General features: G+C 73.8%; 59 protein-coding genes (1 of these 59 cut by a window edge). 24 read left to right on the top strand and 35 right to left on the bottom strand.

The window, feature by feature from the left end:
- Positions 1-129 precede the first annotated feature (129 nt).
- The 3 genes from ACIP9H_RS25230 to ltaE form a co-directional block, all read right to left on the bottom strand.
- Positions 130-1371: a ricin-type beta-trefoil lectin domain protein gene (locus tag ACIP9H_RS25230; protein WP_401961095.1), complete on the bottom strand. Its 1242-nt coding sequence runs from the start codon at positions 1369-1371 to the stop codon at positions 130-132.
- 296 nt (positions 1372-1667) lie between these two features.
- Positions 1668-2315, bottom strand: coding sequence for a L,D-transpeptidase family protein (locus tag ACIP9H_RS25235; protein WP_401589648.1), 648 nt, complete (start codon positions 2313-2315; stop codon positions 1668-1670).
- A 169-nt stretch (positions 2316-2484) separates the two neighbouring features.
- Positions 2485-3603 carry a low-specificity L-threonine aldolase gene (ltaE, locus tag ACIP9H_RS25240; protein WP_401960979.1) on the bottom strand — a complete coding sequence of 373 codons (1119 nt, stop codon included), beginning with the start codon at positions 3601-3603 and terminating at the stop codon, positions 2485-2487.
- 359 nt (positions 3604-3962) lie between these two features.
- Between ltaE and ACIP9H_RS25245 the strand changes: the two genes are divergently transcribed.
- Positions 3963-4946 carry a DMT family transporter gene (locus ACIP9H_RS25245; protein ID WP_401960981.1) on the top strand — a complete coding sequence of 328 codons (984 nt, stop codon included), beginning with the start codon at positions 3963-3965 and terminating at the stop codon, positions 4944-4946.
- Here ACIP9H_RS25245 and ACIP9H_RS25250 read toward each other — a convergent pair.
- The 3 genes from ACIP9H_RS25250 to ACIP9H_RS25260 all read right to left on the bottom strand — a co-directional run bounded on the left by ACIP9H_RS25250 (position 4900) and on the right by ACIP9H_RS25260 (position 6674).
- Complete coding sequence (locus ACIP9H_RS25250) at positions 4900-5685, bottom strand: hypothetical protein (protein ID WP_401960983.1); 786 nt, start codon at positions 5683-5685, stop codon at positions 4900-4902. The genes ACIP9H_RS25245 and ACIP9H_RS25250 overlap by 47 nt on opposite strands.
- Before the next feature lie 72 nt (positions 5686-5757).
- Positions 5758-5952: a hypothetical protein gene (locus ACIP9H_RS25255; RefSeq protein WP_401589639.1), complete on the bottom strand. Its 195-nt coding sequence runs from the start codon at positions 5950-5952 to the stop codon at positions 5758-5760.
- A gap of 38 nt (positions 5953-5990) precedes the next feature.
- On the bottom strand, positions 5991-6674 hold the full coding sequence (locus tag ACIP9H_RS25260) for a hypothetical protein (protein WP_401960984.1): 684 nt from the start codon (positions 6672-6674) through the stop codon (positions 5991-5993).
- A gap of 96 nt (positions 6675-6770) precedes the next feature.
- Here ACIP9H_RS25260 and ACIP9H_RS25265 point away from each other — a divergent pair, with 96 nt between their 5' ends.
- Positions 6771-7757 (top strand): hypothetical protein, encoded by a 987-nt coding sequence (locus ACIP9H_RS25265; protein ID WP_401589633.1) that lies wholly within the window; start codon positions 6771-6773, stop codon positions 7755-7757.
- Here the strand turns inward: ACIP9H_RS25265 and ACIP9H_RS25270 are convergent.
- Positions 7730-7945 (bottom strand): hypothetical protein, encoded by a 216-nt coding sequence (locus ACIP9H_RS25270; protein WP_401589630.1) that lies wholly within the window; start codon positions 7943-7945, stop codon positions 7730-7732. The genes ACIP9H_RS25265 and ACIP9H_RS25270 overlap by 28 nt on opposite strands.
- Before the next feature lie 123 nt (positions 7946-8068).
- Positions 8069-8278 (bottom strand): hypothetical protein, encoded by a 210-nt coding sequence (locus ACIP9H_RS25275; RefSeq protein WP_401589627.1) that lies wholly within the window; start codon positions 8276-8278, stop codon positions 8069-8071.
- A 176-nt stretch (positions 8279-8454) separates the two neighbouring features.
- Between ACIP9H_RS25275 and ACIP9H_RS25280 the strand changes: the two genes are divergently transcribed.
- The gene (locus ACIP9H_RS25280) at positions 8455-9507 is read left to right on the top strand and encodes a CobW family GTP-binding protein (RefSeq protein WP_401589624.1); all 1053 of its coding nucleotides are present in this window, start codon (positions 8455-8457) and stop codon (positions 9505-9507) included.
- Here ACIP9H_RS25280 and ACIP9H_RS25285 read toward each other — a convergent pair.
- Genes ACIP9H_RS25285 through ACIP9H_RS25295 form a run of 3 tightly spaced genes read right to left on the bottom strand, consistent with a single transcriptional unit; the run spans position 9492 to position 11621 of the window.
- On the bottom strand, positions 9492-9950 hold the full coding sequence (locus ACIP9H_RS25285; RefSeq protein WP_401589622.1) for a hypothetical protein: 459 nt from the start codon (positions 9948-9950) through the stop codon (positions 9492-9494). The two genes, ACIP9H_RS25280 and ACIP9H_RS25285, sit on opposite strands and share 16 nt — an antisense overlap.
- A gap of 34 nt (positions 9951-9984) precedes the next feature.
- Positions 9985-10602: a hypothetical protein gene (locus ACIP9H_RS25290; protein ID WP_401589619.1), complete on the bottom strand. Its 618-nt coding sequence runs from the start codon at positions 10600-10602 to the stop codon at positions 9985-9987.
- A 59-nt stretch (positions 10603-10661) separates the two neighbouring features.
- Positions 10662-11621, bottom strand: a complete 960-nt coding sequence (locus tag ACIP9H_RS25295) for a GlxA family transcriptional regulator (RefSeq protein ID WP_401960987.1) — start codon at positions 11619-11621, stop codon at positions 10662-10664.
- Between the two features lie 131 nt (positions 11622-11752).
- Here ACIP9H_RS25295 and ACIP9H_RS25300 point away from each other — a divergent pair, with 131 nt between their 5' ends.
- From ACIP9H_RS25300 to ACIP9H_RS25310, 3 genes are all read left to right on the top strand, one after another.
- The gene (locus ACIP9H_RS25300) at positions 11753-12055 is read left to right on the top strand and encodes a putative quinol monooxygenase (RefSeq protein ID WP_401589614.1); all 303 of its coding nucleotides are present in this window, start codon (positions 11753-11755) and stop codon (positions 12053-12055) included.
- Positions 12056-12118: 63 nt separating this feature from the next.
- The gene (locus ACIP9H_RS25305) at positions 12119-12427 is read left to right on the top strand and encodes a DUF4326 domain-containing protein (protein WP_360909561.1); all 309 of its coding nucleotides are present in this window, start codon (positions 12119-12121) and stop codon (positions 12425-12427) included.
- 149 nt (positions 12428-12576) lie between these two features.
- Positions 12577-13215, top strand: coding sequence for an HD domain-containing protein (locus tag ACIP9H_RS25310; protein WP_401589612.1), 639 nt, complete (start codon positions 12577-12579; stop codon positions 13213-13215).
- A 23-nt stretch (positions 13216-13238) separates the two neighbouring features.
- On the opposite strand, the gene ACIP9H_RS25315 is transcribed toward ACIP9H_RS25310, so the two are convergent.
- A complete protein-coding gene (locus tag ACIP9H_RS25315; RefSeq protein ID WP_401589609.1) occupies positions 13239-14255 on the bottom strand; it encodes a GlxA family transcriptional regulator in 1017 nt (338 codons plus the stop codon).
- Positions 14256-14358: 103 nt separating this feature from the next.
- Positions 14359-14808, bottom strand: coding sequence for an ATP-binding protein (locus ACIP9H_RS25320; RefSeq protein WP_401589607.1), 450 nt, complete (start codon positions 14806-14808; stop codon positions 14359-14361).
- Between the two features lie 111 nt (positions 14809-14919).
- On the opposite strand from ACIP9H_RS25320, the gene ACIP9H_RS25325 reads away from it, so the two are divergent.
- Positions 14920-15423 (top strand): metallophosphoesterase family protein, encoded by a 504-nt coding sequence (locus ACIP9H_RS25325; RefSeq protein WP_401589604.1) that lies wholly within the window; start codon positions 14920-14922, stop codon positions 15421-15423.
- A gap of 19 nt (positions 15424-15442) precedes the next feature.
- On the opposite strand, the gene ACIP9H_RS25330 is transcribed toward ACIP9H_RS25325, so the two are convergent.
- Both ACIP9H_RS25330 and ACIP9H_RS25335 read right to left on the bottom strand, forming a co-directional pair.
- Positions 15443-17032 carry an ATP-binding protein gene (locus tag ACIP9H_RS25330; RefSeq protein ID WP_401589602.1) on the bottom strand — a complete coding sequence of 530 codons (1590 nt, stop codon included), beginning with the start codon at positions 17030-17032 and terminating at the stop codon, positions 15443-15445.
- Positions 17033-17135: 103 nt separating this feature from the next.
- Entirely contained in the window at positions 17136-17330 is a 195-nt protein-coding gene (locus ACIP9H_RS25335; RefSeq protein WP_018534760.1) for a hypothetical protein, read from the bottom strand.
- 368 nt (positions 17331-17698) lie between these two features.
- Here ACIP9H_RS25335 and ACIP9H_RS25340 point away from each other — a divergent pair, with 368 nt between their 5' ends.
- From ACIP9H_RS25340 to ACIP9H_RS25355, 4 genes are read left to right on the top strand one after another with little or no spacing between them, the layout of a single operon-like run.
- Complete coding sequence (locus tag ACIP9H_RS25340) at positions 17699-18112, top strand: ankyrin repeat domain-containing protein (RefSeq protein WP_401589599.1); 414 nt, start codon at positions 17699-17701, stop codon at positions 18110-18112.
- Positions 18113-18159: 47 nt separating this feature from the next.
- The gene (zwf, locus tag ACIP9H_RS25345) at positions 18160-19695 is read left to right on the top strand and encodes a glucose-6-phosphate dehydrogenase (RefSeq protein WP_401960993.1); all 1536 of its coding nucleotides are present in this window, start codon (positions 18160-18162) and stop codon (positions 19693-19695) included.
- Complete coding sequence (gene opcA / locus ACIP9H_RS25350; protein WP_401589593.1) at positions 19692-20687, top strand: glucose-6-phosphate dehydrogenase assembly protein OpcA; 996 nt, start codon at positions 19692-19694, stop codon at positions 20685-20687. Before zwf ends, opcA begins: the two co-directional genes overlap by 4 nt.
- A 30-nt stretch (positions 20688-20717) precedes the next feature.
- Positions 20718-21128 (top strand): hypothetical protein, encoded by a 411-nt coding sequence (locus ACIP9H_RS25355; RefSeq protein WP_401960996.1) that lies wholly within the window; start codon positions 20718-20720, stop codon positions 21126-21128.
- Between the two features lie 45 nt (positions 21129-21173).
- Here the strand turns inward: ACIP9H_RS25355 and ACIP9H_RS25360 are convergent, their stop codons facing one another.
- From ACIP9H_RS25360 to ACIP9H_RS25370, 3 genes are read right to left on the bottom strand one after another with little or no spacing between them, the layout of a single operon-like run.
- Positions 21174-21797, bottom strand: a complete 624-nt coding sequence (locus ACIP9H_RS25360; protein WP_401960998.1) for a TetR/AcrR family transcriptional regulator — start codon at positions 21795-21797, stop codon at positions 21174-21176.
- Positions 21778-22626, bottom strand: coding sequence for an oxidoreductase (locus ACIP9H_RS25365; protein ID WP_401961000.1), 849 nt, complete (start codon positions 22624-22626; stop codon positions 21778-21780). Before ACIP9H_RS25365 ends, ACIP9H_RS25360 begins: the two co-directional genes overlap by 20 nt.
- A 28-nt stretch (positions 22627-22654) precedes the next feature.
- Entirely contained in the window at positions 22655-23527 is an 873-nt protein-coding gene (locus tag ACIP9H_RS25370; protein ID WP_401589582.1) for an aldo/keto reductase, read from the bottom strand.
- A gap of 341 nt (positions 23528-23868) precedes the next feature.
- Here ACIP9H_RS25370 and ACIP9H_RS25375 point away from each other — a divergent pair, with 341 nt between their 5' ends.
- Entirely contained in the window at positions 23869-24183 is a 315-nt protein-coding gene (locus ACIP9H_RS25375; protein WP_401589579.1) for a hypothetical protein, read from the top strand.
- A gap of 28 nt (positions 24184-24211) precedes the next feature.
- Here the strand turns inward: ACIP9H_RS25375 and ACIP9H_RS25380 are convergent, their stop codons facing one another.
- Entirely contained in the window at positions 24212-25252 is a 1041-nt protein-coding gene (locus ACIP9H_RS25380; RefSeq protein ID WP_401589576.1) for a LacI family DNA-binding transcriptional regulator, read from the bottom strand.
- A 100-nt stretch (positions 25253-25352) separates the two neighbouring features.
- On the opposite strand from ACIP9H_RS25380, the gene ACIP9H_RS25385 reads away from it, so the two are divergent.
- The 4 genes from ACIP9H_RS25385 to ACIP9H_RS25400 are packed head-to-tail and all read left to right on the top strand — an operon-like array spanning position 25353 to position 29426.
- The gene (locus ACIP9H_RS25385) at positions 25353-26543 is read left to right on the top strand and encodes a phytanoyl-CoA dioxygenase family protein (RefSeq protein WP_401961003.1); all 1191 of its coding nucleotides are present in this window, start codon (positions 25353-25355) and stop codon (positions 26541-26543) included.
- A gap of 9 nt (positions 26544-26552) precedes the next feature.
- Complete coding sequence (locus ACIP9H_RS25390; RefSeq protein ID WP_401589571.1) at positions 26553-27329, top strand: SDR family oxidoreductase; 777 nt, start codon at positions 26553-26555, stop codon at positions 27327-27329.
- A 58-nt stretch (positions 27330-27387) separates the two neighbouring features.
- Positions 27388-28392: a Gfo/Idh/MocA family oxidoreductase gene (locus tag ACIP9H_RS25395; protein WP_401589568.1), complete on the top strand. Its 1005-nt coding sequence runs from the start codon at positions 27388-27390 to the stop codon at positions 28390-28392.
- The gene (locus ACIP9H_RS25400; RefSeq protein ID WP_401589566.1) at positions 28389-29426 is read left to right on the top strand and encodes a Gfo/Idh/MocA family protein; all 1038 of its coding nucleotides are present in this window, start codon (positions 28389-28391) and stop codon (positions 29424-29426) included. The genes ACIP9H_RS25395 and ACIP9H_RS25400 overlap by 4 nt, the downstream gene beginning before the upstream one ends.
- On the opposite strand, the gene ACIP9H_RS25405 is transcribed toward ACIP9H_RS25400, so the two are convergent.
- The 6 genes from ACIP9H_RS25405 to ACIP9H_RS25430 form a co-directional block, all read right to left on the bottom strand.
- On the bottom strand, positions 29395-30921 hold the full coding sequence (locus ACIP9H_RS25405) for a glutamate synthase subunit beta (RefSeq protein WP_401589563.1): 1527 nt from the start codon (positions 30919-30921) through the stop codon (positions 29395-29397). The genes ACIP9H_RS25400 and ACIP9H_RS25405 overlap by 32 nt on opposite strands.
- A gap of 159 nt (positions 30922-31080) precedes the next feature.
- Complete coding sequence (locus ACIP9H_RS25410) at positions 31081-32793, bottom strand: MFS transporter (RefSeq protein WP_401589561.1); 1713 nt, start codon at positions 32791-32793, stop codon at positions 31081-31083.
- A 60-nt stretch (positions 32794-32853) separates the two neighbouring features.
- Positions 32854-33333, bottom strand: a complete 480-nt coding sequence (locus ACIP9H_RS25415; RefSeq protein WP_401589559.1) for a MarR family winged helix-turn-helix transcriptional regulator — start codon at positions 33331-33333, stop codon at positions 32854-32856.
- A gap of 140 nt (positions 33334-33473) precedes the next feature.
- Positions 33474-36179 carry a pyruvate dehydrogenase (acetyl-transferring), homodimeric type gene (gene aceE, locus ACIP9H_RS25420; RefSeq protein WP_401589556.1) on the bottom strand — a complete coding sequence of 902 codons (2706 nt, stop codon included), beginning with the start codon at positions 36177-36179 and terminating at the stop codon, positions 33474-33476.
- A gap of 126 nt (positions 36180-36305) precedes the next feature.
- Positions 36306-36929 (bottom strand): GntR family transcriptional regulator, encoded by a 624-nt coding sequence (locus tag ACIP9H_RS25425; protein WP_360909516.1) that lies wholly within the window; start codon positions 36927-36929, stop codon positions 36306-36308.
- 355 nt (positions 36930-37284) lie between these two features.
- Positions 37285-38085 carry an exodeoxyribonuclease III gene (locus ACIP9H_RS25430; RefSeq protein ID WP_401589550.1) on the bottom strand — a complete coding sequence of 267 codons (801 nt, stop codon included), beginning with the start codon at positions 38083-38085 and terminating at the stop codon, positions 37285-37287.
- 69 nt (positions 38086-38154) lie between these two features.
- On the opposite strand from ACIP9H_RS25430, the gene ACIP9H_RS25435 reads away from it, so the two are divergent.
- From ACIP9H_RS25435 to ACIP9H_RS25445, 3 genes are read left to right on the top strand one after another with little or no spacing between them, the layout of a single operon-like run.
- Positions 38155-38667, top strand: coding sequence for a GNAT family N-acetyltransferase (locus ACIP9H_RS25435; protein WP_401589548.1), 513 nt, complete (start codon positions 38155-38157; stop codon positions 38665-38667).
- 9 nt (positions 38668-38676) lie between these two features.
- Positions 38677-39063 carry a PPOX class F420-dependent oxidoreductase gene (locus tag ACIP9H_RS25440; protein WP_401589545.1) on the top strand — a complete coding sequence of 129 codons (387 nt, stop codon included), beginning with the start codon at positions 38677-38679 and terminating at the stop codon, positions 39061-39063.
- The gene (locus tag ACIP9H_RS25445; protein ID WP_401961009.1) at positions 39060-39437 is read left to right on the top strand and encodes a (2Fe-2S) ferredoxin domain-containing protein; all 378 of its coding nucleotides are present in this window, start codon (positions 39060-39062) and stop codon (positions 39435-39437) included. Before ACIP9H_RS25440 ends, ACIP9H_RS25445 begins: the two co-directional genes overlap by 4 nt.
- Positions 39438-39521: 84 nt before the next feature.
- Here ACIP9H_RS25445 and ACIP9H_RS25450 read toward each other — a convergent pair whose 3' ends face one another.
- Positions 39522-39692 (bottom strand): hypothetical protein, encoded by a 171-nt coding sequence (locus ACIP9H_RS25450; protein ID WP_319660588.1) that lies wholly within the window; start codon positions 39690-39692, stop codon positions 39522-39524.
- 271 nt (positions 39693-39963) lie between these two features.
- A complete protein-coding gene (locus tag ACIP9H_RS25455) occupies positions 39964-40398 on the bottom strand; it encodes an ATP-binding protein (RefSeq protein WP_401589541.1) in 435 nt (144 codons plus the stop codon).
- Between the two features lie 124 nt (positions 40399-40522).
- On the opposite strand from ACIP9H_RS25455, the gene ACIP9H_RS25460 reads away from it, so the two are divergent.
- From ACIP9H_RS25460 to ACIP9H_RS25470, 3 genes are all read left to right on the top strand, one after another.
- A complete protein-coding gene (locus tag ACIP9H_RS25460) occupies positions 40523-41386 on the top strand; it encodes a helix-turn-helix domain-containing protein (protein ID WP_401589539.1) in 864 nt (287 codons plus the stop codon).
- Between the two features lie 5 nt (positions 41387-41391).
- Entirely contained in the window at positions 41392-41631 is a 240-nt protein-coding gene (locus ACIP9H_RS25465; protein WP_401961013.1) for a DUF397 domain-containing protein, read from the top strand.
- A gap of 113 nt (positions 41632-41744) precedes the next feature.
- Positions 41745-41963 carry a hypothetical protein gene (locus tag ACIP9H_RS25470; RefSeq protein WP_401961015.1) on the top strand — a complete coding sequence of 73 codons (219 nt, stop codon included), beginning with the start codon at positions 41745-41747 and terminating at the stop codon, positions 41961-41963.
- A gap of 30 nt (positions 41964-41993) precedes the next feature.
- On the opposite strand, the gene ACIP9H_RS25475 is transcribed toward ACIP9H_RS25470, so the two are convergent.
- Together ACIP9H_RS25475 and ACIP9H_RS25480 are read right to left on the bottom strand one after the other, a co-directional pair.
- The gene (locus ACIP9H_RS25475; protein ID WP_401961017.1) at positions 41994-43154 is read right to left on the bottom strand and encodes a serine hydrolase domain-containing protein; all 1161 of its coding nucleotides are present in this window, start codon (positions 43152-43154) and stop codon (positions 41994-41996) included.
- 211 nt (positions 43155-43365) lie between these two features.
- The gene (locus tag ACIP9H_RS25480; RefSeq protein WP_401961020.1) at positions 43366-44406 is read right to left on the bottom strand and encodes an MsnO8 family LLM class oxidoreductase; all 1041 of its coding nucleotides are present in this window, start codon (positions 44404-44406) and stop codon (positions 43366-43368) included.
- A gap of 121 nt (positions 44407-44527) precedes the next feature.
- Here ACIP9H_RS25480 and ACIP9H_RS25485 point away from each other — a divergent pair, with 121 nt between their 5' ends.
- On the top strand, positions 44528-46123 hold the full coding sequence (locus ACIP9H_RS25485; RefSeq protein ID WP_401961023.1) for an MFS transporter: 1596 nt from the start codon (positions 44528-44530) through the stop codon (positions 46121-46123).
- A 4-nt stretch (positions 46124-46127) separates the two neighbouring features.
- Here ACIP9H_RS25485 and ACIP9H_RS25490 read toward each other — a convergent pair whose 3' ends face one another.
- Entirely contained in the window at positions 46128-46589 is a 462-nt protein-coding gene (locus ACIP9H_RS25490) for a DUF5709 domain-containing protein (RefSeq protein ID WP_360909492.1), read from the bottom strand.
- Between the two features lie 266 nt (positions 46590-46855).
- On the opposite strand from ACIP9H_RS25490, the gene ACIP9H_RS25495 reads away from it, so the two are divergent.
- Complete coding sequence (locus tag ACIP9H_RS25495) at positions 46856-48901, top strand: phosphocholine-specific phospholipase C (RefSeq protein ID WP_401961026.1); 2046 nt, start codon at positions 46856-46858, stop codon at positions 48899-48901.
- A 9-nt stretch (positions 48902-48910) separates the two neighbouring features.
- Here ACIP9H_RS25495 and ACIP9H_RS25500 read toward each other — a convergent pair whose 3' ends face one another.
- From ACIP9H_RS25500 to hypF, 5 genes are all read right to left on the bottom strand, one after another.
- The gene (locus tag ACIP9H_RS25500) at positions 48911-49282 is read right to left on the bottom strand and encodes a low affinity iron permease family protein (RefSeq protein ID WP_401961028.1); all 372 of its coding nucleotides are present in this window, start codon (positions 49280-49282) and stop codon (positions 48911-48913) included.
- A gap of 115 nt (positions 49283-49397) precedes the next feature.
- Complete coding sequence (gene hypE, locus ACIP9H_RS25505) at positions 49398-50465, bottom strand: hydrogenase expression/formation protein HypE (RefSeq protein ID WP_401590138.1); 1068 nt, start codon at positions 50463-50465, stop codon at positions 49398-49400.
- A 1-nt stretch (position 50466) separates the two neighbouring features.
- A complete protein-coding gene (gene hypD / locus ACIP9H_RS25510) occupies positions 50467-51591 on the bottom strand; it encodes a hydrogenase formation protein HypD (RefSeq protein ID WP_401589521.1) in 1125 nt (374 codons plus the stop codon).
- On the bottom strand, positions 51588-51902 hold the full coding sequence (locus tag ACIP9H_RS25515) for a HypC/HybG/HupF family hydrogenase formation chaperone (protein ID WP_401589518.1): 315 nt from the start codon (positions 51900-51902) through the stop codon (positions 51588-51590). The genes hypD and ACIP9H_RS25515 overlap by 4 nt, the downstream gene beginning before the upstream one ends.
- Positions 51856-54078: the 3' portion of a carbamoyltransferase HypF gene (gene hypF / locus ACIP9H_RS25520; RefSeq protein WP_401961031.1), read on the bottom strand. Its footprint extends 210 nt past the window's final position; 2223 of the gene's 2433 nt are visible here — the last part of the coding sequence; its start codon lies off the right edge, out of view — the gene reads right to left on this strand; it ends in the stop codon at positions 51856-51858. The genes ACIP9H_RS25515 and hypF overlap by 47 nt, the downstream gene beginning before the upstream one ends.

Below are 54078 nucleotides of genomic sequence, written 5' to 3' on the forward strand. Positions count from 1 at the left end.
CGGGCCGCCGCGGGGGCCCCGCCGGGGGGGGGGGGGGGGGGGGGGGGGGGGGGGGGGGGGGGGGGGGGGGGGGGGGGCGCCCCCCGCCCCCCCCCCCCCCCACGGCGGGGTCAGCGGGGACCCAGGGGCTCAGGAACCCAGCGTCCACTTCTGGTTCGCCCCGCCGGTGCAGGTCCACAGCTGGAGCCGGGTGCCGTTGGCGGAGTTGTTGCCCGTCACGTCCAGGCACTTGTTCGCCTGCGGGTTGACGATGTCGTGGGCGGCGGACAGGACCCACTTCTGGTTGGTGCCGCCGGCGCAGTCCCACAGTTGGAGCTGGGAGCCGTCGGCGGTGCCGAAGTCCTTGACGTCCAGGCACTTGCCGAGGGCGCGCAGGGTGCCGTCCGCGGCGGCCGTCCACTGCTGGGCGGCCGAGCCGTTGCAGTCGTAGAGCTGGACGGGGGTCCCGTTGGCCGGGTTGGCGCCGGCGACGTCTACGCACTTGCCGGCCAGGCCGGTGATGCGCCCGGCGCCGCCCCCGCCGGAACCGCCGTCGGAGGTGGTGACGCGTACGTAGTCGACGACGAGTTGCTGCGGGAAGGAGGTGCTGCCGTCCGGGTCGCCCGGCCAGTAGCCCCCCACCGCGAGGTTGAGGATGACGAAGAACGGCTTGTTGAACACCCACTGCCGGCCGCCGAGGTCCGCGGGGGTGCGGCGCTGGTAGACGGTGCCGTCGACCGACCAGCTGATGGAGTCCGGGCTCCAGTCGATGGCGAAGGTGTGGAAGGCGTCGGCGAAGGCCTGGCCGCCCGGGAGGGTGTAGCCGGCGCCGATGCCGCCGGACCCGGAGTAGCCGGGACCGTGGAGCGTGCCGTGCAGGGAGCCGGGCTCGAAGCCGACGTTCTCCATGATGTCGATCTCGCCGCTGGCGGGCCAGCCGATGTCGCCGATGTTGCTGCCCAGCATCCAGAACGCGGGCCACATGCCCTGGCCGCGGGGGAGCTTCATCCGGGTCTCGACATGCCCGTAGGTCGTGGTGAAGCGGCCGGAGGTGTTCAGCCGTGCCGAGGTGTACTGGCAACTGCCGTACCAGCACTGGTAGCCGGCGGGGTTCTCCTTGCGGGCGGTGATGACGAGGTGGCCCTGGCCGTCGAGGGCGGCGTTGCGGTTGCCCGCGGTGTAGTACTGCCGCTCGTGGTTGTTGACGTTGTCGCCGGTCTCGATCTGCCACTTGCCGCCGTCGACGCCGCTGCCGGCCGCGCCGTCGAACTCGTCCGCGAAGGTGGTCACGGCCGCCGCGGCGGCGGGGGCCGCTGCCGGGGCGCCGCTCGCGGGGCCCGTGGTCGTGAGGGCGGCGAGGGCGAGCAGGCCGGTGATGCCTGCGGCGAGCAGGCCGCGGGCGCGGGGGCGCCGGCGGGGGCGTGGGGGGACTGTGTTCACGCGTGATGCCTTTCATGGGGGGCATGTACCTGACATGTGAACTCGCGGGAGAGGCCGGACGCCGTGGTCATGGGGGACGCGTGCGGCCCATCCGCCTTTGTTCAAGGCTTAGTTCACGCCGTGATTGAACTGCCGGGTCAAGAGCCCGTCAAGAGGTCTGGACCAAGAAGAGGGCCCGCGCGGGAATCCCCGCGCGGGCCCGCCCCGCACCGCTACCCTGTCCCGCCGCACGCCCCGGCGGCCGTCCGTCAGGTGCCGGGCTTGCGCCCGTACACGTAGACGTCGTCACCGGTCTTGAGCATGCTCCAGTACTTCTTCGCGTCCGCCGAGCGCATGTTCACGCAGCCGTGCGAACCCGGCGGGGACCACACGCTCCCCGCGATCGAGTGGAACGCCTCGCCGCCGTCGAAGAACTGGCTGTACGGCATCGCGACGTGGTAGATCGTCGAGTAGTGGTTGATGTGCCGCCAGTAGATCTTCTTCAGGCCGGTCCGCGTCTCGTAGCCGTTGCGGCCCGTCCGGACCGGCACCGGCCCGAACTTGAGGGTCTTGCCGTCCTGGATCCAGCTCAGCTGCCGGGTCAGGTCGACGCAGGCGATGCGCCCCTTGTTCGTGGGGCACTTGCCCGCCTTGTTCGGCGTCCGGCCCGCCGCCTTCTGGGCGTTCATGATCTTCATGACGCCCCAGGTCACCGGCCCCGCGTAGCCCGCGTTCGGGTAGATGCCGTTCTTCGTTTGGAACGCGCGTATCGCGTTGCAGTCCGCCGACGACTGCTTCCCGTCCACGGGCCGCCCGAGGAACTTCTCCACTTCCTTCTGGTACGGCCCCTTGCTCGCCGTGCACTTCGAGGCGGCGTGCGCCGTGCCGCCCCCCGCGACGACCGGAGTCACCGCCATCACGGCCACCGCGAGAACCGCACCCGCGCGCCGTCCCGCTGACAATCCCGCTCCCATGGTTCCCCTTCCCCGCCGGGCCGCCGTACGACGGCCTCACTCCCTAGGACATCCGGGAGGGGCGGGAGGTTGCGGTGACGGGACGACGCGCCTCGTCAACTGGGCTGCGGAATCAGCGGGTTGAGGATCCCTCCAGCGCCTCTCGCACCGTGCGCACCGCCCGCTCCGTGTCCTCGCGGGTGATCTCCAGGTGGAACACGAAGCGCAGCCGCCCCGGGTAGGCGGCGCACAGCACCCCGCGCTCCGCGAGGCGTGCCCGTACCTCGTCCGCGGTCAGCCCCGGCGCGGGCTCGGCGAAGACCATGTTGGTCTGCGCGGGTTCGACGTCCAGGGCGGCCACGTCCTTGAGGCCCTCCGCGAACAGCGCGGCATGCGCGTGGTCGTCGGCCAGCCGCGGCACGTGGTGCTCCAGGGCATACAGGGCCCCCGCCGCCACCACACCGGCCTGCCGCATCCCGCCGCCCAGCGCCTTGCGCCAGCGCAGGGCGCGTGCGACGAACTCCCGGGAGCCCAGCAACGTGGAACCGACCGGGGCGCCGAGGCCCTTGCTGAAGCACACCGAGACGCTGTCGAAGTTCCCCGCGATCAGCCGCGCCTGCTCGAACGGGTCGCCGCCCGCGGCCACCGCCGCGTTGAACAGCCGCGCCCCGTCCAAGTGGGTGGCCAGCCCGTGCTCCCGGGCGAGACCGGTGGCCGTGCGCAGGTAGTCCAGCGGGACGGGCCGGCCGCCGATGGTGTTCTCCAGGCAGAGCAGCCGGGTGCGCGGGAAGTGCGGGTCGTCCGGCTTGACCGCCGCCGCGATGTCCGCCGGGTCCAGCGTGCCGTCCGCCCGGTGCGGCAGCGGATTCGGCTGGATGCCGCCCAGCACGGCCGCGCCGCCGCCCTCCCAGCGGTAGACGTGGGCCGACTGCCCGGCGATGTACTCGTCCCCGCGACCGCAGTGGGTCAGCAGCGCGCAGAGGTTGCTCTGCGTGCCCGAGGACACGAACAGCGCGGCCTCGAAGCCCAGGCGCTCCGCGATCCGCTCCTGGAGGGCGTTGACGGTGGGGTCCTCCTTGAAGACGTCGTCCCCCACCGGGGCGTCGGCCATCGCCCGGCGCATGGCCTCGCCGGGCCGGGTGACGGTGTCGCTGCGCAGGTCCAGGACACGGGCGGGGGCTTCGCCGCCGGCCGCGCCGATGTCTGCGGCGGTGGCGGTGGCGGGGGCATCGGTGGCATCGGTAGTGCGCATGGCCTCACCCTGCCACGCCCGCCCCGGCGACCCGCGGCCGGTACGATCGCCGGATGGACCCCTACTGGCACGCCGTCCTGCCGCCGCCGTGCGCCTGACCGGGCGCACTCACTGACGGCCTGATCTCCCCCAGCTACCGCTGGGAGGTGCCCCCACCCCAGCTACCGCTGGGAGGTGCCCCCACCCCAGCTACCGCTGGGGTGCACTCCACCGGCCTTCGGCCCGGGGGAGTCCATGGGACGACACGACCTGGACCCGCCCCAGACCCGCGCCCCCGGCGAGCCGCGCGCCGCCCGAGGTCGCGGTAGTGCGCCCGCTGCGAATCCGCTCCTTCCGATTCGTGACGAAAGGCCACCGCCGTGCCCGAACTCTCTCCCGCCGCTTCCGCACGCCCGCTCACCGTCCGACCGCCCGCCGCCCGCTCCCGGTTCACCCAGGGCGCCCTGCCGATCCTGGCCGCCGCGCTGCTGTGGGGCACCACCGGGACCGCCGCATCCTTCGCGCCCGCCGGCGCCACGCCCGCGGCGGTCGGCGGCGCGGGTCTCGTCCTCGGCGGCCTGCTCCTGCTGGCCGGTGCCCGCGGCGCCGCGGCGCTGCTGCGCTCCACCGGGCGGGGCCGCCGCCCGCTGCTCGCCGTCGGCGCCCTCGCCGTGGCCGGGTATCCGCTCGCGTTCTACCCGGCGGTCGCCCGCACGGGCGTGGCCGTCGCCACCGTGATCGCGCTCGGCAGCGCGCCGGTCTTCACCGGACTGCTGGCCTGGGCGGCCCGCGTCGACCGGCCGGGCCCGCGCTGGATTGCCGCCACCGCGGCAGCGGTGCTCGGCTGCGCCCTGCTCGTCCTGGGCGGCGGCGGCGCGGGCGCGGCCGACCGCACCGATCTCATGGGCGTCGCCCTCGCCGCGCTGGCCGGGCTGTCGTACGCGCTCTACTCGCTCGTCGGGGGCCACCTCATCGGCGAGGGCCACGCCCCCGGCGCGGTGATGGGCGTCCTCTTCGGCGCGGCGGGGGTGCTCACGCTGCCGGTCGTCCTCGCTTCGGGAGCGGCGGCGTGGCTGCCGACCGCGCGCGGTGCTGCCGTCGTCCTGCACCTCGCGCTGCTGACCACGTTCCTCGCCTACCGCCTGTTCGGCCACGGCCTGCGCCGCACGACCGCCGCCGCGGCGACCACCCTCACACTCGCCGAGCCCGCGGTCGCCGCCCTGCTCGGCGTCGCCGTCCTGGGCGAGCGCCTCACGCCGCTGTCCTGGACGGGGCTCGGCGTGCTCGGGCTGGCCCTTGCGGCCCTCTCCCGCGGGGTCAGGAGGAGTGCTGGAGCGCCTGCGGCCCGGAGTACAGCGCCGTGAACGGGTGGGCCGACGGCGCGCCGCCCGCCTTGCGCGACAGCGGCAGCCACAGGGAGAGGTTCAGGCTCGTCCGGTCGAACACCTTGTGCGCGCCGAGTTCAGCGGCGGCGCGGCCGGCCTCGGCCGAGTCGAGGTGTTCCAGCGCGGCGACGGCCGCGTGCACGGCGGCCCTGTCCGACACGGACTCCGCGGCGCGCACACGGAACAGGCCCATCTGCCGCTCGTCCGGCGCTCGCAGCAGCCAGACGCTCGCCAGGCCCTGCCCGGCGGCCTCCTCGAGAACGGCCGGCCACGTACGTTCCAGGACCCCGGCGTCGTCCGCCTGCCCCGTCCAGGACCAGCGCTCCAGCCGGCTCACGTGGTGCGTCGTGGCGAGCGGCGTCAGGTCGTGGGCGCCGACGACCCGCCAGACGCGGCGGTCGACACGGCTGAAGAACGGCCGGCTCCAGAACGGGACACCCGGCTCCAGTTCGAGCTGCTCGGTGAAACGCACATAGGCGACGGCGTTCTCCCAGGTGTCGAAGACGTAGCGGCCGCCGACCTGGTTGACGCCGAGTTCCTCGTCCCTGCGCAGCGGCACGTACTTGTGGTGCATGCCGGGGCGGTCGTCCATGGCGGGACGGTCGCCCTCCGCAAGGCCGTCGATCTCCTGGGCCGACAGGTGGCCGGGCAGGTCGAAGTCCGACGTGAAGGCGGCCTCGGCGGCGATCGGTCCGGTGGGGTGGTCGCGGATGTCCATGAGTGTCCTTTCACGTCTCGCCCGGTCCGCCCGGGGGCGGTCGTGCGGCCCTTCCCGAGGCGCCGCCGCGCCTCACCTCGCCGTCGGCGGAAGGTCGTCGTCCTCCACGCGCTCGCCCTCCGCCTGCGAAGGGGTGGTGTGGGGGACGTCGGGGTGGATCTCCATGGTGCTGCGCTCGGCGGGGTCGTACTCCCGCTCGCCCTCCGCCTGGGACGGTGTCTGGAGGTAGACGCGGGGATCGGTGTCGGAAGCTCGGGAGCTGCTCATGATGCTCCTCCTTCGCTTGATCCCTCCATCGTGCTCCTTCAGGCGCGGCGGGGCGAAACCAGCAGGAAGGCGGCCTGCCCGCCGCGGTCGCGGTGGAGCGTGCACTGCCAGCCGTGGGGTTCGAGCAGCGCGCGGCACCGATCGAGCGCGGGCCCGGCGGGCTCGTCCCCCGGAGCGGGCCAGGAGACCTCGGCGACACCGTCCTGCGCGGCGGCCGGGGCCACGGCGTAGCCGGGCCGTGCGGGGCGGCCGGAGGCGTCGCGGGCGGACGGCGGGAGGCCCGCGGCCTCCAGGGCGAGGGCGACGGCGTGGACGTAGCGGTCGCGTTCCCAGGGCGCGGGGCGGCCGGTGTCGCCGTCCTGCAGGACGCGCCGGATCTCCAGCAGGCCGGACCAGGCCGCGGCGACCTCCGCCGCACGCGAACCGGAACCGCCCCCGGCACCGGGGCCGTGCCCGTCGTCCGCGAGGAAACCGGACGCGCCGGACGCCTGCCGCGCCGGCTCCGGCGGTGTCTCCGGTTCGTGCGACGGGAGCTCGGTGCGGGCGAGTTCGGCGCGGACGCGCAGACCCTCCGGGGTGAGGTAGTGGCCGCCGGTGCGCCCGTACCGCACCGCGAGGCCCTGCTTGGCCAGCGCCGTACAGGTTGCCTCCCGCGCGCCCAGCAGCCCCGTGTTCGCGTCGGATTCCAGGAGGGCTGTGCGCTGCGCGGCGGTCAGGGGCATGAACCGCAGCCTATGTGCCCCGCGCCGGACCCGGGAATGCCCTACACTCGAAATTCGAGCAGATGTTCGAACGGAAGGGCGGAGGCGGGCAAGACCATGGTCGAACCGGAGCGGTATCAGGACCAGGACCCGGGTCCCTGCGTGCTCTACATCCGCTGCGGCGGCACGGACCCCGCGACACTCGCCGCCCTGGCCGGACTCGTCGGCCAGTTCACCCCGGTCGTGCGCGTCGAGCGGCCGGACGCGGTCGTGGCCGACGTGCGCCCCGCGGTGGGCTTCTACGGGCTGCTGCCGGAACAGCTCGCCCTCATGATCAGCACCCGGGCCTCCGCGCTGTACGACGCGGGCCTCACGATCGGTGTCGCCGGCAGCCGCACGGTGGCGTACATCGCCGCGTTCGACGTCCTCGGCGGCCGCATCCGGGTCGTGGACGCCGATCCGGACGCCGTCGCCGACTTCCTGCGCCCCCAGCCCGTCGCGGCCCTGCCCGGGATCACCGCCGGTGCCGTGCGCGCACTGGTCGCGGCCGGACTGGGCACGGTCGGCCGGGTGGCCGCCGCGCCGCCCGCCGAGGTGCAGCGGATCCTCGGCGCCGGCCCCGGGCGCGCGGTGTGGGACCGCGCCCACGGCGTCGACGCGGGCCCCCTCGTCCCGGAGTCGCCGCCCGGCTCACTGGCCGCCGACCGCCTCTTCACGGCCGACGCCACCGACCGGGGCGCGCTGAGCCGGGCCGTGATCGAACTCGGCCTCGGCCTCGGCGAACGGCTGCGCGCCACCGCCCGTACGGCGACCGGCCTCACCCTCACCGTCCGGCTGGGCGGCGGGTCCTCCGTCAGCCGCAGTCGTACGCTGCCCGCCGCCACCTGCGACCCGGGCGAGCTCGCGGAGGCCGCCTTCGCGATGCACGAGGCACTCGGCGCGCACCACGCCCCCGTGCGCGCGGTGGCGCTGCGCGCCGAGGGGCTGTCGGCCGCCGCCGTGCCCGCCCGCCCGGTGCCCGCGGGCGCCGCACGAGGCCGTGCCGTACTCCCGTCGACCTTCGCGGTGCACGCCGTTCAGGAGGAGCGCCGGATGTCCTCCTGAGCCACCGCCTCCAGCAGCGCGGCCATCAGCTCGCGGCTGTCGAGCGGCCGCGGCTGCGGGGACCGCCGGGCCCGGGCCATCTCCGCGAAGCACGGATCGCAGACGGCCAGCGGGAGGTGCGGGATGCCGCAGTCGCGGACGGTGTCGTCCCCCCGCCCGCAGACATCGCAACGCCAAGATGCCGCCACATGTTCGATGGTGCCCGGTCGGAGCGCTTCGCAACCGGGTGCGACCGGCCCGCGACACGACGTCAACCGCCGCCGTGCCGCGGGCCGTTGCTCACTGCGGGCGCTGTGGGCGCCGTCGCGCGGTCACCCGTCGCCGATCACACGCCGCGTGTGCGCCCGCAGCGCGCACGCCACCATCCCGTCCGGGGTGTGCCGCAGCTGCGGCTCGGTCGCCGGGTGGTGCCCGGAGATCAGGTCGACGATGCGGTACGCGGCCTCCTCGTCCTCCGCCGCTATGCACACCAGCACCGTGCCGTGCCCCGTCCCGGGTGTGGCGTCCGTTCCCTGTGCCATGCGTCCCCTCCGTCCGTCTCGGTCTGCCGCCGTCACGGTGGACGCGTCGGAAGACTGCCCCGCCGGTGCGCCGGTTCTGCCGCCGCCGGGCGTTCACCCGCACGAAGCACCGCGCGGTGCACGGGGCTTACGATGAGTGGCCGTGTCGGTGCACAGCCGTCCCCGGAGAGGAAGTCTTGGCCAAGCAACGGATTCCGGTCGTCGTCCTCGCGGGATTCCTCGGTTCGGGAAAGACCACGCTCCTCAACCACCTGCTGCGCTCCAGCGGCGGGACCCGCATCGGCGCGATCGTCAACGACTTCGGCAGCATCAACATCGACGCCCTGTCGGTGGCGGGCCAGGTGGACTCGATGGTCGCCCTCGACAACGGCTGCCTGTGCTGCGCGGTCGACGCCACCGAGATGGACGACATGCTCGCCCGTCTCTCCCGCCCCCAGGCCCGGATCGACGTCATCGTCATCGAGGCCAGCGGGCTCGCCGAACCCCAGGGCATGATCCGGCTGCTGCTGGCCAGCACGAACACCGCCATCACCTACGGCGGCCTCGTGGAGGTCGTCGACGCGGCCGAGTTCGAGGCGGTGCGGGCCCGCCATCCCGAACTGGACCGCCATGTGCGGGCGGCCGACCTCGTCGTCCTCAACAAGACCGACCGCGTGGACGCGGAGGCGCTCGGCCGGGTCCGCGCCGCCCTCACCGCCCTCGCCCCCGACACCCCGCTGGTCGAGGCCGCCCACGGCCGCGTCAGGCCCGACCTGCTCTTCGACCCGCGACCGCGCCCGGCGGACGACGCGCCCGCGCGTCAGCTCTCCTTCGAGGAACTGTCCGCGGACCACGCGCACCACGCTGACGGTGACGACGGCGATCACGAGGGCCACCTCCACGCCGCTTACGAGAGCGTCGAGTTCACCTCCGAGGCGCCCCTCCACCCGCGCCGCCTGTCCGAGTTCCTCGACACCCGTCCCGCCGGGCTGTTCCGCATGAAGGGCTTCGTCCGCTTCGCCGCTCCCGGCCACCCGCAGAAGTTCACCCTGCACGCGGTGGGCGGCTTCCTGCGCTTCACGTCCTCCGCCTGGGCCCGCGGGGAGTCGCGGGCCACCCGACTGGTCATGATCGGCTCCGGCCTGGACGCCGAGGGGCTGCGCAAGCGGCTCGGCGACTGCGTGGCCGGCCCGGCGGCCGAGATCCCGGAGGACGCCATGCTCGGCGTCCTGCGCTACCTGCGGCCCTGAGACCGCCGCCGGCGCGCCTCCCGGGTGGCCCCGCACCCGCACAGCACGGCGGCCCCGAGCGGGACCACCGGCAGGAGGATCCCGAGCGCCCAGTTCAGGACGCTGTGATCGGTGGCCACATGCGTGCCCCACCATGTGTGCACCACGGACACGACGTCCCCGGGCCTGCCCTGGTAGCGGACCATCACCGGAGCGCGCGACACGGCCGGGTGCGCCGCCGTGCCGATCGGCCGTCCGGTGCACTCCGTCGGTGCCCGCCCCCGCTCCCCGATGCGCTTCTCGCACTCCAGGAGCACCACGCGCTCCTCGCGGCCCAGTGCCCCGACGTCGAACGCCCCATGGGCCGCCGTGAAGCCCGTCACCGCCAGCAGCAGCACGGTGAGCAGCGACCACACCAGGCAGACGGCCCTCGTGCTGCCACGCCTGCGCCGCTTCGCGAGCACACTCTCAGCGTAGGCGGTGCGCCCCGCCCGGGCGTCAGACGAACCCGACGACCAGCCGCACCCCGTCGCCGCCGAACCGCCCCGCCATCGCCCGCATCACCGCGAAGACATGCGGCCAGTGCGACTCCTCGCCCAGCACCACGCCCGCGGTCAGCGGTTCGTAGTGGCAGGTCCCCGTCGGGACGGACCACTTCGTGCTCCGGTCCTCGCGCAGTCCCGGCGGCGGCGGACCCGTGACCGCGAGGACGTCCGCGGGCCACTCGGCCGGAACCAGCCACTGGTTGAGCGAGCGCGGCGGGGCGGTCTGCGTCCAGGTCAGCCGCCCCGCGAAATGATCGGGGGCGGCGGTGGGCGGCAGAGCGGCCAGTTCGGACCAGGTGACCCAGGTGGCGTCCTCCGGTTCGAGGCCGTCGGTTCCGCGCAGGGAGGGCGTGAGGCCGCCGGACAGGTCGTCGGGCAGTCCGCGTCCTGCCGCGAGGGGCCGGTACCCGGCACGGTTGCGTACGCCGAACAGCAGGCCGAAGGCCGCGTAGTCCTGCTCGTCGTACAGCGGCCACAGTCCCATGGCCATGACCCATGGCTCACCGTCGTAGCAGTCGGTGCCCGCCTTGGGGTGCCGGAACTCGATGCCGCCGTGGATGTCCGTGCCCATGGCGCGCCCCGTAGCGCCGGAGCGGGCCGGGCCGCGCTGCAATATCGCGCCGGCGCGGGTCAGCGGCCGCGCAGGGCGCCGGCCGTCGTGCCGACGCGTTCGCGCAGCAGCACCCGCAGGGTGTTGGCGTGCTCGTAGCCGACCCGGCGGGCGACGGCCTCCACGGGGAGGCCGGTGGTGCGCAGCAGGTGCGAGGCCTGCTCCACGCGCAGGTCCTGGACGAAGCGGACGGGGGAGACGCCGAGCACGCGGCGCACCGCGCGCTGGAGCGTGCGTTCCCCGACGCCGAGCGCCCGCGCCGCCTCGGCGATGCCGATCGGCTCGTCGAGCCGGTCCCGCACCCACCGCTCGAAGGCGGCGACGACGGGGTCGCTCTGGGCCAGCGCGCTGGGGATGATGTACGCGGACTGGGACGGCCGGTGATCGACGACGAGGTAGCGGGCGACGAGGTCGGCCAGCGCCGGGCTGCTCATGCGGACGACGGCCAGGGCCAGGTCGACGTGGCCGAAGGCGGCGCCCGCGGTGGTCACGCCCTCGCAGGTGGTGACCATACGGGTCTCGTCCACCGTGACGGCCGGGTAGCGCTGCCGGAAGACCGGCGCGAGCCACCAGCTGGTGGTCGCGCGCAGCCCGTCCAGGACGCCGGACTCCGCCAGCAGGAACGTCCCCGTGCACGCCGAGGCGATCGGCACGCCCTCCCGCCGGGTACGGGCCACCAGCCGCCGCACCGGGGCCGTGCCGTCCCCCGCCACACGCTCCAGCAGCGCGTCCGGACGGCGCTCCGCGAGCGCGGGCACGAGCAGCAGGTCTGCCCCCGCGGCCGCCGCGACCGGCGCCGCCGCGACGGTGTGCCCGGCCCCGGTGCGCACACGGCGGCGGAAGCCGACGGTCGTCACGTTCCACTCCGGCGGCGGCTGCGGCAGCTCGCCGCGCATGGCGTTGGCCGCCTGGAGGACGTCGAGGACCGCGGAGAGCCCCGAGTCGAAGACCCCGTCGTACGCCACCACGGCTATGTCCATGACGGGAATGCTATCGAACATGCCGTTTCCGACACAGGAGGGAGACGCCCGGCACCCCTAGCGTTCTCGGTGTCCGCCGCACATCCCGCCGGAAGCCCGGAAACCCAGAAACCAGAGAATCGGAGCACGTGATGACGAAGATCGGTCTGCTGGTGCGCATCGAGGCCAGGCCCGAGCACGCCGCCGAGGTCGAGACGATGCTGCGCGACGCGCTGGAGCTCGCCCGGGCGGAGCAGGGGACGGTCACCTGGTTCTCGTTCCGCGAGAGCCCGACCGTCTTCGGGGTCTTCGACTCCTTCGAGGACGAGACCGGGCGCACCGCCCACCTCGAGGGACCCGTCGCCGAAGCCCTCCAGCAGGCGGCGGCCGGGTCCAGGCTGGCGTCCCCGCCCGACATCCGCCGGGTCGACGTGCTTGCGGCCAAGCTGCCCTGACCCCCCGCAGGACCGTCCACCGCCCACCGTTCGCCGCTCCCGGACGCCGGGAAGGAGCAGGCCATGACCAGGACCACGGTCGTCAATCTCAAGGGGCACCGCGACGACCCCGCCTACGCGGACGTCGTCTACGTCGGCCGTCCCGCCCATCGCGGCGGCTGGCACCTGCCGGGATCCCCGCTGGCCAGCCCCTTCCGCCCGGGCCCGGACGGCACCCGGGAGGAGGTCCTGGACATGTACCGGGACCACCTGCTGTCGCGGCCCGACCTGCTCGCGCTGCTGCCCGCCCTGCGCGGCCGGCGGCTGGGCTGCTGGTGCGTGCCCGAGCCGTGCCACGCCCAGGTCATCGCGGAACTGGCCGACCGGGACTGACGGTTGGCGCGGGCGCGCCGGTCATGTCCCGATCCGTGGGTCACGTGTCCCCATGGACCCGGGCCGGCGTGCCCCGTGCGACGCAGACTGGAGCTGTCGGTGCCCCGGACCTGCGCGGGGCGACACCACGAACTTCCTGGAGACACGCCATGGCCGAGATCATCGCGGACGTCGAGGTACCCGAGACCCAGCTCGTGCACGAGGCCACCGAGCTCGTGCGGGACGCCGCGTCGCCGGTCGTCTTCCACCACTCGCGCCGGGTCTTCTTCTGGGCCTCGCTGCGCGGCCGCCTGCGCGGCTGGGACTACGACCCGGAACTGCTCTACGTCGGGGCCCTCTTCCACGACCTCGGGCTGACCGAGAGGTTCGCACGGACGGACCAGCGGTTCGAGATCGACGGCGCCGACGAGGCCCGGCGCTTCCTGCTGGAGCACGGGGTCGACAAGAGCCGCGCCCGCCTGGTGTGGGAGGGGATCGCGCTGCACACCACGCCGGAGATCCCCTGGCACATGGCGCCGGAGGTCGCCCTGGTCACCTCGGGGGTCGAGGTGGACGTCCTCGGCATCGGCTACGACGAGATCTCCGCGGAGCAGCGGGAGGCGGTCGTCGCCGTGCACCCGCGCCCCGACTTCAAGAACAACATCCTGAAGGAGTTCACCCACGGCATCGCGCCCCGCCCGGACACCACCTTCGGCAACGTCAAGGCCGACGTCCTGGAGCGGTTCGTGCCGGGCTTCGTCCGCGGCAACTTCGTGGACACCATCCTGGAGTCGCCCTGGCCCGAGTGAGCACGTCGGCTCCGCCCGGGCGCTCAACCCCGGTCGGGGGACGACCCGTTGGGGAGCGTGGTGCGGAAGCGCTCGCGATAGCTGCCCGGGCTGACGCCCAGCCTGCGGCGGAAGGCGCGCCGCATCGTCTCCTCCGACCGGAACCCGCTGCGCCGGGCGACGGTGGACAGGGCGTCGTTGCCCGCCTCCAGCAGCGCCTGGGCGGCCTCCACCCGGACGCGTTCCACGTACTCCGCCGCGGTGCCGCCGGTCTCGCCGCGGAAGAGCCGGGTCAGATGACGCGGTGACACCCCGGCCCGCGCGGCGAGCGCCGGCAGGCTGTGGTCGCCCACCGGATCGGCCGCCACTTCGTCGAGCACGTCGCGCAGCACCGAGTGCGCGGCGTTCCTCGACGTCTGGCGGACGCTGAACTGCGACTGCCCGCCGGGCCGCGCCATGAAGACCACCAGGTACTTGGCGACGGCCCGGGCGAGCTCCGGCCCGTGGTCGGACTCCACGAGGGCCAGCGCCAGGTCGATGCCCGCGGTGATCCCCGCCGAGGTGATGAAGCGGCCGTCGCGGACGAAGATCGCGTCGGAGTCCACCTCGACGGCGGGGTAGCGCGCGGCCAGATCGGCCGCGAGCCGCCAGTGCGTCGCGGCCCGGCGCCCGTCCAGCAGCCCGGTCGCCGCCAGCGGGAACGCCCCGGCGCACACGGCGGCGACGGTGCGGGAGTTCTCCGCGAGCCGGGTGACGGCCTCGACGAGCGGGGCGTCGGAGACCGCCGCCCACCAGTCCGACCGGCCGGGCACGACGAGGGTGTCCACGGCGAAGTCCACCGCGTCCAGCGCCATGTCGGGCATCAGCGGCAGCCCGGCCGTGCTGGTCACTGGCTTGCCGTCGAGCGAGGCCGTGTACGTCCGGTAGCCCGCGCCGTACTCGTTGGCCACGGTGTAGACCTCCAGCGGCCCGGCGACGTCCATCAGCTGCACTCCGTCGAAGAGCACGACCAGGACGCGGTGCGGTGCCGTCCGGTCGGGGGACGTGGTGCCGGTGTTCACGCCGAATGCCTCTCTGCCGCTCGTTCCGGGCCCGGAGGTGCCGGACCGCGGGGTCGCGACCATCATCACCCGGCGGCCGGTCCGGCCGCGGGGGCGGTTGCCGTCACACCGGCTGGGCGTGCCCGTTGGCCGTGACGGGGCGGTGGAGCGGCGCCAGGCACCGGGTGGTCACCACGCGGTGGGTGTGCTCGTCGTCGTGGATGGCGGTCGAGCCGGCGAGCCGGCGCACGATGTCCAGTCCGCGCCCGTGCTCGTCCGCGGGGGTGCCGTCGACCGGTCCGGGCGTGCCCGGCCTGCTGTCACCGGTGTCGGTCACGGTGATCACCAGCCCCCGCCCGCAGATCGTCAGGCGCACCGACATCTCGGCGCGGCCGTGCCGCGCCGCGTTGGCGGCGAGTTCGTCGACGATCAGCTCGGCGCAGTCCCGGTCCTCCGCGGCCAGACCCCACATCACCAGCATCTCGGCGGTGAAGTGCCGGGCGGTGCTCACGTAGGCCGGTTCGGCCGGCTGCACCAGTTCCGCCGATTGTGTGGAGAGGATGTCTGCGGACATGACCCCGGCCCTTCAGCGATCGAGATCCGCGCTCCCCACGACGGCGGGGGAGTGCCGCCCACGCCGGGCGTGTGTCGCGCTCCGACGGATCCGGGCGGTTAGCGTGGACGGGTGCGTCTACTTGTGATGTCCGATACGCACGTGCCCAAACGTGCCAAGGCGCTGCCGTCCGAACTCGTGGCCCGGATCGCGCACGCGGACGCCGTCCTCCACGCGGGCGACTGGGTGGACGAGGCGACCCTCGACCTGCTCCAGGCGCGCGCCCGGCGCGTGATCGGCGTCCACGGCAACAACGACGGGCCCGGGCTGCGCGCCCGGCTCCCGGAGGTCGCGCACGCGGAACTCGGCGGCCTGCGCTTCGCCGTCGTCCACGAGACGGGTCCGGCGCAGGGGCGCGAGCGGCGCTGCGAGGAACGCTTCCCCGGCGTGGACGTGCTCGTCTTCGGCCACAGTCACATCCCCTGGGACTCCACGGCGCCCGGCGGCATGCGGCTGCTCAACCCCGGCTCCCCGACCGACCGCAGGCGGCAGCCGCACTGCACGTACCTGACCGCGGAGGTGGCGGACGGCGCGCTGACGCGGGTCGTGCTGCACCGGCTGCCGCCGCGCGGCTGACCGGGCCCCCGCGCCGCCGTCAGTGCTCCAGTGCCGGACCGCCGGTCTTCCGCATACGTGCCCCGGCGGGGGCGTCGACGACCGCGGCCGGGTCCGCGGCGGAGGCGACGCCGGCCGCGGGCAGCAGGGACAGCACCGCCTGCCGGTGGGCGTCGCTGGTCTCCTCGTCGTACGGGTCCGGCGTGGCCGGCACCTGCATGCGCAGCACCGGACCGGAGCCCAGGCGCGCGTAGCCGCGTCCCGGGGGGACCTGCGCGGCGGAGGTCGTGCCCTGGGGCGCGCCCAGCACGGCCTGCGTCTGCTCGGCGGTCACCGCCCCCAGCAGCACGCGTGCCCGGGTGTGCGCGACGACCACCTGCGAGAGCGCGTCGGCGGTGTCCAGCTGGTCGGCGACGGCCACGGTGACCCCGGCGCCGCGCCCGTGGCGCAGCGGCACGTCCAGCAGTTCCTGCGGGTCGGGGCGGCCCTCGGCGTGCGCGAGCTGGGTCAGCGCGGTCGGCCCGTCGACGAGGATCCACAGCGGCCGCCGCACGTCGTCCGGCGCGCCCCGGCCGGCCTGCCGGGCCCGGTTGACGGCGATGAGGCGCCGCTCGGTCTCGTGCGCGGCCCACTCCAGGGTGGCCAGCGCGCCGGCGAGCCCGCTCTCCACCGCCAGGACGCCCGGCCGTCCGTTCAGGCAGGCGTACTCGCCGGTCCCGCTGCCGTCGATGACCACGAGGTCGCCGTCCGGGAGGGCCTGGAGCGCGATGCAGCGCAGGAGCGTGGTGGTGCCCGTGCCGGGCCGGCCGAGCGCGAGCAGATGCGGTTCGGCCGACCGCGGCCCGGTGCGCCACACCACGGGCGGCGCGTCGCGGACCTCCTCGCCGTCGGTGACGGGCACGGTGCGCTGCACGGCCTCCGGATCGGTGAAGCCGAGCACGGTCTCACCGGGCGCGGTGACGAAGCGCTGGGCGGCGATGCCGGTGGGCAGCGGGGGGAGGGCGCTGAGGGTGAGGTGGTTCTCCTCCTCGTTCCAGTCGAAGCGGTACTCCCGGCCCCGCCCGGCCTTGGCGTGCAGGACGTGTTCCACCCGGGCCCGCGACACGGCCTCCCCGTCGGTGAAGTAGGCGGGGTACTTCAGGTGCAGCCGGGTCAGCCGTCCGTCGTCGAACTCGTAGTCGTCGAAGACGTTCTCCCAGCTCCCGTCGTGCGCGTACAGCGGGCTGGGGTCGCCCGGGTCCGACAGGTAGGGCACCAGCGACTCGTACAGCGCGGTCAGCCGGTCGTTCTCCGCGCCGCTGGGACCGGTCGGCGCGGGGGTGCGGTCGCGGCCCATCCACGCCGCGGAGCCCATGAGCGCGGCGACGGCCAGGTAGGCGCCGTACGGCAGGAGCACCAGGACCAGGAAGCCCGCCCCGACGGAGGCCATCAGCGCGGGGCCGCGGCGGTCCTGCGGGGTCTTGCCCCACCAGGCCCGCAGCCAGCCGACCTGGCGGCGCATCCCGCGGGAGATCACGATCAGCGGGTGGAGCACGTCGGTGGCGCTGTCGGCGACGCCGCGGGCCATGTCGCGCCCGCGGGAGAGCGCGAGGCGGCTGCTCAGCAGGGTGGGGAGGGGGCGCCGGGCCACGAGGAGCTCCAGAGGATCGTTGCGGGACGGGAACGACAACGGGGACGGGCCCGGTGCGAAGGCGCGCCGGGCCCGGTGCGTGGACCGTGCGGTGACGGCCCGGCTAGAACTTGATCCCGCCCAGCAGGCTCGCCAGGCTCGCCCCTCCGGCCTTGATGCTCGGGGCGATGGCGGTGCCCGCGAGATAGAAGCCGAACAGGGCGCAGACGAGTGCGTGGGAGGCCTTGAGGCCGTCCTTGCGGAAGAACAGGAAGACGATGATGCCGAGCAGGACGACGCCTGAAATGGACAGGATCATGGGGCTACTCCTGTGTGATGGGGACTGTCACCATGAGTTGTTCCAGAATTACAGAAAGTAATAAGATCTGAAAACCAGCAAATGGGTGATTTCTGGAAAAATTCCCCTGATCAGCCCTTAGGGGCGGTTTCTCCGGCGTGATCCTTGCCGGTCGTCCGGCGTGTCATGTGGCAGGCCCCGCCGACGGAGCAGTGAAGTCCCCCGAACGAGTGATGGCCGTCGTCAGGGTCCGGCCATGGCTTCCCGGATCGTCCGCTCCGGTGCGTCGTGCCGGAACCGGGCACGCGGCGGGTGTGAAGGTGGTTGACGCTGCATAAGGTGGATCACGCGGACCCCGCGCACTCCCCCGTCCATTCGAGTGAGGAACGATGAGCGAGCCGACCCCGCAGGCCGAACCGGCGCACGACCCCGAGGTGCTGCAACTGGCGGCCAAGGTCTTCGATCTCGCCCGCCAGGGCGGAACCGAGACCCTGGTGGCCTACGTCGACGCCGGTGTGCCCGCCAACCTCACCAACGACCGGGGCGACACGCTGGTGATGCTCGCCGCGTACCACGGCCACGCCGACACCGTCGCCGCCCTGCTCCGGCACGGCGCCGACCCCGACCGTCCCAACGACCGCGGCCAGACCCCGCTGGCCGGCGCCGTGTTCAAGGGCGAGGACGAGGTGATCCGCGCCCTGCTCGACGCCGGGGCCGACCCGGCCGCGGGCACCCCCTCGGCCATCGACACCGCCCGCATGTTCGCCAAGAACGACCTGCTGGAACTCTTCGGCGCCGCGTGATGCCGCGCGCCGCGACGACCCGACGGACCGCGAAGAGAAGTGGACCCATGACGGAAACCGACAGCTGGATCAATCCGCTGCGCGATCCATCCGACCGGCGGCTGCCCCGCATCGCGGGCCCCTCGGGCCTGGTGATCTTCGGTGTGACCGGTGACCTGTCCCGCAAGAAGCTGATGCCCGCCGTCTACGACCTCGCCAACCGCGGGCTGCTGCCGCCGGGCTTCTCGCTCGTCGGCTTCGCCCGCCGCGACTGGGTGGACGAGGACTTCGCCCAGGTCGTGCACGACGCCGTCAAGGAGCACGCGCGCACCGCCTTCCGCGAGGAGGTGTGGCAGGAACTCGCGGCCGGGATGCGCTTCGTTCCCGGTGACTTCGGCGACGACGAGGCGTTCGAGAAGCTCCGCGTCACGGTGGAGGAGCTGGACAAGGCCCGGGGCACGAGCGGCAACTTCGCCTTCTACCTCTCCGTGCCGCCGAAGTTCTTCCCGCAGGTCGTGCAGCAGTTGAAGAAGCACCGGCTGTCCGAGGCCCCCGGGGGCTCGTGGCGGCGGGCGGTCATCGAGAAGCCCTTCGGGCACGACCTGGCCAGCGCGCAGGAGCTCAACCGCGTGGTGCACGAGGTCTTCCCGCCCGCGCAGGTGTTCCGCATCGACCACTACCTGGGCAAGGAGACGGTCCAGAACATCCTGGCGCTGCGCTTCGCCAACACGATGTTCGAGCCGCTGTGGAACCGCAGTTACGTCGACCACGTGCAGATCACCATGGCCGAGGACATCGGCATCGGCGGCCGGGCCGGGTACTACGACGGCATCGGCGCCGCGCGCGACGTCATCCAGAACCACCTGCTGCAACTCCTGGCGCTGACCACGATGGAGGAGCCCGCCGGCTTTGACGCCAAGGCCCTCCTCCGGGAGAAGCTCAAGGTGCTGCAGGCCGTGCGGCTCCCGGACGACCTGGGCGCCCACACGGTGCGCGGGCAGTACGCGCACGGGTGGCAGGGCGGCGAGGAGGTGCTGGGCTACCTGGAGGAGGAGGGCATCGACCCCGATTCCAGGACCGACACCTACGCCGCCGTCAAACTCGGCATCGACAACCGCCGCTGGGCGGGCGTCCCGTTCTATCTGCGCACCGGCAAGCGGCTCGGCCGCCGGGTCACCGAGATCGCGGTGGTCTTCCAGCGCGCGCCGCACCTGCCGTTCAGCCGTACCGACACCCAGGAGCTGGGGCAGAACGCCCTGGTCATCCGTGTGCAGCCGGACGAGGGCGTGACCGTGCGGTTCGGCTCGAAGGTGCCGGGCACCTCGATGGAGATCCGCGACGTGTCGATGGACTTCGCCTACGGCGAGTCCTTCACCGAGTCCAGCCCGGAGGCGTACGAGCGGCTCATCCTCGACGTGCTGCTCGGCGACGCGAACCTCTTCCCCCGCCCCCAGGAGGTGGAGGAGTCCTGGCGCATCCTCGACCCGGTCGAGAAGCACTGGGACACCCACGGCAAGCCCGAGCAGTACACCGCCGGGACCTGGGGTCCCCACGCGGCGGACGAGATGCTCGCACGAGACGGCAGGAGCTGGCGCCGGCCATGAACATCGACCTCACCCACACCACCTCGTCCAAGATCAACTCGGCTCTGGTGCGCGCCCGCAGGAGCGTGGGCAGTCCGGCCGTCGGCATGGTGCTGACCCTCGTCATCGTCACCGACGAGGGCAACCACTACGACGCCCTGAAGGCCGCCTCCGACGCCTCGCGCGAGCACCCCTCCCGCATCCTGGTGGTCATCAAGCGCCCCGGCCGCTCCCCGCGCGAGCGCAAGAGCGCCCGCCTGGACGCCGAGGTGCGGGTCGGCGGCGAGGCCGGCACCGGCGAGACCGTCCTGCTGCGGCTGCACGGCGAACTCGCCGACCACGCCCACAGCGTGGTGCTCCCGCTGCTGCTGCCCGACGCGCCCGTCGTCGTCTGGTGGCCGGTCGACGCCCCCGGCCACCCGGCCGACGACCCGCTGGGCGCCCTCGCGCAGCGCCGGATCACCGACGCCTACGCGGTCGAGCGCCCGCTGGAGCAGATCGACGCCCGCGCCGCCTCCTACCGGCCCGGCGACACCGACCTGTCCTGGACCCGGCTGACGCCCTGGCGGTCCATGCTGGCCGCCGCGCTCGACCAGGCCCGCGCCACCGTCACGTCCGCCGCGGTGGAGAGCGAGGCGGACAACCCCAGCGCCGAACTCCTCGCCCGCTGGCTCGGCAACCGGCTGGGGGTGGCCGTGGACCGTGTCGTCACCGACGGTCCGGTGGTCACGGCCGTACGCCTGCGCACCCCCGGCGGCGACATCCACATCGACCGCCCGGAAGGCCCGCTGGCCACCCTCTCCATCCCCGGCCAGCCCAAGCGGCACCTGGCGCTGATGGTGCGCAGCACCGCCGAGCTCATCGCCGAGGAACTGCGCCGCCTCGACCCGGACGAGATGTACGCCACGGCCCTGCGCCACACCGAGGGCGCCGAGCCGCCGCACCGCGCGAAGACCACCGCCCGCAGCACCGCGAAGCGCGCGACCCCGGCCGCACCGGAGGCCGCCAAGTAGACCGACTGCTGCAGGAGTACGCCGGGTGCCGTGCACACCGCCGCGAGCGCGAGCATCGCGGCCGTGGTGAACAGCCAGCACACCACGACCGTCAGCGCCGACTGCGTGTGTGCCCGCCACCCGGCGCGCCCGCTCCTGAAGGTGAAGCGTGCGTGCAACTCCGTCGCCAGCACCGTCGAGACCACCGTGACCACGGCGTTCGCCACCGCGAACGGCACCGGCCCGGACAGTGCGACCAGCACCCACGAGGACGCCAGTCCCACACCCCCGCCGCACAGTGTGAAGCGGGCGAAGGCGTCCAGCGCGCCCTGCCGGGCATCCGGTTGGGCGGGGGAGTCGTCGGCCGCGGGGCGGCGGCCGCGGCGGATCGGGTCCCGGCTGATGGTCTCCATGACCCGAAGGGTGCCCTTCCGTGCTGACAGGGCGCTGACCGCGCGCTGACACGCCCCTGGCGCGCGCCTGTACGCCCGCCCCGCCCGCCGTCCCTCAGGCGCTGTCCGCCAGCAGCCCGTGCAACGCGGCGAGCGCGACGGCCTCGGCCTGTTCCGCGTCCAGCGGGGCGTGCCCGGTCATCAGGCGGAAGACGAGCGGTCCGAAGAGCAGATCGGTCGCGGTGCCCGCGCTGACCCCGGGCCGGGCCCTGCCCTCGGCGACGAGGCGTTCCCACAACTGGGCGACGGCCTCGCGGCGGGCCTGCAGGAAGTAGGCGCGGAAATAGGGCGCGCCGCCGGCGTCGGTGGCGCAGGCGGCCAGTAGCTGGCGGAAGACCCGGCCGCTGTCCCCGGCGAAGAACCCGCTGACGCGGCGCACCTGTTCGCACAGATCGGCCACCGCGTCCCCGCTGTCGGGCAGCGGGATCGTGTCGGCCATCCGCCGGCCGAACGCCTCGGCGGCGACGGCGGTGCGCGAGGGCCAGTGCTTGTAGATGGTCATCTTGCTGACGCCCGACCGGGCGCTGACCGCGTCGACCGTGGCCGCCGCCAGCCCGCCCTCGGCGAGCAGGTCGGCGGCGGCGGCCAGGACCGCCTCCCGCGCCCGGACGCTGCGCGGGTGCGGCGAGGGGACGGGGACGGCGGGGTGGGGGTGCGACTCAGCCGGTGGCAGTGACATCGTCGTGGTCCGTACTGACGGCCACGGAGCGCCACCGCTCCAGCTCGTCCGCCACCGAGTGCAGCTTGGCCTCGATCCGTTCGACGCTGTCCGCCCCCAACTGGAGGCGCAGCGGCGCCTTGTCGCTGCCCGCGACGCCGACGATGGCGCGGGCGGCCTTCGCGGGGTCGCCGGGCTGGTTGTGGTTGTGTTCCGGGGCCGTGTCGCGGGTGCCGCCGGCGGTCGCTGCGTAGTCCTCGATCAGGGTGGCCTCGGTGTGCAGGCTCGAACTGTCGAGGAAGTCCGTCCGGAAGCGGCCCGGTTCCACGATCGTCACCTGGATGCCCAGCGGGCCGACCTCGGCGGCGAGCGCCTCCGACAGGCCCTCCACGGCGAACTTCGTGGAGGCGTAGACCCCCCAGCCGGGTGTGCTGTCGAAGCCGCCCACCGAACTGATGTTGAGGATGTGCCCCGAGCGGCGTGCGCGCATCCCGGGGAGGGCGGCGCGCAGCACGTTGAGGGTCCCGAACACATTGGTCTCGTAGACCGCCTTGGCCGCCGCGTCCGAGACCTCCTCGACCGCGCCGAGCACGCCCCGGCCCGCGTTGTTGACCAGGACGTCGATGCCGCCGAACCGCTTGGCCGCCGCCTCGACGGCGGCCCGCGCCTGCTGCTCGTCGGTGACGTCGAGCGGCAGCGGGAGGAGCGCGTCGCCGGCGTCGGGGAAGAGGGCCTCCACCGCCCGCGGATCGCGCGCGGTGGCGGCGACGACATGTCCCGACTCCAGCGCGGCGCGGGCGATCTCCGCGCCGAGGCCCCGGGATGCACCGGTGATGAACCAGCTGCTCATGGTTCCCGCCTCTCTCCGGCCGCGGAGGTCAGACCGCCGCGGTCAGTGCGTCGAACTGCGCGTCGGTCAGGGTGAGTCCGGCCGCCGCGATGTTGTCCTCCAGGTGGGCGACGCGGGACGTGCCCGGGATCGGCAGCATGTTGGGCGAGCGCTTCAGCAGCCACGCCAGGGCGAGCTGCGACGGGGACGCGCCCTGGTCGGCGGCGATGCGCTCCAGGGGGCCGCCCGGCTTGGCGAGTTCGCCGGTGGCGAGCGGGAACCAGGGGATGAAGGCCATGTCGTGCCGCTCGGCGTACGCGAGGACGTCCTCGGCGGCGCGGTCGGCCAGGTTGTAGCGGTTCTGCACGGACACGATGCGTGCCGTCCGCGCGGCCTCGTCGATGTCGGCGGTGCTGACCTCGCTGAGCCCGATGTGCTGGATCTTGCCCTCCTGCTGGAGCGCGGCGAGCTCGCCGACCTGGTCCGCGACGGGGACCTCGGGGTCGATGCGGTGCAGCTGGAGCAGGGCGATGCGCTCCACCCCGAGGTGGCGCAGGCTGAGTTCCACCTGCTGCCGCAGGTACGCCGGCCGGCCGACGGGGACCCACGCGCCCGGACCGGTCCGCACGAAGCCGACCTTCGTGGCGATCGTCAGGTCCGCGGGGTACGGGTGCAGCGCCTTGCGCAGCAGCAGGTCGGCGGTGAACGGCCCGTAGGCGTCGGCGGTGTCGATGAACGTGACGCCGAGCTCCACCGCGCGCCGCAGGACGCGCACGGCCTCCTCCGGGTCCCGCGGGTCGCCCCAGACCCCTTCACCGGTGAGCTGCATGGTGCCGTAGCCCAGACGGTGCACCGGCAGGTCGCCGCCGATGACGAAGGTGCCGGAATCGCGGGCGCTGGTGTCCGCGCTGATCGATGTCATGAGGAACCTCCTGAGAACTGTACGTACAGTATGGATCCGGCCGCCCGCTTCCGCGACGCACCCTCCTCCTGAGGCCCGCCCGGCCGTCGTGCGCGCGCTTCGGGCCCCGCGTACGGCATCCGGCCCGCCGAGCGGTACAGGTGCTCGGCGGGATTGCCCATCTCGGTGTCGAGCGGCACCCGGCCGCGGCTCGTTCCGCCACGCCGGGCAGGGCCCGGCCGAGGCCCCTCCCGCGCGCCCCGCGGGGCACGAGCCGGGAGCGCTCGGCAGGCGCGCGTCCGCGCGGTCGGCGACAATCGCCGACAGTGACCGGTGGACCGCGGGACGAGAGGACGCACGCCATGGATCAGATGCCTGCCGCGCTGCGGCACATCAGTGACCGCGAGAAGGAGCTGTCCCGCGGGGCGAGCATCTACCACGACACCCCCGTCCGGCACACCATGGAGTTCGCGTGGGAGCGCAGCGACGGGGCGGGCCAGGCGGTGCTGGCCGTGATGGGGAGCAGCGGGGCGATCCCGATCCCGGCGACCGGTCAGGACATCGCCGTGCACGACCACGAGGTCCGGGTCGTCTCGGTGCGCACCTCGTACACCCGCTCCCCGGACGAGGGCATCCCGATGCTCCACACCCGGGTGATGGTGGCCCCCGGGTCCTGATCCGGGGGCCGTCCGGCCCGGAGCCGGTTCAGTGGTCCGGGCGGGGGAACGCCACCGGGGTGTTGTACGGCGTGATGACCTGGATGGGCGAGGGCCACGCGTGCGCGGCGCCGGGCAGCGCCCGGTGCGCCTGCATGACGATCTGGCAGGCGTGCCGCATGTCCTGGCGCAGGTCGTGGTGGAGCACCGCCGACAGGCGGCCCTCGCGCAGCAGCCGCGTGTTGTCCTGGTCGAGGTCGTGCGCCACGAAGACCCGGCACTCGCGGCCGAGGGCGTCGAAGGCCTCCACGGTGGCCACGTTGCCGCCGCCGATCGAGTAGACCGCGCGGATCTCCGGGTCCCGGCGCAGCGCTCCGAGCACCAGCTCGCGCAGCGTGTCGTCCAGGCCGTCGCTGTCCGTGATCTCCACCAGCGCGCGCTGCGGCCGCAGGGACCGCAGTGTCGAACGGAACCCCATCTCCCGCTCCTCCTCGCCGCGGAAGAAGCCCCGGCTGATGGTCACCAGCACATTGCCGGGCCGGTCGCCGAGCCACTGCCCGACCAGATAGGCGGCCGTGGCGCCCGCCGCCCGGTTGTCGATGCCGACGTACGCCAGCCGCCCGCTCGCCGGAAGGTCCGTCACCAGCGTCACCACCGGGATGCCCGCCGCCACGAGCCGGCCCACGGCGGCCGTCACCTCGGGCACGTCCGGTGCCTTCAGCAGCACGCCCTGCGAGCCGCGCTCGGCGATCCGGTCGAGGCCCGCGACCAGTCCCGTGACCGGCCCCGTCTCCCGGAAGTGGAAGCGCGAGCGCATCACCGCGGGCCGCAGGGACGGCAGTTCGGCCTCCAGCGCGGCGCGTACCGCCGTGGAGAAGCGCTCCGGGGCCTGCATCACGATGTCGATCATGAAGGTGCGGCCGCCCAGGCGGATCTGCGCGTGCTGCCGCCGCAGGTCGGCGACGGCCTGGTGGACCTCGCGCGCGGTGCTCTCGCGGACCCCGCCGCGCCCGTTGAGGACGCGGTCGACGGTGGCCTCGCTGAGACCGGCCTGGCGGGCGATCTCGCGGATCGGGAAGGGATGGCCCATGGGCTGGTTCCTGAGGGGTTTTTGATGGTTCTCTGCGGTTGATCGAGGGACTGACGTTCCTAGACTTTCAGGAAAACCCCGCCCGTCGAAAGGACCCCCGATGTCCTTCACGTCCCTCACCGCCGCGGGACCGCGGATGTGGCTGTCCGAGGACGACTGCGACCTCGACGCCCTGCGCGCACTGACCGAGCAGGCCACCGATCCGGCCGGCCACCCGCACGCCGAGGCCGTCGAGCACGGCGTCCCGCTGTACGACAGCGAGCGGCTGCTCGCCCTGGCCGCCACGCCGGAAGGCCGCCGCGAGGCCCAGGCCGAGCTCGCCCGCGTCCTGATGGACGGCCCCGGGATCGTCGTGCTCCGCCGGGCCTTCCCGGACCCGGACGTCGTCGACCGGGCCACCGAGGCCTTCGAGGGCATCATCCGCGATCAGCGCGCCGCGGGCACCGGCGGCGGTGACCACTTCGCCCGGCCCGGCGCCAACGACCGGGTCTGGAACGCCATGGAGAAACTGGCCGTGGCCGCCCCCGCGGTCTTCGCCGCGTACTACGCCAACGAGGCCGTCGCGCTGGCCGCCGGTGCCTGGCTCGGCCCGGACCACCAGATCACCTCGCAGATCAACGTGGTCAACCCCGGCGGCGCCGCGCAGACCGTGCACCGCGACTACCACCTCGGCTTCCTGTCCGCCGGGACCGCCGCCCGCTTCCCCGCCCACGTCCACCGGCTCTCGCCCGTGCTGACCCTCCAGGGCGCCGTCGCGCACTGCGACATGCCCGTCGAGAGCGGGCCGACCCTCTACCTGCCGCACTCGCAGAAGTACGAGCCCGGCTATCTCGCCTGGCGGCTGCCGGAGTTCCGGGCGTACTTCGAGGACCACCACGTCCAGCTGCCGCTGGCCAAGGGCGACGCCGTCTTCTTCAACCCCGCGCTGTTCCACGCCGCCGGCCACAACCGCTCCGCGGACATCCGGCGGATGGCCAACCTCCTCCAGATCTCCTCCGCCTTCGGGCGCGCCATGGAGAGCGTCGACCGCGAGGCCATGACGAACGCCGTGTATCCGGAACTGCTGCGGATGAAGGCCGCGGGCGCCGGCGGGGCCGCGCTCGACGCCGTCGTCGCGGCGTGCGCCGAGGGCTACCCCTTCCCCACGAACCTCGACCGCGACCCGCCGGTGGACGGCCTCGCCCCGCCCTCGCAGGCCGACACGCTGCGCCGCGCGCTCGGCGAGGAATGGAGCCCGGACACCCTGCGCGCCGCACTGCGGGCGGCCGCCGAACGCCGTACGAGCCGTTAGGAGGCCCGCATGGGACTGCTGCAGGACAAGATCGTCCTGGTCAACGGCGGCAGCCAGGGGATCGGCGCCGCCGTCGCCCGGGCCGCCGCCCGCGAGGGCGCCGCCGTGACCGTCACGGGACGCAGGCCCGGGCCCGGGGAGGCGCTGGCGGCCGAACTGGCCGACGCCGGCGCCACGTCCGCGTACCTGCGCTGCGACCTGGCCGACCCGGCACAGGCACGCGGCTCCGTGGAGGCCGTCGTGGCCGCCCACGGCCGCATCGACTGCCTGGTCAACGCCGCGGGCCTCACCTCGCGCGGCACCTTGCTGGACACCACCCCCGAGCTCTTCGACGCGCACGTCGCCGTCAATCTGCGCGGCCCGTTCTTCGCGATGCAGGCCGCCGTCGCCGACATGGTCGCCCGCTCGGCGCCGGGCGCGATCGTCAACGTGATCTCCTCCTCCGCGCACGGCGGGCAGCCGTTCCTCGCCCCCTACGTGGCGGCGAAGGCGGGCCTGGCAGGGCTGACCCGCAACGCGGCGCACGCCCACCGCTTCGACCGCGTGCGGATCAACGGTCTCAACATCGGCTGGACCGACACCGAGGGCGAGGACGCCACACAGCGGGCCTTCCACGGGGCCGGCGACGACTGGCGCGAGGAGGCGGGCCGCCGGCTCCCCATGGGGCGGCTCGGGCGGGCCGACGAGATCGCCGACTTCGTCGTGCTGCTGCTGTCCGACCGCAGTGGTGTGGTCACCGGATCGGTCGTCGACTGGGACCAGAACGTCCTCGGCGGCCTGGACTGACCCCTCCCGCTGCGCACCCCCACCGTTCACCGTCCGCTGTCACAAGGAGCAACCACCCATGCGCATCGGCCTGATGGGCCTCGGCCGGATCGGGGCCCTCCACGCGGAGACCCTGGCCGCGCTGCCCGTCGTGGAGTCCCTGGTCGTCACCGACCCCGTCGCCGCCGCGGCCGAGGCCGCCGCCGTCCGGCACGGCGCCGAGGTCGCCTCCTCACCGGAGGAGGTGCTGGCCTCGGGTGTCGACGGGATCGTCGTCGCCGCCGCGACGGACGCCCACCCCCAGCTGATCCTGGCCGCGGTCAAGGCGGGCGTGCCCGTCTTCTGCGAGAAGCCCGTCGCCCGCACGATCGGGGAGAGCACCGAGGTGCTGCGCGCCGTCCAGGACAGCGGCGTTCCCGTGCAGATCGGCTACAACCGGCGCTTCGACGCCGGCTTCGCCGCCGCGCGGCAGGCCGTCGCCGCCGGTGAGCTGGGCCTGCTGCACACCGTCCGCTCCACCACCCTCGACCCCGAGCCGCCGCCCGCCGCCTATGTCGCCGTCTCCGGCGGCATCTTCCGCGACTGCTCGGTCCACGACTTCGACATCGTGCGCTGGGTGACCGGCCGCGAGGTCACCGAGGTGTATGCGACGGGCGGCAACCGCGGCGCCGCCTACATCGCCGCGGCCGGCGACGCCGACACCGCGGCGACCGTGCTCACGCTCGACGACGGCACGCTCGCCCTGATCTCCAACAGCCGCCACAACCCCCGCGGTTACGACGTGCGGATGGAGCTGCACGGTACGAAGGACAGCATCGCGGTGGGCCTGGAGGACGGGCTGCCGCTGCGCTCCGTCGAGCCCGGCGCCCGCTTCCCCGCCGGACCGCCGCACCACTTCTTCCTGGACCGCTTCCGCGCCGCCTACCAGGCCGAGCTGGCCGCTTTCACCGAGGTGGTCGCGGGCCGCCGGCCGTCGCCGTGTAGCGTCGCGGACGCGGTCGAGGCGGGCTGGATCGCCGAAGCCTGCACGCTGTCATTGCGCGACCGCCGACCCGTACGGATGGAAGAGGTACGTACCGCATGAGCACCGAACCCCTGCGCATCGGAGTGCTCGGCGCCGCCCGCATCGCCGGGCGCGCCATCGTGGACCCTGCCCGGATCACCGGCCACCGCCTGGTGGCCGTCGCCGCCCGCGACCGCGGCCGGGCCGAGGAGTTCGCCGCCGCCAACGGCGTCGAGCGTGTCCACGACTCCTACGCCGACCTGATCGCCGACCCCGAGATCGAGGCGATCTACAACCCGCTCGCCAACGGCCTGCACGGACCGTGGAACCTCGCCGCGATCGCGGCGGGCAAGCACGTCCTCACCGAGAAGCCCTCCGCCAGCAACCTGGAGGAGGCGATCGAGGTCCGGGACGCCGCCGCGAAGGCGGGCGTCGCCTTCATGGAGGCGTTCCACAACCTGTACCACCCCGTGGTCCGGCGCCTGCACGAGCTGCTGGAGACCGGTGAGCTCGGCGAGCTGCGGCACGTCGAGGCCACGGTGAACATCCCCGCCCCGCCGGACACCGACCCCCGCTGGTCGCTGGAGCTCGCCGGCGGCGCGATGATGGATCTCGGCTGCTACGCCCTGCACGCGCACCGCGCCCTCGCCCCCTGGGGCGGCGGGGCACCGCGCCTGGCGGCCGCCCGCGGTGGCGAGCGCGCCGGGATGCCCGGCGTGGACGAGTGGATCGAGGCCGACCTCGTCTTCCCCGGCGGTGCCACCGGCATCGCGCGCTGCAACATGGACTCGGCGACCGAGGACATGAGCATGCGCGTGGTCGGCAGCCTCGGCGAGGCGACCGTCGCCAACTTCGTCCTGCCGCACCTCGACGACCGGCTGACGGTGCGGACGGCGGAGGGCGAGCGGGTGGAGGAGCTGGGCCGGCGCACCTCGTACACGTACCAGCTGGAGGCCTTCGCCGACCTGGTGCGCGGCGGGACCCGGGTGGCCACCGACGCCGACGACGCGGTGGAGTCGATGCGCCTGATCGACGACGTCTACCGCGCGGCGGGCTTCGAGCCGCGCCCGCGCTTCGCGGCCGTCACACCACCAGCGGCTGGTCCGTCGGCCTGATCGGCGCCGGCAGGCAGGTCGTCCCGCGCAGCGCGCGGTCCACGGCCGCCGCCGCCGAGCGGCCCTCGGCGATGGCCCAGACGATCAGCGACTGACCGCGCCCGGCGTCGCCCGCGACGAAGACCTTCTCCACGGTGGTGGCGAAGGCGTCGTCGCGGGCGATCCGGCCGCGCGCGTCGAGTTCCAGGCCCAGTTGCGGCACGACGCCGGTGTTGTGCTCGGGGCCCGAGAAGCCCAGGGCGAGCAGCACCATCTGGGCCGGGACGACCCGCTCGGTGCCGGCCCGGGGACGCCGCCCGGTGGGCTCCACGCCGACGAGGTGCAGGGAGGCGACATGCCCGTCGTCGTCCCCCTCGAAGCGGAACGTGGAGGCGGAGAAGACCCGGATGTCGCCCTGCGGCCCGGGCAGCGGGACGCAGCCGTGCTCGGCGGTGTCCCAGTGCTCACGGCGGCCCAGCAGCCGGGCCTCCTCGTGGGCGGGGGAGATCCGGAAGACCCGGGGGTACACCGGCCAGGGCTCGTGCTCGGGGCGGTCCCAGCCCGGCAGGGGGTTGATGTCGAGCTGGACCACGGAGGCGGCCTGCTGGCGCAGCACGGTCCCCAGGCAGTCGGCGCCGGTGTCGCCGCCGCCGACGATCACCACGTCCTTGCCCTCCGCGCTGATCGGTGACGAGGCGAGATCGCCCTCGCACACCCGGTTGGCCAGGGTCAGGTAGTCCATGGCCTGATGGATGCCCGCCAACTCACGTCCGGGTACGGGCAGTTCGCGCCAGGCGCGGGCGCCCACCGCGAGCAGCACCGCGTCGTGCTCGGCGATCACCCGGTGCGCGTCGAGGTCGCCGCCGACCTCGGTTCCGGTGCGGAAGCGGGTGCCCTCGGCCCGCATCTGGCACAGCCGGCGGTCCAGGTGGTGCTTCTCCATCTTGAACTCCGGTATCCCGTACCGGAGGAGGCCGCCCAGCCGGTCGTCGCGCTCGTACACCGTGACCGTGTGTCCCGCCCGGGTGAGCTGCTGCGCGGCGGCCAGTCCGGCGGGCCCCGACCCGACGACGGCCACGGTGCGGCCGGTGTGCCGCTCCGGGGGGAGGGGGACGGCGAGGCCGTCGGCCCAGGCCCGGTCGGCGATCGCCACCTCGACGTTCTTGATCGTGACGGGGTCGGCGTTGATCGTGAGGACGCAGGCGCTCTCGCAGGGCGCCGGGCAGAGCCGGCCCGTGAATTCGGGGAAGTTGTTGGTGGCGTGCAGGTGCTCGCAGGCCGCGGCCCAGTCCTCGCGGAAGACCAGGTCGTTCCAGTCCGGGATCATGTTCCCCAGCGGGCAGGCGGCGTGGCAGAACGGGATGCCGCAGTCCATGCACCGGCCCGCCTGGGCGGAGACGATCGGCAGCAGGCTCTGGCCCGTGTACACCTCATGCCAGTCCCGCACCCGCTCGTCCACCGGGCGCCGTTCGGGAGTACGGCGAGGGGTGGTGAGAAAGCCCTTGGGGTCCGCCATGGCCGCCTCCGGCGCGCCTGCGTGACGATCATGAAGAGCACGGTGGCCGCGTCCCCCGGCGAACCGCACCGTCCGGCCACCCTACGTCCGTTGCCTACGGATTTCGACCGGTGTGGCGGCAAGGGGACGCGGCCGGCCCGCCGGCCGCCGCGGAGCCGGTCAGGCGGCGCTGCCCACCTCCGCGGACCGCGGGTTGATCAGCACGATGTCGCAGGTCGCGTGGCGCAGCAGCGCCTGCCCCGCGCTCGCGTCCATCAGCGCGGAGAGCCCGCCGTGCGTCGGGGCGCCGACGACGATGGCGCGCGCCCCGGCGGCCGCGGCGTGCTCGGCGATGAGCCGGCCGACCTCGCCGTGGCCGGTGGCGTGCCGCAGGACGTGCCCGACCGCCGGTATGCCCTGCGCGGCGAGCCGGTCCAGGTGCCGGCGTACCGCGTTCCTCGCGGACTCCAGGTCCTCGCCCTCGGTCGCCGACTCCCCGGAGACCGCGGCCTCCTCCGCGTGGACCACGTACACCGTGCGGCCGTTGAGGGTCGCCAGCCGTCCGGCGGCCTCGGCGACCCGCCCGGCGTGCGCGGAGCCGTCGACAGCCGCGACGATCGCGCCCTTGGCGGCGTCGTGCGCCACGGCCGCGTCGTGCTCGACCGGCAGCAGCGACGGCGCCGCGTCCGGCGCGACCTGCTCCGCCTGCAGCCGCTCGGACCGGCCCAGCAGTCCGTGCGCCGTGGAGAGGATCACGATGCCCAGCACGAGCGCGCCCGCGCCGATGTAGAACGGCACATGGACGTTGAAGGCCTCGACCAGCTTGCCCGCGGCGAAGGGGGCGAGGCCGCCGCCGATGAAGCGGACGAAGCCGTAAGCGGCCGACGCGACGCCGCGGTCGACCGGCGACACGGTCATCACGGCCTGGGTGGTGACGGTGTTGTTGACGCCGATGAAGACACCGGCCACGACCACGCAGACGATCAGCACGGCCGGGTGGTCGGTCCAGATCGCGATGGCCAGCACGGTCAGGGCGAACAGCGCCAGGTTGGCGTAGAGCGTCCTGGCGATCCCGAGGCGGGCCTGCAGCCACGGCGCGCCGAAGACGGCGAAGACGGCGACGAGGGCGCCCCAGCCGGTGAAGACCAGGCCGAGCTGGATGGCGCCGAGGCCCATCGGGAACGGGGCGTAGCCGAGCACGGTGAAGAACGCCCAGTTGTAGCAGAGCGCGGTGAGCGACATCGTCAGCAGACCGCGGTGGCGCAGTGCCTTCAGCGGCTCGGTGAGCCCGGTCCTGCGGGCCGGCAGGGGCATGGGATCGACCAGCACCACGGTGGCGATCAGCGCGACGGACATCAGCACGGCGACGCCGAAGAACGGGCCGCGCCAGCTCACTTCGCCCAGGACGCCGCCGAGCAGCGGGCCGACCGCGATGCCGATGCCCAGCGCGGTCTCGTAGAGGATGATCGCGCCGGCGAAGCCGCCGCTCGCCGACGCGACGATCACCGCGAGGGAGGTGGCGATGAAGAGCGCGTTGCCGACGCCCCAGCCGGCCCGGAAGCCGACGATGCCGCCGATGCTTCCGGAGGCGCCGGCGAGCGCGGCGAACACCACGATCAGGGCGAGTCCCGCGATGAGCGTGCGCTTGGCCCCCACCCGGCTGGAGACCCAGCCGGTGATCAGCATGGCGACCGCGGTGACCACCAGGTAGCTGGTGAACAGCAGCGTCACCTGGCTCGGGGAGGCGTCCAGTTGGCTCGATATCGCGGGCAGGATCGGGTCGACCAGGCCGATCCCCATGAACGAGACCACACAGGCGAAGGCGACCGCGAACACGGCCTTCGGCTGCTTGAACGGATTCACGGAACGGGACGATGGCGCGTGCGCATTCATGAGGCTGCTCCGATGTCGAACGGATCCTGATCAATCGGTGCCGGTCGGTGCCGACCGGCGTCAGTCGGCGGCGCGCCGGGTCGTGGGCGACGCGGCCGGTGACCCCAGCCGGGTCAGGGCCTCGATGGCCGGCAGCGCCTCGCTCAGCGCCAGCCGCTCCTGCGCGCTCAGGTGCTCCAGCAGTTCCGAGAGGCGTTCGGCCCGCAGCGCGCGGCGCCGGGCGATCGCCGCCCGGCCGGCGTCGGTGATGTGGACCAGTACGACGCGGCCGTCCGCCGGGTCGGCCCGCCGCTCGGCGAACCCCGATTCCTGGAGCCGTGAGACCACCTGGGTCATCGCGGGCTGGGTGACCCCTTCCAGGGCCGCCAGTTCGGTCAGCCGGAAGGGGCCCGACTGCTCCAGGGTCGACAGCGTGGCCACCGTGGTGAGCGACAGCTCGCTCGGCTGACTGAGCCTGCGCAGCATGCGGTACAGCCGCTCCAGGGCCTTGGCGACCTCGACCGCCTCGGCGTGGGCCGCGTCGTCTCCGGGAAGATGCATAAGAAATTTATATCACTGGCTTATGTATCTCGGCAGAGGGCGCGCCGGAGCCTGCGGCAAGCGCCCCCGGACATGCCGAAGCCCCCGTGCGTGTCAGGGCGCACGGGGGCTTCGGGGGCGGGGGAGGACCCGCCGGCGGACTACAGTCCGTACCGCTCGCGGGCCTCCTCGACCGCCTCCCGCTTGACCTCGCCGCGTGCGGCCAATGCTGCGAGCGCCGCCAGGACGACCGACTGCGGGTCGACGCCGAAGTGGCGCCGGGCGGCCTCACGGGTGTCGGAGAGCCCGAAACCGTCGGTGCCGAGGGAGTACCAGTCCTGCGGCACCCACTGGCTGATCTGGTCCGGGACCGCGCGCATCCAGTCGCTCACCGCGAGAACCGGACCGGGCGCGCCCTCCAGGACCCGGGTGACGTGCGGCAGCGGCGGTTCCTCACCGCGCAGCCGGGCCGCGTCGTACGCCAGACCGCCGCGGCGCAGCTCGGTCCACGAGGGGGCCGACCAGACGTCCGCCGCCACGCCCCACTCGGCGGCCAGCAGCCGCTGGGCCTCCAGCGCCCAGTGGACGGCGGTGCCCGACGCGAGCAGTTGCAGGCGCGGCGCGTCGGCGGCCAGTCCGGCGGTACCGGCCTCGCGGAAGCGGTACAGGCCCTTGACGATGCCCTCCTCGACGCCGGGGGCGTCGGGCATCGGCGGCTGTACCTTGGTCTCGTTGTAGACCGTGAGGTAGTAGAAGACGTCCTCGGCGTCCGGCCCGAACATGCGCCGCAGCCCGTCGCGGACGATCACGCCCACCTCGTAGGCGAACGCCGGGTCGTAGGCGACCGCCGCCGGGTTGGTGGAGGCGATCAGGTGCGAGTGCCCGTCCGCGTGCTGGAGGCCCTCGCCGGTCATGGTGGTGCGCCCGGCGGTCGCGCCGACCAGGAAGCCGCGGCCGAGCTGGTCGGCCAGGGCCCACATCTGGTCCGCGGTCCGCTGCCAGCCGAACATCGAGTAGAAGATGTACAGCGGGATCATGGGCTCGCCGTGCGTGGCGTACGCGGTCGCCGCGGCCGTGAACTCGGCCATCGAACCGGCCTCGGTGATCCCCTCGTTGAGGACCTGGCCGTCCTTGGCCTCCCGGTAGTACATCAGCATGTCGCGGTCGACCGGGTCGTAGGTCTGGCCGAGCGGCGAGTAGATGCCGGCGCTCGGGAAGAGCGACTCCATGCCGAAGGTGCGCGCCTCGTCGGGGACGATCGGCACCCAGCGGCGGCCGGTCTCCTTGTCCCGCATCAGGTCCTTCACCAGCCGGACGAGTGCCATGGTGGTGGCGATCTCCTGGCCGCCGGAGCCCTTGGCGAGGGCCTCGAAGGCCTTGGCCGGCGGCTCGGGCAGCGCGACGGGGTGCACGGTGCGGGCCGGGGCGGGGCCGCCGAGGGCGGCGCGGCGCTCCTGGAGGTAGCGCACCTCGGGCGAGTTCGCGCCCGGGTGGACGTAGGGCACCAGGTCGGTGTCGAGGGTGCTGTCCGCGATGGGCAGCTCCAGCAGGTCGCGCATGGCGCGGAACTGCTCGCCGGACAGCTTCTTCATCTGGTGGTTGGCGTTGCGCGACTCGAAGCCCGGGCCGAGGGTCCAGCCCTTCACCGTCTGGGCGAGGATCACGGTGGGCGCGCCCTTGTGCTCGACCGCGGCACGGTAGGCGGCGTACACCTTGCGCGGCTCGTGGCCGCCGCGGGAGGTGTGGAAGCACTCGGCGATCTTCGCGTCGGTCAGCAGCCGGGCCATCTCGACGAGTGCCGGGTCGGCGCCGAAGAAGTGCTCGCGGATGTACGCGGCGTCGCGGGTGGCGTACGTCTGGAACTGGCCGTCCGGTACCTGGCGCAGCCGCCGCACCAGGGCGCCGGTGGTGTCGAGCGCGAACAGCTCGTCCCAGGCGGAGCCCCACAGCGACTTCACGACGTTCCAGCCGGCCGCGCGGAACTGGGCCTCCAGCTCCTGCACGATCTTGAAGTTGGCGCGCACCGGGCCGTCGAGCCGCTGGAGGTTGCAGTTGATGACGAAGGTGAGGTTGTCCAGCCCCTCGCGGCCGGCCAGCGCCAGGGCCGCGGTCGACTCGGGCTCGTCCATCTCGCCGTCGCCGAGGAACGCCCACACGTGCGAGGCCGAGGTGTCCTTGATGCCGCGGTGGTGCAGGTAGCGGTTGAACCGCGCCTGGTGGATGGCGCTCAGCGGGCCGAGGCCCATCGAGACGGTGGGGAACTCCCACAGCCACGGCAGCCGGCGCGGGTGCGGGTACGAGGGCAGGCCGTTGCCGCCCGCCTCCTGGCGGAAGCGGTCCAGGTCGGCCTCGGTGAGCCGGCCGTCCAGGAAGGCGCGGGCGTAGATGCCGGGGGAGGCGTGGCCCTGGATATAGAGCTGGTCGCCGGAGGCCGGCCGCGCGTCGCCGGACAGCGTGGCGCCCGGCGCCTGCTTGCCGTGGAAGAAGTGGTTGAAGCCCGTCTCGTACAGCCAGGCGGCGGAGGCGAAGGTCGCGATGTGCCCGCCGAGGCCCTGCCGGCTGCCGCGGGTCACCATCGCGGCCGCGTTCCACCGGTTCCAGGCGGCGATGCGGCGTTCCATCTCCTCGTCGCCGGGCAGCACGGGCTCGTCGGCGGTGGCGATGGTGTTGACGTACGCCGTCTCCAGGGGACCGGGCACGTCCAGTCCCGTGGCCCGGGCATGGTCCAGCGTGCGGCGCATCAGGTAGGCGGCGCGGTGCGGGCCGGCGGCATGGCTGACCGCGTCCAGGGAGGCGGCCCACTCGCCGGTCTCCTCGGGGTCGGGGTCGGGCAGGTGAGCGGGTGTGCTCGGCGTGGCGTCGGTCATCGGTGACCGCCTTCCAACTGGTTCTGGGCGGGGCCGCTTCCAGCATAGTTATGATCGATGATCGATCAAATGAATGTGACGGGTGTCACAGCAGTATGCACGGGGAGGAACGCGCCCGGTGGAGCCTCAGGTGCGTGGCGCGCACCCGAGCACGTGTTCCCTCACCAGCTCGCCCACCCGCGGGTCGCCGCGCCGGAAGACCTCGACGACCTCCTGGTGCTCCTCGGCGTACGCCTGCTGCCGGGTTCCCAGCCAGCGGATCGACAGCGCCGTCCAGACCTCGATGCCCAGCGACTCCCAGGTGTGCAGCAGCACGCTGTTGCCGGACGCGCGCACCAGCTCCCGGTGGAAGGCGACGGTGTGCCGCACCTGGGCCTGCCCGTCCCCGTCCCGGTCGGCGGCGTGCAGCAGGGCGACCTCGGCCTCCAGGACCGACAGGTCCGCCCGCAGCCGGGGCGCCGCCAGCTCGGCCGCGATCTGCTCCAGCCCGGCCCGCACCGGGTAGATCTCCTCCAGGTCGGCCGCCGTCATGTTGCGCACCCGCACGCCCTTGTTCGGCGCCGACTCGATCAGCCGCATGACCTCCAGCTCGCGCAGCGCCTCCCGCACCGGCGTCTGGCTCACCTCCAGCTCGACCGCGATGCCGCGCTCGACGATCCGCTCGCCCGGCTTCCAGCGCCCGCTGACGATGCCCTCCACGATGTACTCGCGGATCTGCTCACGCAGCGAGTGGACGACGGGGGGCGTCATGCGGACTCCTCGGAACGACGGCGGATGCCTAGACGATACGGCGGTTGCCCGCCGGGCCGCCCTGTCCGCCGCGGCTGCCGCCCGGAGGTCGGTTCCCCGGCTGCCGTTGGGGGTGCCCCCTGGTGCGGTTCATCGCACGGCGGAGAGCCGTCTCGGGTCCGGCGCGGTCGGCCTGCCCGGACGATGCGACGACTCCCCCGGGCCGAAGGCCGGAGGAGTGCCGTGCCGGGCGGCACCTGGCAGCGGGGCGCTGTGCCGGGGCCCGCACGACTGCGACCGGGGCGTGGTCCGGCCGGCGCTCGGGGTGGTGGCCGGGGGTAACCACGGGCGGGTCGACGCGCCGCCCTGCGGGGCGCTACGCGGGGGCGTACACGACCGTGACCGGGGCGTGGTCCGACCAGCGCTCGGGGTGGGTGGCCGCGCGTTCGACGCGGGCGGTCGTGGCGCGGGCGGCGAGGCCGCGGGTGGCCACGTGCAGGTCGATGCGCCAGCCGCTGTCGTTGTCGAAGGCCCGGCCGCGGTACGACCACCAGCTGTAGGGGCCCTCGCCCTCGGGGTGGAGCCGGCGGACCACATCGGTCCAGCCGGCCCCGTCGTACAGCCGCGACAGCCAGGCGCGCTCCTCCGGCAGGAAGCCGGCGTTCTTCTGGTTGGCACGCCAGTTGCGCAGGTCGCGCTCGGTGTGCGCGATGTTCCAGTCGCCGCAGACCAGTGCCTCGCGGCCGCCGGCGGCGCTCTTCTCGCGGAGCGCGACCAGGTGGGCGTGGAACTCCTCCATGAAGCGTTCCTTCTCCGTCTGCCGCTCGGTGCCGACCTCGCCGGAGGGCAGGTAGAGGCTGGCGACCGTGACGCCGGGCAGGTCGATCTCCGCATAGCGGCCGGACGTGTCGAACTCCTGGGAGCCGAAGCCGATCCGCACCGCCTCGGGTTCCTGGCGCGAGTACACCGAGACCCCGGCCCGGCCCTTGGCCGCGGCGGGGGCGTGCACCACGTGCCAGCCCTGCGGCGCGCGGACCTCCTCCGGCAGCTGGCCGGGCTCCGCGCGCACCTCCTGGAGGCACACCACGTCGGCGGAGGTGGCCTCCAGCCAGGGCAGGAACCCCTTCTTGGCCGCGGCGCGCAGCCCGTTCACATTCACGGTCGTCACGGTGAGCATGACGGGGACGATACCGGTCGGCGGAGATCCTCCCGCCGGACGGATTCCGTACGCACGTACGATATGCGCGTGCAGATCCGGAAGACGCGCTACGACCACCCCGACGCCGTGCTGCTGACCGCGCAGGTCCAGCAGGAGTACGTGGAACGCTACGGCGGCCCCGACGACACCCCACTGGACGTGGCGCACTTCGACGCCCCCTGCGGCTGCTTCCTGCTCGGCTACCTTGACGGCGCGCCCGTCGCGACCGGCGGCTGGCGGGCGCAGGACGCGTCACCCGAAGGCTTCGAGGACGGCGACGCCGAACTCAAGCGCATGTACGTCGTCCCGCAGGCCCGCGGCAGGGGCCTGGCCCGGCGCATGCTCGCGGAACTGGAGCGCGACGCGGCCGCCGCGGGCCGCACGCGCATGGTGCTGGAGACCGGCACGATGCAGCCCGAGGCGATCGCCCTGTACACCTCCTGCGGCTACATGCCGGTCGTCAAGTTCGGTCACTACAAGGACAGTCCGCTCAGTGTGTGCCTCGGCAAGTCCCTGCTCGGAGTCGGCCCGGCCGCTGCCGGGCAGGCCCTGCCCGCGTAACCTGGGGGCATGATCGAGGACAGCGGGACCGCCCGTCTCGCGGCGGGGAAGTACCTCCTGGTCACGACCTACCGCCGGGACGGCCGCACGGTGCCGACCCCGGTGTGGGTGGTGCGCGACGGCGACGCCCTGGGGGCGTGGACGGCCGCCGACTCCGGCAAGGTCAAGCGGATCCGCAACCGTTCGGACGTCCTGGTCGGCCCGTGCGACATGCGCGGCAATCCGACGGGGGATCAGGTGCCCGCCCGTGCCGAGATCGTGGGGGAGCGGGACGCCGAGCGCTACCGCTCGCTCGTCGCCCGCAAGTACGGTCTGGTGGGTTGGGTCACCGTCTTCGGCAGCCGGCTGCGCCGCGGCCGCGGGGGCACGGTCGGACTGCGGATCACCCTCGCGTGAGCGCCTTTCCGGCGCGGCAGGGCGTCTGCACGGTCAGCGTCTGCCGCGACTGCTGCTGCGGTACGGAGAAGGTGCCGGGCGTCGACCACGCGGCGCAACTGGCCGGCCTCACCGACGCGCTCGACGGGGTGTGCCGGGTGCGGGTCACCGACTGCCTCGACGTGTGCGAGCAGGCCAACGCCGTGGTCGTGCAGCCGTCGCCGCAGGGGCGCAGGGCGGGCGGCCGTCCGGTCTGGCTCGGCCTTGTCAACGACCCTGCCGCCGCCCAGGACATCACGGCCTGGGTGCGGGCCGGCGGCCCGGGGATCGCTCCTCCGCCGGCGGTGCTGGAGCTGTACGCCATCAGCCCGCCGAACCGCCCGGGCGGCCGGTGACGCCGCCCTCGCGGCGCGAGGACGCAAGGAGGGGCCGCACGGGCGTCGTTGCCCGTACGGCCCGGAACCAGCCCTGGCGAAGGGTCAGTCGATGCTGCGCAGGATGTGCAGCTCGTTCAGATCGTCCTCGTACCCGGCGAGCAGGATCGGCGCGGACCTGGCCCAGACGTCCAGATTGCGCACCTCCCGCTGCGGGTTGGGCTGATCGTCGGGCTCCTTGGGGAGCTGGTTCCGCTTTGACTTCTCGGGTGTCACCGCGCACTCCTTCGTGTCGGGTGAGCCGGACGCCGGGCCCGGCCGCTGCCGGACGCCTACGCCCGGTCGGGCTGATGGGCTGAGCGGACGCGGTGGCGCCGGTTGCGGAACCGGGCGGGGGCCGCGGTGGGCGGGCTCCTCCCGGGGCGGAGGCCGTGGGTCGGTGATGCTCGCCCAGGGGCCGTTCCGTCGACCCCCAGCGTAAGCCCGCCCGCGGGGTGCCACCAGCCAATTGGCCGCGACGCGACCGGAGTGCGGGTCGCGGCAGGCGTCAGCCCGTGCGCCGGGAGGCCCCGACGCGCCCGCAGGCAAGGGTCGCCCACACCGCGCGACCGGTACCACGGGTGGGCGGTTTGACACCCCAGCCTTCGGCCAAATGGGCGACGAGCGCGAGTCCGCGGCCGTTCTCGTCGGCGTCCGCCGCGCGGCGGCTCAGCGGGCCGGCGTCGCCGCGGCCCTCGTCGACGATCTCCACGTGCAGCAGTCCGCCCGCGGTCCACAGCACGCAGGCGACGTGCTCGCTCCCGCTGTGCAGCACCGCGTTGGTGAACAGCTCCGTGACGACGAGCCCGGCGTCGTCCCCGACCGCCTCCAGGCCCCAGTGGCCCAGCGTCGACCGCACCTGGCGGCGGGCGATCCCGACCGACGAGGCGTGCGCCGGGAGGCGAAGCCGGAAGGTGTCCCGGGCGCTGAGGGCATGAAGCACACGGGTAACTATGGCCAGAGCTTGCACAGAAGGCAAGGGCCATTCTGCAAATTGCACATTCGCCAGTACAGGGTGTCGGTTCCATTCCTGACATGGCACACTGCTGCCATGGGAGAGAGGGATCGTGGCTGAGGCCAGGGCCGGCGGAGCGCCGACCGTCCTGCGCGTCATTCTCGGCAAGCGACTCCACCACCTGCGGGAGAAGGCCGGGGTCTCGTACGAGCAGGCGGCGCGGGCCCTCGACGTCACGCACGCCACCGTCCGCCGCATGGAGAAGGCCGAGGTCGGCCTGCGCATCCCGTACGTCGAGAAACTGCTCGCGCTCTACGGGGTGGAGCGCGCCGAGGCCGACACCTTCGTCGACCTCGCCCGCGAGGGCAACCAGCCCGGCTGGTGGCACCGTTACCGGGACGTCCTGCCCTCCTGGTTCAGCGCGTTCGTCAGCCTCGAGGCCGAGGCGGGCACCATCCGCGCCTACGAACCGCACTACGTCCCCGGCCTGCTGCAGACCGAGGAGTACGCCCGCGCCGTGCTCCGGGCCGGCAGCCCGCACGCGCCGGCCGCCGAGACCGAACGCGCCGTCGCCCTGCGGCTGGAGCGCCAGGCGCTGCTGTGCCGCCCCGGCGCGCCGCTGCTGTGGGTGGTCATGGACGAGACCGTGCTGCGGCGTCACATCGGCGGCGCCGACGTCATGCGGGCCCAGCTCGACCGACTGGTGGCGGCGTGCGAACTCCCGCACGTACGGCTGCAGATCATGCCCTTCACCGCCGGCCCGCACCCCGCGATGTACGGGCCCTTCCACATCTTCCGGTTCCAGATCCAGGAACTGCCGGACGTCGTCTTCACCGAGAGCCTGGTCGGCGCCGCCTACCTGGACGACCGGAACGACGTCTCGCTCTTCCTGGAGGCCCTGGACCGGATGTGCGCGCAGGCCTCGCCCGCACACAGCACCGCAGCCATCCTCGATGGCATCCGCAAGGAGATCTGACGAACATGGACGACCGCATATACAACGGCATGAGTGCCCAGGACCTCGGAACCGAGGGCTGGCACAAGCCGTGGAGCGGCGGCAACGGGGGAAGTTGCGTGGAAGCCATGAAACTGGCGGACGGCAGGGTCGCGCTGCGGCAGTCCACCGACCCCGACGGGCCGGCGCTCATCTACACGGACCTCGAGATCAAGATGTTCATCCAGGGCGCGAAGGACGGAAAGGCGGACTTCCTGTTGTCCTGAGCCCTCCCGGATGACCACTTCGAGTGAAAACGGCCCGCGCGGGCAACCGCGGCGACCAACGGGCTGTCTCCGGCGGTGATCCGCCGGACGGACGGGACAAGGGGAGCATCACCATGGCCGATGACATCGGACCGCTGTACGAGCCGGGCGTCGCCCATGTACGGATCACCGCGGCCGACGCGGCGACCGCGCACCGCGTCGCCGATCTCATCGCCTCGCGCTTCCCCGGCACCCGCCCCGCGAGCGTGACCACCGCCGCCGACGGGCTGGTGGAGTTCGCCCTGTTCACCCACACCCTGGAGGCGAGTCCCACCCACCCGTACGACGACTGAGCCGTCGACGTCGCCGACGCCGCGGCGGCCTCAGTGCCCCGCGGCGTACCGCCAGAAGTCGCGCATCAGCGCGGGCGGGGTGGGCCCGGCCAGCTCCCGCTGGGTGAGCAGTACGGTGACCGCGCCGGTGGACGGCACGATGTGCGCCGCCGTACCGGTGCCGCCGACCCAGCCGTAGCGGCCCGGCACGTTCCACGGCTCGACGGCCGCGACGTCCACCGATCCGCCGAAGCCCCAGCTCTGGCCCTCCAGGAACAGCGGGCTGGCGTCCCGCTGGGCCGGCGTCAGGCGGTCGGTCGTCATCAGCCGCACCGACTCAGGCGACAGCACCCGCCGGCCGCCCGTGCTTCCGCCACCCAGCAGCATGCGGCCGAAGGCGTGCAGGTCGTCGACGGTCGACACCAGCCCGCCGGCGCCCGACGGGAACGCGGGCACGCTGCTCCACTGCCCGTCCGGCGCGTCGACGAGCTGCAGCCCGCCCGGCTGGTCGGCCCGGTAGTAGGAGGTGAAGCGGCCGAGCTCCCCCCGCGGCACCGCGAAGCCGGTGTCCTTCATGCCGAGCGGCTCGAAGATCCGCTCCGCCAGGAACTCCGGCAGCGACCGCCCCGAGACCCGGGCGACCAGCACGCCCTGGATGTCGGACGTGGTGTTGTAGAGCCAGGCCTCGCCCGGCTGCCGCAGCAGCGGGATGCGCGCGAGCGCCGCCATCCACGCGTCCGGCTCCGCGACGTGCTGGGGCATCGGCGGGCCCTGCTTCAGCTCGGCGAACAGCGGGGCGACGGCGGGGAGCGAGAAGTCCGAGGGGAAGCCGTACCCGGCGCGCGCGTCCAGCAGATCGGCCACGGTGATCGGGCGTCCGGCCGGGACCACGTCGTCCACCGGGCTGTGCGGGGTCCGTACGACCACCGGCGACGCCAGTTCCGGGAGCCACTTCGCCACCTGGTCGTCGAGCGTGAGCCGCCCGTCGTCCACGAGCGTCATGACCGCCGCGGCCGTCACCGGCTTGGAGAGCGAGGCGATACGGAAGATCGAGTCCCGGGCCATCGGGGCCGGGGCCGGGGTTGTGCCGGCGATACCGGCCGCGCCGACGGCCGCCACCTCGGTCCGGTCGCCGCGGGCCACCAGGCCCACCGCTCCCGGCACGGTTCCGTCGGCGACGTACGGGCTGAGGAGGTCGTGCAGATCGGTCATCGGTCCACCTTCGCGAAAGGACGGTCGGGAAGGCAGACCGCCCGGCGGCGCAGAACTCATCGGTGGGGGTGCGGGATCTGCCCGGGGCCGCGATCGCCCGGCGCGCACGCCCCCGCCGACCGCCGGCCCGGCACCCGCCCGTCGGCATCGGGGTGAGCGACGGGGGCGCGCCGACGTGCTCAACGGCCTTCGCCGACGCGCCTGTTGACCGCTACGCCGGTGCGGACAGGCCCGCCAGCCGGGCCAGCCGGCGGTGGGAGTCCAGCAGGGCGCCGCGGTCGTAACCGGCCGTGCTGACCAGGATCTCGTCCGCCCCCGTGCGTGCGACCAGCCCGGCCAGCGCCGCCCCGGCCTCGGCCTCCGTGCCATGGATGCCGCCGCTCAGCGACTCCTCGAAGTGGTCGCGCTCGCGCGCCGTCATGGGGCCCGCGAGGATCTCCTCCGGCGGCCCCAGCGGCGGGAACTCCCCATGGGTACGCGCGTACGCGGCCGACCAGGCCTCGGAGACCAGCAGCCGGCGCGCCGCCTCGGTGGTCGCCGCGACCGCGACCGGGGCGGAGACCACCACGTACGGCCGCGCCCCCCACGCCGAGGGCGCGAACTCGGCGCGGTACCGGTCGATCGCCGCCCGCATCCGCTCCTCGTCGCGGCCCGCGATCACCAGCGGCAGCCCGAAGGCCGCGGCCTGCGCCGCCCCCGAGCCCGTGGCGAGCACGAACGCCGGTACGCGCAGGCCCTCCGGCGGGCGGGCGTGCACGGCCGTGCCGCCGCCCGGGGTGCCCGTGAAGTAGCCCAGCAGTTCGGTCAGCAGTCCCGCGAAGTCGTCCGCCGCGCCCGCGTCCCGGCCCAGTGCCCTGCGCACGCCGTCGGTGAAGCCCACCGAGCGGCCCAGGCCCATGTCGATCCGCCCGGGGAACAGCGATTCCAGCACCCCGAACTGCTCGGCCACCACCAGTGGCGGGTGGTTGGGGAGCATCACCCCGCCGGTGCCCACCCTGATCCGGGACGTCGCCCCCGCGACGGCCCCGGCCAGCACGGCGGGCGCGGAACCCGCGATGCCCGGCACCCCGTGGTGCTCGGAGACCCAGAAGCGGTGGTAGCCCAGCTCCTCGGCCCGCTGCGCCAGCCACACGGTGTCGCGCAGCGCCTGCGCGGGCTCCTGCCCCCTGCGCACCGGGGACCGGTCGAGGAGCGAGAGCCGGAAGGACGGTGGAAGCGCAGGTGAGGGCACGGGTGGCAGCGGTGAGGTCACGTTTCCTTCAACGCCCCCCGCGGCCCCGGATTCCCGCGCTCTAAGATCTTGGTGAGGCACGCGGGTGCTGCCCTGCCGGGGTAGCCTCGGGGAAGACCAGCGGGGACGGCCGGAGGCTGCGATGACGGAAGCCGCGCGCGCGACAGAGCGGGCCGGTGGGCTGACGCTAGGGGAGCCGGCGGGGCGGTGGGTGCTCGTCGCCGTCGTCCTCGGGTCGGGCATGACGTTTCTCGACGGCACGGTCGTCAACGTCGCGCTCCCGACCATCGGCCGCGACCTCGGCGCCACCCTGGCGGGGCTCCAGTGGACCGTCAACGCCTACACCCTCACCCTGGCCGCGCTGATCCTGCTCGGCGGCGCCCTCGGGGACCGCTTCGGCCGGCGCAAGATCTTCATGATCGGCACGGTGTGGTTCGCGCTCGCCTCCCTGATGTGCGGCCTGGCGCCCGACATCCATGTGCTGATCGCCGCCCGCGCCCTCCAGGGCATCGGCGGCGCGCTGCTGACACCGGGATCGCTCGCGCTGATCCAGTCGTCCTTCGCCTCGGACGACCGGGCCCGCGCGATCGGCGTGTGGTCGGGGCTCGGCGGCATCGCGGGGGCGCTCGGACCGCTGCTGGGCGGCTGGCTGGTGGACTCCGTCAGCTGGCGCTGGGTCTTCTTCATCAACCTGCCGATGGCGGCGCTCGTGCTCGCGGTGTCGTCCCGGCACGTCCCGGAGAGCCGGGACGAGTCCGCCACCGGCGGCTTCGACGTGGCGGGTGCCGTGCTCGGCGCCGTGGGGCTCGCCGGCATCACGTACGCGCTGATCGACGCGGGCGGCCATCAGGCGACCCCCGTAGCGGTCGCGGTCTCGGGCTTCCTGGGCCTGGCGGCGCTGGCCGGTTTCGTGTGGACCGAGCGGCGCAGCAGCCATCCGATGCTGCCGCCGGGCCTCTTCGCCAACCGCCAGTTCACGGCCGCGAACCTGGTGACGTTCGCCGTGTACGCCGCGCTCGGCGGTGTCTTCTTCTTCCTGGTGCTGGAGTTGCAGACCGAGGCCCGGTTCTCCCCGCTCGCCTCGGGTTCGGCGCTGCTGCCGGTCACGATCATCATGCTGGCGCTGTCCGAGCGCTCCGGACGGCTGGCCGAGCGGATCGGCCCGCGCATCCCCATGACGGTCGGCCCCGCGGTCTCCGCCGTGGGACTGCTGCTGATGCTGCGCATCGGCGCCGACACCTCGTACGTGGCCGACGTCCTGCCGGCGGTGTGCGTCTTCGGGCTCGGCCTCGCCTGCACGGTGGCCCCGCTGACCGCGACCGTCCTCGGCGCGGCCGACGTGCGGCACGCGGGTACGGCCTCCGGTGTGAACAACGCCGTCGCCCGCGCGGCCGGCCTGCTGTCCGTGGCGGCGCTGCCGCTGCTGGTGGGGCTGTCCGGTGACGAGTACGAGATTCCGGCCGCCTTCGGGAGCGGTTTCCGGCGCGCCGTCCTGATCTGCGCCGGGCTGCTCGTGGCGGGATCCGTGCTGGCGTGGACGTTCATCCGCTCGGACGTGCTGAAGGAGAGCCCGCAGGAGCCGGACTCGGCCCCCAAGGACCTGCCGCCCCTCCACCACCACTGCGCGATCGTGGCCCCGCCGCTCCAGTGCGACGCGAAGGGCCCGCACGACACGGCGTGCGGGCCCGCCGCAGCGGGCCCGCCGTCGTCGCCGCCGAATTCCCGCGGGGACTCCTGACCGGTCAGTACTCCTCGGTGCCCCGCACCAGGTGCATCGCGGCCTCCTCGGCGGAGGCGGCGGCGCCGTCGACACCGATGTCGTACGCGACCATGCCCTCGGTCTCGTAGTGCGCGCCCTCGTCGGGGGCGACCAGCCGGCCCGCGCGCGGCCCGCCGACCTCGTCGTCGATCAGCTCGCCGTCGGTGTCCCACGTGTCGCCTATGCCGTCACCGGTGGGGAACGGCAGGTCCGGAAGCTCCTCGGCCAGCCGCTCGTCCAGCGTCTCCCCCCGCAGGCGGCCCTCCGCGGTGGTGGCCGCCTTGTTCACCGCCCAGGGCCGCTCCGGCGGTGAGTAGCCCTCGTCGAGCACCTGGTCGACGCCGTGGTAGTCCAGCGTGTCCTCGGGCTCCAGCAATCCGGCGTCGTCCTGCACCTCGGACCCGTCCGGCTGGTAGACCTCGTCACCCATGTCGTTGTCGCTCATGTCCGTCTCCTCGCTCACGCGCCGCCACCACCGACGTCGGCGCGCCGCTCTGCGGGCCGCATGCCCCCTCTGCCTCCCAGACTCTTCCGTTCGGACGCCGGACGCCACCCGAAAGCGGTAAAAAGCCCGGTCGCGGAGGTGTTCCCGATCCATTCACCCGGCGGACCGGTGCCCGCCGCCGCCAACCCCTGGCACCCCGCGCGGTCCGGCGGCACCCTTGCCTGCGATCACACGTACCTGACGTCGAGTCGACAAGGACCGGTGGGATGACGGGCATCACGGGTATCAGTCGCCGGAAGTTCGTGGCCCTGTCGGCGGGGGCCGCCGCGGGGGCCACCGTCACGCAGGCGGGCGGCGCCGCCGCGGCGCCGCAGCAGCGGACGGCGGCGGCCGCCGCCGGGACCATCGCCGATGTACGGCACGTGGTCGTGCTGATGCAGGAGAACCGCAGCTTCGACCACTACTTCGGGACGCTCAAGGGTGTGCGCGGCTTCGGCGACCGGGCCACGATCACCCTGTCCGGCGGCCAGTCGGTCTTCAACCAGCCGAACGGCACCGGACGCCAGTACCCGTGGCGGCTCAGCGCCACACCCGCCGCCGGCGGCGTCGACTCCGAGACGCTCGCCCAGTGCAACGGCGACCTGCCGCACAGCTGGTCCTCCCAGCACGCGGCGTGGAACAAGGGCGCCCTGGACTCCTGGGTGTCCGGTGTCGGCAATGTGCGCTCCCTGGGCCACATGACCCGGGCCGACATCCCCTTCCACTACGCCCTCGCGGACGCCTACACCATCTGCGACGCCTACTACTCCTCCACCCTGAGCGCGACCGGCCCCAACCGGACGTACCTGTGGAGCGGGAAGGTCGACTCCTCCAGCCACGACGGCGGCGACGAGTCGGGCCTGACCTGGCAGACGTACGCCGAGGCCCTGCAGAACGCCGGGGTGAGCTGGCGGGTCTACCAGAACGTGAACGACAACTACGGCGACAACGGCCTGGCGTACTTCAAGCAGTTCACCCAGGCCGCCGCCGGCACCCCGCTGCACGACCGCGGTATGGGCTCCGTCCCGCGGGTGACCGGTTCGACCCCGGACGACATCGTCGCCGCCATCAAGGCCGACGTACTGGCCGGCACCCTGCCCCAGGTCTCGTGGATCGTCCCCAACCAGGCCTTCTCCGAGCACCCCTACGCCCCGCCCGGGGACGGCGCGCACTTCGTGCACCAGGTGCTGCAGGCCCTGAGCGCCGACCCCGCGGTCTTCGACTCGACCGTGCTCTTCCTCAACTACGACGAGAACGACGGCTACTTCGACCACGTCCCGCCGCCGTCACCGCCGGCCGGCACCGCGGGGGAGTTCCTGAGCGGCACGCCGTACGGGCTGGGCTTCCGCGTCCCGATGATCGTCGTCTCGCCCTGGACCCGGGGCGGCTGGGTGTCCTCCGAGGTGTACGACCACACCTCCGTCATCCGCTTCATGGAGCGCTGGACCGCCGCCCTCGGCACGCCCGCCGCTTGCCCCAACATCAGCGACTGGCGCCGCAAGGTCACCGGCGACCTGACCCGCTGCTTCGACTTCACCGCGCCGGTGAGCGGCCTGCCCGCCCTGCCCGCGACGTCCGTCATCGGCATCAGCACCTGCGCGCCGCTGCCCAACCCCAAGCCCACCACCAACGCGCTGCCCGCCCAGGAGGCGGGCACCCGGCCCGCCCGCGCGCTGCCGTACCAGCCGAACGGTTACCTGGACCGGCTCGAGTTCGGCAGCGGCGGCACGATCCTCGCCTGGATCGCCATGAGCAACCAGGGGTCCCAGGCCACCGGCGCCGCGCACTTCTCCATCCACCCCAACGCCTACCGCAGCCGTGTGCCGTGGCAGTACACGATCGACGCGGGCGGCACCGGCAGCGACTACTTCAACATCGGCTCCGGCTACGGCGACGGCAAGTACGACCTGACCCTTGTCGGCCCCAACCGCTTCCTGCGGCGCTTCACCGGCGACGCCAAGGCCACGGGCAAGGCCTGCGAGGTCGTCCCCTCGTACGCGGCGGCGCCCGACACGGGCAAGCAGGCGGTCTGGTTCCGCATGACCAACACCTCGGCCGCGGCCGTCACCTTCACCATCAAGGCGAACCAGTACCGCACCGACGGTCCCTGGACCTACACCGTGCCCGCCGGCGGCAGCACCGACGACTGGTTCAACGCCGTCGCGTACTCCTCCGGCTGGTACGACTTCACGGTCACCGTCGGCTCCGACGCGTCCTGGTCGCGGCGCTTCACCGGCCACCTGGAGACCGGCGCGGTGAGCGTCACCGGCTGACCCGCTCCCTCAGGCCTCCTCGTGGATGCCGATCACCTTGCGCAGCGCGTCGCGCGCCTCGTGCGAGCTGCCGCCCTGCTCCAGCAGGGCGGCGGCGATCGCGTCCAGTTTGGTCTGGAGGGCGTGCTCCGCGCGGCGCTCGGAGTTCTTCAGCAGCGCCAGCAGGAGCAGAGTGACGGCCGTCATCACGTCCGCGGTGAACAACTGCCAGTTCAGCGGCACCCCGAGGACGTGCACGACGACGAAGGCGGTCACCATGGCGACGCACAGCCCGTAGAAGGCGGGGGAGGCCGTGAAGTTCGAGGCCGACTCGGCCAGGTGCTCGAAGCGGCCGCCGCGGCCGCGCTCGTCGGTCCGTTCCACCGGGTGCTGAAAGGTCATGCCGTCCTCCTCGGGCGTCGGTTGCGGCACCGCCGCGTCCTCCCCCTGCTGCCCCGGACGGCCGGGCCCACCCCCTGCCGGCGGCCGCCACCGCCGGCGGGGGGTGCCTGAGCGGTCAGCAGATCCGGGGGAGTTGCTCGCCCAGCGGCAGGTCGACAACCCTCGTGCCGCCGAGCCCGGTGCGCGCGACGACCATGCCCGCGTGGTCCTCGACGCACTCGCCGATCACGGCGGCGCGCGCCCCCAGCGGGTGCGCGCGCAGGGCCGCCAGCACCCCGTCCGCGTGGGCCCGGGGGACGAAGGCGACGAGCTTGCCCTCGTTGGCCGCGTACATCGGGTCCAGGCCGAGTACCGCGCACGCGTTGGCGACGGGGGAGGGCACGGGCACCGCCCGCTCCTCGATGACAACGCCGACCCCGGAGGCGGCCGCGATCTCGTTGAGCGCCGCGGCGAGCCCGCCCCGGGTGGGGTCGCGCAGCACGTGGAGATCGGTCGTCACCGCGAGCATCGCCTCCACGAGGCCGTTCAGCGGGGCGCAGTCGCTCTCGATCTCGACGTCGAACTCCAGCCCCTCGCGCACGCTCATGACCGCGACGCCGTGCGCCCCGATCTCCCCGCTGACGATGACGACATCACCGGGCTCCGCGCGCTGCGGCCGGATGTCGACACCCTCGGGGACGAGCCCGATGCCCGCGGTGTTGATGTAGATCCCGTCGCCGTGGCCGGACTCGACGACCTTGGTGTCCCCGGTGACGATCTCGACCCCCGCCGCGCGGGCGGCCGCGCCGATCGCCTCGGCGACACGGGCGACCAGGGGCATCTCCACGCCCTCCTCCAGGATGAACCCGCAGGACAGGAAGGCCGGCCGGGCGCCGCTCATCGCGAGGTCGTTGACCGTGCCGTTGACGGCCAGGTCACCGATGCTGCCGCCGGGGAAGAACAGCGGGCGCACCACGTACGAGTCCGTGGAGAACGCCAGCCGCGCGCCGCCGAGCGGCACCACCGCCGAGTCGGCGAGCTGGGCCAGCACCGTCCCGCCGAAGGCCGGGGCGAAGACGTGCCGGACGAGCTCGGCGGAGAGCGTCCCGCCACCGCCGTGCCCCATCACCACCCGCGGCTGGTCGCGCAGCGGCGCGGGACAGGTCCAGCCGGAGAAGTCCGGCGCGGCCAGGGTGTCAGCGATCTCAGCCAACGGGGCTCGCCTCCAGGGGTGCGCTGGTGCCGCCGAGCCGGCGGTAGAGGTAGTAGGCGGCACAGGCCCCCTCGCTGGAGACCATCGTGGCGCCCAGCGGGTTGCGGGGGGTGCAGGCGGTGCCGAACGCCTCGCACTGGTGCGGCTTGATCAGGCCCTGCAACACCTCGCCGCTGCGGCAGGCGGCCGGCTCCCGGGTGGTGATGCCGGTGACCTCGAAGCGGTGCTCCGCGTCGAACTCCCGGTAGCGCGGGGAGAGCCGCCAGCCGCTGTCCGGGATGACGCCGATGCCGCGCCAGGCGCGGTCGGTGACCTCGAAGACGTCCGCGAGCATCGCCTTGGCCGCCGCGTTGCCCTCCGGGCGGACCGCTCGCGGATAGGCGTTCTCGACGGAGTGCTCGCCGCGCTCCAGTTGGCGCACGGTGCGGCGCACGCCCTCCAGGATGTCCAGCGGTTCGAAGCCGGTGACGACGATCGGCACGCCGAAGCCGTCCGCGAGCTCCGGGTACTCCTCCGTGCCCATCACACTGCACACGTGACCGGCGGCCAGGAACGCCTGCACCCGCACCTGCGGCGACCGCATGATCGCCTCAATCGCCGGAGGCACCCGGACGTGGGAGACCAGCAGGCTGAAGTTGCGGATGCCGAGCCTGCGGGCCTGGTGGACCGTCATGGCGTTGGGCGGTGCGGTGGTCTCGAAGCCGATGCCGAAGAACACCACCTGGCGGTCGGGGTTCTCCCGGGCGACGCGCAGCGCGTCGAGCGGGGAGTAGACCACGCGCACGTCGCCGCCCTCGCTGCGCACCCGGAACAGGTCGCGGCCGGTGCCGGGCACGCGCAGCATGTCGCCGAACGAGCAGAAGATCACCCCGGGCCGGGAGGCGATCTCCAGGGCCTTGTCGATGACCTCCAGAGGCGTCACGCAGACCGGGCAGCCGGGGCCGTGGATGAGCTCGATCCCCTCGGGCAGCAACTGGTCGATACCGTGCCGGATGATGGTGTGGGTCTGGCCGCCGCACACTTCCATCAGCGCCCAGGGCCGGGTCACCGTCGCGCGGATGTCGTCCAGCAGCCGCCGGGCCAGGTCCGGGTCCTGGAACTCCTCGATGTACTTCACCGGTCGGCCTCCGCCGCCGGGGTGCCGGCCGGGGCGGTTCCCGCCTCGGCCGCCGCCTGCTGCCAGGGGTCGCCGAACTCCTCCTCCAGCAGGCCCAGGTTCCCGAAGAGGGCGAGCGTCTGCTGCGCCGACTCCTCGTCCAGGCGCTGTAGCGCGAAGCCGACGTGGACGATGGCGTACTCGCCGACCTGGAGGTCGGGCAGGTACTCCAGGCACACGTCCTTGATCACGCCGCCGAAGTCGACGGTCGCCATCCTGGTCCCGTCACGTTCCTCGATCTCCAGCACCTTGCCGGGTACCGCCAGGCACATCAGCTGTCTCCTCGCTCTGGGTGGGGGTCCGCAGGCCGTCGCCGCGGGCCGCGGCGACGAGTTGGCCGAGCGCCAGGCCGCCGTCGTTGGGCGGCACGAGGCGGTGGAGCAGGACCTCGAAGCCGTCCGCGCGCAGCGCCTCCGCGCAGGCGGCGGACAGCAGCGCGTTGGCGAAGACGCCGCCGCTCAGGGCGACCGTCCCGGTGCCGTCGCGGTTCCGTACGGCGGAGCACACCCGGCGTACGAGGTCGGCCACCGCCCGGTGGAAGCGGCCCGCGACGACGCCCGCCGGCACACCGCGGCGCAGGTCCGCGACGACGGCCGCGAGCACCGGGCCGGGGTCGCAGGCGGTGGCGCCGTCCACGCCGCCGCCCTCGCGCAGTGCGAACGCGTAGCCGTTCCGCGGCAGTTCGCCCGCGGCCACCGCGGCGGCCTCGAGTTCCACGGCGGCCTGCGCCTCGTACCCGGCCTCCTGGCACACCCCGGCCAGCGCGGAGACGGCGTCGAAGAGCCGGCCCATGCTCGACGTGGGCACGCAGTGCAAGCCGTGGTCCAACTGCGTGGCCAGGACCCGCAGTTCCTGCTGCGGGCAGGCCGCCACGCACGGCAGCCCGGGATCCCAGGACAGCCCCGCCGCCCGCAGGTGCGCCAGTGCCATCCGGTAGGGCCGCCGTACCGCGGCGTCCCCGCCCGGCAGCGGCACGTAGGCGAGGTGGGCCGCGCGCCGGAAGCCGTCGTAGTCGGCGAGCAGGAACTCCCCGCCCCAGACGGCGCCGTCGTCGCCGTGGCCGGTGCCGTCGAAGGCGACGCCGAGCACCGGCGCGGTCCCGTCGAGCCCTGCCTCGGCCATCGCCGCCGCGACGTGCGCGTGGTGGTGCTGCACCTGCCGCAGCGGGCGGTCGCCGGCCGCGCGTCGTGCCCAGCCCACCGACCGGTAGCCCGGGTGCCGGTCGGCGGCCAGCAGGACCGGCCGCACCCCGGTGATGGACTCCAACTGCCGCTCAGCGGCGGCGAAAGCGCTCAGCGTCGCCAGGTCGTCCATGTCCCCGACGTGCGCCGACATCCAGGCGTGCCGTCCCTCGCCCACACAGAAGGTGTTCTTCAGGTCGCCGCCGACGGCGAGCGCCGGTTCCACGGACACCGGCAGCGGCACGGGGAAGGGTGCGTAGCCCCGCGAGCGCCGCACGGGCAGTTCGCCGCCGTCGCAGATCCGCACCACCGAGTCGTCGCAGGGCACATGGATCGGCCGGTCGTGCGTCAGCCACGCGTCGGCGAGCCCGGCCAGCCGCAGCAGGGCCTCCTCGTCGTCGGTGACGATCGGTTCGCCGCCCAGATTGCCGCTCGTCATCACCAGCAGCCGGGGGCCCGGCGGGTCCCCGGGCAGTCCCAGCAGCAGATGGTGCACCGGGGTGTACGGCAGCATGACACCGAGGTCGGCGACGCGCGGGGCGACGCCCGGCGCCACCCCCACCGCGTCCGGCCGCCGCCGCAGCAGCACGATGGGCCGCCGCGCCCCGGTGAGCAACTCCCGCTCCGCGGCGTCGACATGGGCCAGTCCCGTCACGTCCGCGAGGTCCCGGGCCATCAGGGCGAACGGCTTGTCGCCCCGGTTCTTGCGCTGCCGCAGCAGCCGCACGCCCGTGTCGTCGCCCGCGTCGCACGCCAGGTGGTAGCCGCCGAGCCCCTTCACGGCGACGATCGCGCCGTCCGCGAGCAGCCGCCGCGCGCCCCCGAGCGGATCCGTCGCCGCCGCCTCCACCGTGCCGTGCCCGCGCCGCACCAGCAGCCGCAGCCGCGGCCCGCAGTCGTGGCAGGAGACCGGCTGCGCGTGAAAGCGCCGGTCGCCCGGGTCCTCGTACTCGGCCCGGCAGGCCCCGCACATCGGGAACCGGGCCATCGTGGTGCCGGCCCGGTCGTAGGGCAGCCCGGTCACGATCGTGAACCGCGGCCCGCAGTGCGTGCACGTGATGAACGGGTGGCGGAAGCGGCGGTCGCCGCGGTCCCGCAGCTCCGCCAGGCACGCCCCGCACGTCGCGGTGTCGGGGGGGACCAGCGTCCGCGCGGCGCCCTCGCCCGCCCGCGAGGCGGCGATGGCGAAGCCCGAGCCGCCGGTGAGCGGCACCACGGCGTGCGAGACGGACTCGACGACCGCAAGTGGCGGGGCGTCGGTGCCGAT

Origin of the sequence: Streptomyces sp. NPDC088732 (assembly GCF_044751205.1) — a bacterium.
Lineage (GTDB): Bacteria > Actinomycetota > Actinomycetes > Streptomycetales > Streptomycetaceae > Actinacidiphila.

Bases quoted from the DNA above. Each gene is read 5' to 3' on its own strand.
- ACIP9H_RS25290 (WP_401589619.1), bottom strand. From the start codon at position 10,602: ATGGGCACGGACATCCACGGCGGCATCGAGTTCCGGCACCCCAAGGCG.
- ACIP9H_RS25235 (WP_401589648.1), bottom strand. From the start codon at position 2,315: ATGGCGGTGACTCCGGTCGTCGCGGGGGGCGGCACGGCGCACGCCGCC.
- ACIP9H_RS25485 (WP_401961023.1), top strand. From the start codon at position 44,528: ATGACGGAAGCCGCGCGCGCGACAGAGCGGGCCGGTGGGCTGACGCTA.
- ACIP9H_RS25395 (WP_401589568.1), top strand. From the start codon at position 27,388: ATGCGCATCGGCCTGATGGGCCTCGGCCGGATCGGGGCCCTCCACGCG.
- ACIP9H_RS25425 (WP_360909516.1), bottom strand. From the start codon at position 36,929: ATGACGCCCCCCGTCGTCCACTCGCTGCGTGAGCAGATCCGCGAGTAC.
- ACIP9H_RS25375 (WP_401589579.1), top strand. From the start codon at position 23,869: ATGGATCAGATGCCTGCCGCGCTGCGGCACATCAGTGACCGCGAGAAG.
- ACIP9H_RS25370 (WP_401589582.1), bottom strand. From the start codon at position 23,527: ATGACATCGATCAGCGCGGACACCAGCGCCCGCGATTCCGGCACCTTC.
- ACIP9H_RS25415 (WP_401589559.1), bottom strand. From the start codon at position 33,333: ATGCATCTTCCCGGAGACGACGCGGCCCACGCCGAGGCGGTCGAGGTC.
- ACIP9H_RS25380 (WP_401589576.1), bottom strand. From the start codon at position 25,252: ATGGGCCATCCCTTCCCGATCCGCGAGATCGCCCGCCAGGCCGGTCTC.
- ACIP9H_RS25260 (WP_401960984.1), bottom strand. From the start codon at position 6,674: ATGCCCCTGACCGCCGCGCAGCGCACAGCCCTCCTGGAATCCGACGCG.
- ACIP9H_RS25295 (WP_401960987.1), bottom strand. From the start codon at position 11,621: ATGGACATAGCCGTGGTGGCGTACGACGGGGTCTTCGACTCGGGGCTC.
- zwf (WP_401960993.1), top strand. From the start codon at position 18,160: ATGACGGAAACCGACAGCTGGATCAATCCGCTGCGCGATCCATCCGAC.
- ACIP9H_RS25405 (WP_401589563.1), bottom strand. From the start codon at position 30,921: ATGGCGGACCCCAAGGGCTTTCTCACCACCCCTCGCCGTACTCCCGAA.
- ACIP9H_RS25335 (WP_018534760.1), bottom strand. From the start codon at position 17,330: ATGATCCTGTCCATTTCAGGCGTCGTCCTGCTCGGCATCATCGTCTTC.
- ACIP9H_RS25430 (WP_401589550.1), bottom strand. From the start codon at position 38,085: ATGCTCACCGTGACGACCGTGAATGTGAACGGGCTGCGCGCCGCGGCC.
- opcA (WP_401589593.1), top strand. From the start codon at position 19,692: ATGAACATCGACCTCACCCACACCACCTCGTCCAAGATCAACTCGGCT.
- ACIP9H_RS25250 (WP_401960983.1), bottom strand. From the start codon at position 5,685: ATGGACATCCGCGACCACCCCACCGGACCGATCGCCGCCGAGGCCGCC.
- ACIP9H_RS25385 (WP_401961003.1), top strand. From the start codon at position 25,353: ATGTCCTTCACGTCCCTCACCGCCGCGGGACCGCGGATGTGGCTGTCC.
- ACIP9H_RS25470 (WP_401961015.1), top strand. From the start codon at position 41,745: ATGGCCGATGACATCGGACCGCTGTACGAGCCGGGCGTCGCCCATGTA.
- ACIP9H_RS25495 (WP_401961026.1), top strand. From the start codon at position 46,856: ATGACGGGCATCACGGGTATCAGTCGCCGGAAGTTCGTGGCCCTGTCG.
- ACIP9H_RS25490 (WP_360909492.1), bottom strand. From the start codon at position 46,589: ATGAGCGACAACGACATGGGTGACGAGGTCTACCAGCCGGACGGGTCC.
- ACIP9H_RS25300 (WP_401589614.1), top strand. From the start codon at position 11,753: ATGACGAAGATCGGTCTGCTGGTGCGCATCGAGGCCAGGCCCGAGCAC.
- ACIP9H_RS25265 (WP_401589633.1), top strand. From the start codon at position 6,771: ATGGTCGAACCGGAGCGGTATCAGGACCAGGACCCGGGTCCCTGCGTG.
- ACIP9H_RS25410 (WP_401589561.1), bottom strand. From the start codon at position 32,793: ATGAATGCGCACGCGCCATCGTCCCGTTCCGTGAATCCGTTCAAGCAG.
- ltaE (WP_401960979.1), bottom strand. From the start codon at position 3,603: ATGCGCACTACCGATGCCACCGATGCCCCCGCCACCGCCACCGCCGCA.
- ACIP9H_RS25255 (WP_401589639.1), bottom strand. From the start codon at position 5,952: ATGAGCAGCTCCCGAGCTTCCGACACCGATCCCCGCGTCTACCTCCAG.
- ACIP9H_RS25400 (WP_401589566.1), top strand. From the start codon at position 28,389: ATGAGCACCGAACCCCTGCGCATCGGAGTGCTCGGCGCCGCCCGCATC.
- ACIP9H_RS25390 (WP_401589571.1), top strand. From the start codon at position 26,553: ATGGGACTGCTGCAGGACAAGATCGTCCTGGTCAACGGCGGCAGCCAG.
- ACIP9H_RS25340 (WP_401589599.1), top strand. From the start codon at position 17,699: ATGAGCGAGCCGACCCCGCAGGCCGAACCGGCGCACGACCCCGAGGTG.
- ACIP9H_RS25440 (WP_401589545.1), top strand. From the start codon at position 38,677: ATGATCGAGGACAGCGGGACCGCCCGTCTCGCGGCGGGGAAGTACCTC.
- ACIP9H_RS25475 (WP_401961017.1), bottom strand. From the start codon at position 43,154: ATGACCGATCTGCACGACCTCCTCAGCCCGTACGTCGCCGACGGAACC.
- ACIP9H_RS25320 (WP_401589607.1), bottom strand. From the start codon at position 14,808: ATGTCCGCAGACATCCTCTCCACACAATCGGCGGAACTGGTGCAGCCG.
- aceE (WP_401589556.1), bottom strand. From the start codon at position 36,179: ATGACCGACGCCACGCCGAGCACACCCGCTCACCTGCCCGACCCCGAC.
- ACIP9H_RS25310 (WP_401589612.1), top strand. From the start codon at position 12,577: ATGGCCGAGATCATCGCGGACGTCGAGGTACCCGAGACCCAGCTCGTG.
- ACIP9H_RS25365 (WP_401961000.1), bottom strand. From the start codon at position 22,626: ATGAGCAGCTGGTTCATCACCGGTGCATCCCGGGGCCTCGGCGCGGAG.
- ACIP9H_RS25360 (WP_401960998.1), bottom strand. From the start codon at position 21,797: ATGTCACTGCCACCGGCTGAGTCGCACCCCCACCCCGCCGTCCCCGTC.
- ACIP9H_RS25305 (WP_360909561.1), top strand. From the start codon at position 12,119: ATGACCAGGACCACGGTCGTCAATCTCAAGGGGCACCGCGACGACCCC.
- ACIP9H_RS25500 (WP_401961028.1), bottom strand. From the start codon at position 49,282: ATGACCTTTCAGCACCCGGTGGAACGGACCGACGAGCGCGGCCGCGGC.
- ACIP9H_RS25275 (WP_401589627.1), bottom strand. From the start codon at position 8,278: ATGGCACAGGGAACGGACGCCACACCCGGGACGGGGCACGGCACGGTG.
- ACIP9H_RS25465 (WP_401961013.1), top strand. From the start codon at position 41,392: ATGGACGACCGCATATACAACGGCATGAGTGCCCAGGACCTCGGAACC.
- ACIP9H_RS25515 (WP_401589518.1), bottom strand. From the start codon at position 51,902: ATGTGCCTGGCGGTACCCGGCAAGGTGCTGGAGATCGAGGAACGTGAC.